32 protein-coding genes and 1 pseudogene are annotated in these 42768 nt (G+C 37.6%); 26 read left to right on the top strand and 7 right to left on the bottom strand.

Annotated elements, in window-relative coordinates; translation table 11 throughout:
* Positions 1-53 precede the first annotated feature (53 nt).
* The 9 genes from AX762_RS04965 (at position 54) to AX762_RS04925 (ending at position 11464) form a co-directional block, all read left to right on the top strand.
* A complete protein-coding gene (locus tag AX762_RS04965) occupies positions 54-1079 on the top strand; it encodes a GNAT family N-acetyltransferase (RefSeq protein ID WP_177244037.1) in 1026 nt (341 codons plus the stop codon).
* Positions 1080-1288: 209 nt separating this feature from the next.
* The gene (locus AX762_RS04960) at positions 1289-2500 is read left to right on the top strand and encodes a glycosyltransferase (protein WP_071848053.1); all 1212 of its coding nucleotides are present in this window, start codon (positions 1289-1291) and stop codon (positions 2498-2500) included.
* Positions 2421-3611 (top strand): non-hydrolyzing UDP-N-acetylglucosamine 2-epimerase, encoded by a 1191-nt coding sequence (gene wecB / locus AX762_RS04955; protein WP_083432810.1) that lies wholly within the window; start codon positions 2421-2423, stop codon positions 3609-3611. The genes AX762_RS04960 and wecB overlap by 80 nt, the downstream gene beginning before the upstream one ends.
* Positions 3529-4713, top strand: a complete 1185-nt coding sequence (locus tag AX762_RS04950; RefSeq protein WP_071848052.1) for a glycosyltransferase — start codon at positions 3529-3531, stop codon at positions 4711-4713. Before wecB ends, AX762_RS04950 begins: the two co-directional genes overlap by 83 nt.
* 29 nt (positions 4714-4742) lie before the next feature.
* Positions 4743-6143, top strand: a complete 1401-nt coding sequence (locus tag AX762_RS04945; RefSeq protein WP_071848051.1) for a hypothetical protein — start codon at positions 4743-4745, stop codon at positions 6141-6143.
* Positions 6144-6177: 34 nt separating this feature from the next.
* The gene (locus AX762_RS04940; protein WP_071848050.1) at positions 6178-7137 is read left to right on the top strand and encodes a glycosyltransferase; all 960 of its coding nucleotides are present in this window, start codon (positions 6178-6180) and stop codon (positions 7135-7137) included.
* 39 nt (positions 7138-7176) lie between these two features.
* Entirely contained in the window at positions 7177-7974 is a 798-nt protein-coding gene (locus AX762_RS04935; RefSeq protein WP_071848049.1) for a YveK family protein, read from the top strand.
* Positions 7967-8665, top strand: coding sequence for a CpsD/CapB family tyrosine-protein kinase (locus AX762_RS04930; protein ID WP_083432808.1), 699 nt, complete (start codon positions 7967-7969; stop codon positions 8663-8665). The genes AX762_RS04935 and AX762_RS04930 overlap by 8 nt, the downstream gene beginning before the upstream one ends.
* Positions 8666-9166: 501 nt before the next feature.
* On the top strand, positions 9167-11464 hold the full coding sequence (locus AX762_RS04925; RefSeq protein ID WP_071848047.1) for a glycoside hydrolase family 65 protein: 2298 nt from the start codon (positions 9167-9169) through the stop codon (positions 11462-11464).
* Positions 11465-11516: 52 nt separating this feature from the next.
* Here the strand turns inward: AX762_RS04925 and AX762_RS04920 are convergent, their stop codons facing one another.
* A complete protein-coding gene (locus AX762_RS04920) occupies positions 11517-12218 on the bottom strand; it encodes an SDR family oxidoreductase (protein WP_218162463.1) in 702 nt (233 codons plus the stop codon).
* A gap of 350 nt (positions 12219-12568) precedes the next feature.
* On the opposite strand from AX762_RS04920, the gene AX762_RS04915 reads away from it, so the two are divergent.
* The 14 genes and pseudogenes from AX762_RS04915 (at position 12569) to AX762_RS04850 (ending at position 32189) form a co-directional block, all read left to right on the top strand.
* Positions 12569-13606: a hypothetical protein gene (locus AX762_RS04915; RefSeq protein ID WP_071848045.1), complete on the top strand. Its 1038-nt coding sequence runs from the start codon at positions 12569-12571 to the stop codon at positions 13604-13606.
* A 219-nt stretch (positions 13607-13825) separates the two neighbouring features.
* Entirely contained in the window at positions 13826-14998 is a 1173-nt protein-coding gene (locus tag AX762_RS04910) for a sugar ABC transporter substrate-binding protein (protein ID WP_071848044.1), read from the top strand.
* Positions 14999-15089: 91 nt separating this feature from the next.
* On the top strand, positions 15090-16610 hold the full coding sequence (locus tag AX762_RS04905) for a sugar ABC transporter ATP-binding protein (protein WP_071848043.1): 1521 nt from the start codon (positions 15090-15092) through the stop codon (positions 16608-16610).
* A gap of 12 nt (positions 16611-16622) precedes the next feature.
* Entirely contained in the window at positions 16623-17798 is a 1176-nt protein-coding gene (locus AX762_RS04900; RefSeq protein ID WP_071848042.1) for a sugar ABC transporter permease, read from the top strand.
* A 196-nt stretch (positions 17799-17994) separates the two neighbouring features.
* Complete coding sequence (locus tag AX762_RS04895) at positions 17995-18972, top strand: substrate-binding domain-containing protein (RefSeq protein ID WP_071848041.1); 978 nt, start codon at positions 17995-17997, stop codon at positions 18970-18972.
* Positions 18969-20417, top strand: coding sequence for a sensor histidine kinase (locus tag AX762_RS04890; RefSeq protein ID WP_071848040.1), 1449 nt, complete (start codon positions 18969-18971; stop codon positions 20415-20417). Before AX762_RS04895 ends, AX762_RS04890 begins: the two co-directional genes overlap by 4 nt.
* Positions 20410-21963: a response regulator gene (locus AX762_RS04885; protein ID WP_071848039.1), complete on the top strand. Its 1554-nt coding sequence runs from the start codon at positions 20410-20412 to the stop codon at positions 21961-21963. Before AX762_RS04890 ends, AX762_RS04885 begins: the two co-directional genes overlap by 8 nt.
* A gap of 13 nt (positions 21964-21976) precedes the next feature.
* The gene (locus AX762_RS04880; RefSeq protein ID WP_071848038.1) at positions 21977-23074 is read left to right on the top strand and encodes a sugar ABC transporter substrate-binding protein; all 1098 of its coding nucleotides are present in this window, start codon (positions 21977-21979) and stop codon (positions 23072-23074) included.
* Between the two features lie 447 nt (positions 23075-23521).
* Positions 23522-24379, top strand: a complete 858-nt coding sequence (locus AX762_RS04875) for a metallophosphoesterase (protein ID WP_083432807.1) — start codon at positions 23522-23524, stop codon at positions 24377-24379.
* 106 nt (positions 24380-24485) lie between these two features.
* Positions 24486-25718 carry an MFS transporter gene (locus AX762_RS04870; protein WP_071848037.1) on the top strand — a complete coding sequence of 411 codons (1233 nt, stop codon included), beginning with the start codon at positions 24486-24488 and terminating at the stop codon, positions 25716-25718.
* 146 nt (positions 25719-25864) lie between these two features.
* Positions 25865-28546: pseudogene (locus AX762_RS04865) on the top strand (HAD-IC family P-type ATPase).
* Between the two features lie 498 nt (positions 28547-29044).
* Positions 29045-29575: a GNAT family N-acetyltransferase gene (locus AX762_RS04860; protein WP_071848036.1), complete on the top strand. Its 531-nt coding sequence runs from the start codon at positions 29045-29047 to the stop codon at positions 29573-29575.
* A gap of 207 nt (positions 29576-29782) precedes the next feature.
* Positions 29783-30931, top strand: coding sequence for a plasmid pRiA4b ORF-3 family protein (locus AX762_RS04855; RefSeq protein ID WP_071848035.1), 1149 nt, complete (start codon positions 29783-29785; stop codon positions 30929-30931).
* A 175-nt stretch (positions 30932-31106) separates the two neighbouring features.
* A complete protein-coding gene (locus AX762_RS04850; RefSeq protein WP_071848034.1) occupies positions 31107-32189 on the top strand; it encodes a bifunctional glycosyltransferase family 2/GtrA family protein in 1083 nt (360 codons plus the stop codon).
* 64 nt (positions 32190-32253) lie between these two features.
* Here the strand turns inward: AX762_RS04850 and AX762_RS04845 are convergent, their stop codons facing one another.
* Positions 32254-32964: a GntR family transcriptional regulator gene (locus tag AX762_RS04845; RefSeq protein WP_071848033.1), complete on the bottom strand. Its 711-nt coding sequence runs from the start codon at positions 32962-32964 to the stop codon at positions 32254-32256.
* A gap of 179 nt (positions 32965-33143) precedes the next feature.
* Between AX762_RS04845 and AX762_RS04840 the strand changes: the two genes are divergently transcribed.
* On the top strand, positions 33144-33824 hold the full coding sequence (locus tag AX762_RS04840) for an N-acetylmannosamine-6-phosphate 2-epimerase (protein ID WP_071848032.1): 681 nt from the start codon (positions 33144-33146) through the stop codon (positions 33822-33824).
* Between the two features lie 292 nt (positions 33825-34116).
* On the opposite strand, the gene AX762_RS04835 is transcribed toward AX762_RS04840, so the two are convergent.
* The 4 genes from AX762_RS04835 to AX762_RS04820 all read right to left on the bottom strand — a co-directional run bounded on the left by AX762_RS04835 (position 34117) and on the right by AX762_RS04820 (position 38786).
* Positions 34117-34818: an FAD-dependent oxidoreductase gene (locus AX762_RS04835; RefSeq protein WP_071848031.1), complete on the bottom strand. Its 702-nt coding sequence runs from the start codon at positions 34816-34818 to the stop codon at positions 34117-34119.
* 114 nt (positions 34819-34932) lie between these two features.
* Positions 34933-35745 (bottom strand): aldo/keto reductase, encoded by an 813-nt coding sequence (locus tag AX762_RS04830; RefSeq protein WP_071848030.1) that lies wholly within the window; start codon positions 35743-35745, stop codon positions 34933-34935.
* A 90-nt stretch (positions 35746-35835) separates the two neighbouring features.
* Positions 35836-37602, bottom strand: a complete 1767-nt coding sequence (locus AX762_RS04825; RefSeq protein ID WP_071848029.1) for a DUF4153 domain-containing protein — start codon at positions 37600-37602, stop codon at positions 35836-35838.
* Between the two features lie 263 nt (positions 37603-37865).
* On the bottom strand, positions 37866-38786 hold the full coding sequence (locus AX762_RS04820; protein ID WP_071848028.1) for an alpha/beta hydrolase: 921 nt from the start codon (positions 38784-38786) through the stop codon (positions 37866-37868).
* Positions 38787-39006: 220 nt separating this feature from the next.
* On the opposite strand from AX762_RS04820, the gene AX762_RS04815 reads away from it, so the two are divergent.
* Both AX762_RS04815 and AX762_RS04810 read left to right on the top strand, forming a co-directional pair.
* Entirely contained in the window at positions 39007-40362 is a 1356-nt protein-coding gene (locus tag AX762_RS04815) for a diguanylate cyclase domain-containing protein (protein WP_071848027.1), read from the top strand.
* A 146-nt stretch (positions 40363-40508) separates the two neighbouring features.
* The gene (locus tag AX762_RS04810) at positions 40509-41792 is read left to right on the top strand and encodes an MFS transporter (protein ID WP_071848026.1); all 1284 of its coding nucleotides are present in this window, start codon (positions 40509-40511) and stop codon (positions 41790-41792) included.
* Positions 41793-41916: 124 nt separating this feature from the next.
* On the opposite strand, the gene AX762_RS04805 is transcribed toward AX762_RS04810, so the two are convergent.
* Positions 41917-42768: IS3 family transposase (locus AX762_RS04805; protein WP_143139297.1), on the bottom strand; the 852-nt coding region annotated here is incomplete at its 5' end.

Here is a 42768-nt window from a genome sequence, read left to right as displayed (position 1 = left end):
AAATAAATCAAAGACTATCTAATTCAATAGGAGTGTGAATTATGGAACTAAACATGCAAAATCAGATGAATGATAAGCCTGAAAAATATGAAGAAAAAAGAATTTATACAGATATGTGTTTAAGTCTCGAATACGTTCAATTATACGAGAAAAAAGAAAAGGGTGAAGCAAAGACTTTTCACTTTAGAAGTGAGTATGGTGAGATTGAACATTCATATATAAAAAGAGAGATTCCAATCCAACTTAATGGTAAAACATATTATGATATAACGAGTGCCTATGGATACGGAGGACCAATCATCAGAGAAGCAAATAATCCCGAAAAATTATTTGAACAATATAATGCTGCTTTTGCTGAAGAGTGTTCAAAAAATCAAATTGTGAGTGCTTTTTATCGATTCCACGTTATTGAGAGTAAAGAAGCTACCGAATATTTTGATGGAAAACTAGAATTTATCGGTCCAAATGTCGTGAGAGATTTATCTGCTCCATTAGATCAAAACATGCACAAATCAGTGAGGACAAGTGTCAGACATGCAAAAAGCAATGGATTATCTGCTGAATTTCATACTTCAGATGAGGCGTTATCTGAATTTATAAGAATATATACAGAAACAATGAAGAGGAATGATGCATCAGACTATTATTATTTTAATTCCTCATTTTTCCATGAATTACAACAAAAACTAAAAGGGCATTATGTATTCTCGCAGGCAATTTTAGAGGGAAAAGTTATCTCGTCATTTTTAACACTGATCGGTTCAAAATATGGATTCGGATTTTTAGGTGGAACATCATCAGAGTATTTATCCTATGGTACAAGTACGTTTCTAGAATATGAAACAATGAACTGGTTAAAAAATAATGGACTTCAATACTATATAATCGGCGGAGGAATGAAAGGGGAAGATAATCTGTTTCGCTTCAAGAAGAAATTTGATAAAGAAGGAATCTATCCTTTCTACGTTGGTAAAAAAATCTATGATAAAAATATTTATGATCAATTGTTAGAAAGCCGAAGACAAGAAGTGATTATTTCTCCTGATGAATCTTTTTTCCCTTTATATCGCACAAAATAGATTCGTGGTATTGACTTGTATGTTATTAAAAGAAGCATTGAAGCAGTGAGTAATAATCAAAATAAACACAATAATGGAAATAGAGTGACATATGCTACTGTGTATTTCATTTTAGATTATGCTAGACAAAGATATAAAAACAAACGTTTCGCTGCTGATTTTAATAAGTATTAATGAATCGCACTTTTACCGCATAGGAGGAATAATTGATGAAAATTGTGTTTATTCGTTCCAACCCAATATCTCCAGATTCCAGGGTAGAAAAAGAAGTCAATTCTTTAATACAAAACGGGCATCACGTGCAAATCATTGCTTGGGATCGAGAGTATAGTTATAAAGAAAGAAAAACAACATTAGTTTTGAAAAATACTGCATGTAAAATCACTCATTTTGGTATTCATGCAAGTTTTGGAGGCGGATTCAAAAAAAACATTAAGGCGTTACTGCTTTTTCAACTGGCCATACGTAAATGGCTGATCAAAAATCAATTTGAGTATGATGTCATTCATGCATGCGATTTTGATACAGCTTTTGTAGCTGGTAAAGTCGCTCGAAAGCTTCAAAAGGAAATGGTCTACGATATTTTCGACTATTATGTAGATTCATTTACCGTTCCTCAAAAATTAAGAAAAATAATAGAAAAAGCAGATATAAAAACAATCAATCAATCTTCTCATACCATTATTTGCACCGAACAAAGAAAAAATCAAATTGCTTTATCCAAGCCGAAAAAGTTAACAATCATTCATAACACACCATATGATCTTCCTTTGGGTGTCAATTCTTTCATGGTTGACAAAGAAAAACTGTCGATTGCCTATATAGGCATATTTCAAGAGGGAAGAATGATCAAAGAATTAGTCGATGTCGTATCAGAAAATAATGAGTTGGAACTTCATATTGGTGGCTTTGGACAGTTAGGAAACTATATAAATGATATGAGTCAGCGCTACATTAACATACATTTTTATGGGAAACTGCCATATGATAAAACATTACAACTTGAGAAGAGCTGCGATATTATTACTGCCCTTTACGATCCTTCGGTGCCTAACCATGTATATGCTGCACCAAATAAATTTTATGAAGCTTTAATGCTGGGGAAACCGTTAATCATGGCTAGAAATACTGGATTAGATTCAATTGTTTCAGCAGAACAGTTTGGCAAAGTAATTGATTTCAATAAAGACGATCTGCAAACTGCTTTAAAGCAACTGGCCAATGAAAAACAGTCATTTTCGGAGATATCCAAGAAAATGAAACAGTATTACAAAACTAAATTTTCATGGGAAGAGATGGAAAGACGGTTGCTATCAATATATAAGAGTATGGAGGAAGACAATGAAAAAAATTATGGTAGTCTTTGGAACGAGACCAGAAGCAATAAAAATGTGCCCGTTAGTAAACGTTCTTCTATCTAAAAAAGAGTTCGTTACTAAAGTATGCGTGACCGGTCAGCATAAAGAGATGCTGGAACAGGTTTTAGACACGTTTAATGTGAAACCGGATTATGACTTGTCAATCATGAAAAGCAACCAAACATTATTTGATATAACCATCACAATACTTGAAAAGATTAAAAACGTACTCGATATTGAGAAACCAGATTTAGTGTTAGTTCATGGAGACACATCCACAACTTTTGTTACAGCTTTAGCCTGTTATTACTTAAAAATACCTGTTGGTCATGTAGAAGCTGGACTTAGAACATACAACATCAATTCACCCTATCCTGAAGAATTTAATCGTCAGGCAGTCGGAATAATTGCTAATTATCATTTTGCTCCGACTAAAAGAGCCAAAGTTAATTTAATCAATGAAGGTAAAGATCCAATTTCAATTTTCATAACCGGTAATACAGCAATTGATGCATTAAGAACGACTGTATACCCAGATTACAGACACGATCAGTTAGATTGGGCAGAGGACTCAAGACTCATAATGGTGACCGCTCATCGTAGAGAGAACATTGGCGAGCCGCTCCGAAACATTTTTAAAGCAATTAAACGTATCGTAGACGATATTCCCGACACCAAAGTGATTTACCCGGTTCATCTAAATCCATTAGTACGCGAGATAGCGAATGAGGTGATTGGAAATCATAAAAGAATCCGATTAATTGAACCCCTCACAGTCGTCGATTTTCATAACTTTTTAGCTAAAGCTTACATTATTCTCACTGACAGTGGAGGCATTCAAGAAGAAGCGCCATCGTTAGGCAAACCTGTCCTGGTTTTGAGAGATACGACTGAACGACCTGAAGGAATTAAAGCAGGGACCTTGAAAATGGTCGGAACTAATGAAGAAGAAATTTATAGAGAATGTAGAATACTTTTAACGGATACAAACCAGTATCTTAAAATGAGTAAAGCTTCAAATCCTTATGGTGATGGTTATGCAAGCGACCGCATAGCAGATATTATTCAAACAGGCAGGAGGTGGGAATGGAATGAAAATTCTATTAGTCGGTCAAAATTTACAGATAGGGGGCGTACAAACAGCGCTCGTCAATCTCGTGAAGACTTTAATTAATAGGGAAGAATTTGAATTGGACGTGTTCCTGTTTGGCGAAGGCGAACTTGTCAAGGAAGTGTCAAATTTAGCTCGTTTATATCAGGGAAGCAAAGCACTGAGATTAGTTGCTACACCTTTTCGAGAGGTTTTGAAAAGCAAAAAAAAGATGGACATCATTTATCGCATATTATTAATGATAATGGTTAGATTGATGGGATCGACTCGCTTTTATAACTGGTTATTCAAAAAGCAGAAAGTATTAGGTCCTTATGATATTGCCATATCCTATTTCAACGACGTGCCTCATTCTCACTTCAATCAGGGGACCAATCAATATGTTCTGGATTATGTAGAGTCTCCTGCCAAACTAGCATGGATTCATACCGATCCAATTGAAGCAGGATTTGAAAAAGAAACGAGCAGGAAATTATACGAAGGATTTACTGCACTTATTTGTGTTTCCAATGCTTGTGCCGAGAAATTTAAAGAATTTTTACCAGAATTCTCTCATAAAATCAAAACGGTATATAATCTTTTTCCTATTGAAGAAATTCAAGAAAAAGCAGAATTGAAACAGAATATTGAAATTAATCCATCTTTCTTAACGTTTGTTACTGTAACAAGAGTTGAGAACGGTTCAAAAAATTTAAGAAGAATTTCAGAAGTATGCCGGATGCTCGAAAAAGAAAGTTTGAAAAATTATAAGTGGATAATTGTAGGGGATGGTCCTGACTTAGAAAAAAATCGTAAAGAAATCAATGAAGCTGGTTTGACAAATCGAGTGGACTATATAGGATCACGAGCTAATCCTTATCCATATATTGCTGAAAGTGACTTGTTCATTCTAACCTCCAACTATGAAGGGTTTCCAATGGTAATACAAGAAGCATTTATATTAGGCGTTCCAGTATTAACTACACCTTATGCAGCTGTAAAAGAACAAGTAAAACATGGCGTAAACGGGATAGTTACTGAAATGAATGTGGAAAGCATCTTCACTCATTTAAAAAAAATATTGGAAAAGCCGAACTCCTTAGATGAGTTGAAAGCTAATATTCAATCCAGTCCTGTATCCAATCAATTAGCGACAGATCAGTTATTTAATATTCTGAAAAATTAAAGTATTTAGAATATGGGGAGGTGAAAAGTTTGAAACTGACCAAACAAAAATATTCTCTGAACTTAAGTACCGGTATATGTCTATTCGGGAGTTTACTCGTCATATTGAAAATGATGACAGGGAGCCAAATATTCTTAATACTATTTTTAATACTGGTATCAATAGGGATCATCAATGATAAAATCGAAAACAAGATTTTATATATCCTGTATTTTGTTCCTTGGGCCTATGTAATCAAATTTTATTTTAACCAGATGTCATTGATTACAGTACTGTCCGCATTATACTGTGTTGTTGTTGCTGTTTATATTCTCTTGTATAAAACTCGGATTTCAATCTTTTATATCATCACGATTGTTAGTGTCTTTATCTATAGTTTCTTTTCATTATTGATCAACAGTAGTGCATCGACTGTCAGCATTCTAAGTTTCCTGTTAAATTTTGTTGTTATCTATTTTGCAACATTATTTGTACTTGATAAAAAGGTTATTCCTCACTATATCCTGTTTCATGCATTGGGTCTAACTGTGTCAGGTGGAGTGAGTTTTTTGGGTAACAGTATTCCTGCTATTGAAAATTACATCACGAGTTTTACTGTTCTTCATACGATGAATACAACGGATAATTTATACACGCGCTTTACCGGTTTGGATATGGATCCAAATTATTTCTCTATTCAAGTATTAATTGCAATCGCATGTTTATTAATCATAGTATTTTCGAATCAAGTAAAATTGACTAATAATCAAAAAGTCTTATCTTACATCTATATATTTATCCTCTCTATTATGGGACTTCTCACCTTTTCAAAAATGTTCATCATTAGTTTTGCTGTATTGATAATAAGCGTTCTAATTATATTGTTAAAAGATAACATAAAACAAGGATTGTATTATTTACTCTCATTCTCCAGCGTCTTAGGACTGACTACTTATATTTTTTATGACTTTTTTTATCAAGCTTACTTTTTCAGGTTTTTTTCTGAAGGGAATAATGCTAGTTCAATAACGTCAGGAAGAAGTGCTATATGGTTAAGTTATTACTATGAAATAACGAGTAATCCTCAAATACTATTTATTGGAGATGGAATCTCCGATCATTTTTTCAATGATAAACTTTCTCACAATATGTATCTCATAGCATGGTATTATCTTGGCATTGTCGGATTACTTGTATTTATGATTTTGTTTATTGCTTTGTATATCCAATTAAAAAACAACCTTAATGTAAAATCCTCATTCTCTATACTCAGTCTCTCAAGCATTCCACTTTTCATCATTGTGTTTGCTAATTTTTCTCTTGATTCATTTGTTATGGATTACTTTGGTGTACATGTGTTTTTAGTTATCCTAACACTTGTCCTAGGCGTGAATGATAGTCCGGAACTATTAGCAAAAGCACCTATAAAATTAATTGCCGAGAGTAGTTAAGTTACAAAATAAAAAAATAGAATGGATGGTTTATATGGAAGTCATGGTTAGTATATGCTGCGCAACATTTAATCAAGAAAAATACATTTCCAGAGCTTTAGAAAGTTTTACTGCTCAAGATACCAATTTTGCTTACGAGATATTAATACACGATGATGCTTCAACAGATAAAACAGCTGAAGCTATCAATGAGTATAAAAAAGCCTATCCGAATATAATAAAACCAGTTTATCAGAAGGTCAATCAATATTCTCAGGGTGTATCTGTCGTTGATGAGTTTTTGATTCCAAAAGCTGAGGGGAAATACATTGCGGAGTGTGAAGGAGATGATTTTTGGACAGATTCATCAAAGCTACAAAGACAATTTGACTTTATGGAAACTCATCCTGATTGTAGTTTGTCAATGCATGGCGCAATGCGTGTAAAAGCCTCAGACGAAAAAGAGGTTGAACCTTTAATAGCTGCTTCAACTAGTCGCTATTTTTCAACAGATGAAATTATTGAAAAGGACAATGTTTTCAGCACAAACTCTATGTTTTACTTGAAAAAACACGTCCTGAATGTTCCAGAATTTATATATGATGCTCCAGTAGGTGACTATCCATTAACTATATGGTTATCATTAAAAGGCGATGTTTATTACTTTGAGGATATTATGTCAGCGTACAGAGTATTAGTTGAAAATTCCTGGACACACAATTTGATGAAAACGCCAGAATCGTTGAAGGATCATTTCAGTAAAATGGAAAGCTGGCTTTATAAATTAAATGTTTATACAGAATACAAATATATTGAGGTAATTAATAAACAAATATTGAAAAATAGATTTAACCTAAATAGAGCACTATATGACTTGAAAGGAGTAAAAACAGAAGAATTAAAATTTTTTTACAAGAAATTAAGTATCGTAGAAAAAGCAAAATTAAATATAGGCTATTATATCCCTGCGTCACTAAAGGTTAGCCAATTCATTAGACAAAACAAAATTGGGTAATTAAATCCTGAGAGTAGTCAAAAGTAGGAGGGGAAGAAGATGAAAGAGAGTATAGATTTTTTCAAATTTGTAAGTATTATTAGAAAAAAATGGATATGGATTGTACTCGCATCTTTACTTGGATTGTTGGTCAGCTATGGTGTAACTAACTATGTACTTTCTCCTCAGTATGCATCAGTAACTCGAATGATCGTTTCGCGTAATTATGTAGGAGAAGAGAGCGTCGAATTGGGAGATATTCAAACAAATATTCAACTAATTAATACTTATCGTGATATTATCAATGATCCAGTTGTTTTAGATGAAGTAATAGAAAATTTATCTTTTGATATTAGTGAGAATAAATTAAGAAATAATATTACGATTCAAATTAATAATGACTCCCAAATATTTGGTATAAGTGTTTTAGGAGATTCACCTGAACAAGCAGCAGAAACGACTAATTTGATTGCTGAAACTTTTCAACAAAATGTTGGAACCATATTAAACGTAGAAAATGTCTCTATCCTCTCACCAGCACGTCCTGATATTAATCCAGTATCACCGAGAGTGCTTATAAATATCGTATTCGGCACTTTTCTCGGTTTTTTATCAGGAATAGTTATTTCGTTAACTATTTATGTAAAGGATAAAAAAGTATACGATGAAGAAACAGTTTCTGAACTGCTTGGATGGAATAATTTAGGATTTATAACTGAAATTAATTACAAGGAATTCAAGAGCATGCAGAAAGAAATGCCTCAAGAAATTCCAAAAGAAAAAATTGAAAAGGATTCTAATAAAGAAGAATCTATACAAAAAAAGACAGCTTATAAGGAGGATGCGAGTCGTGTATAATAAGAGAGAAGAAATTTATAACGATGTTGATTTAGTTACTATTAATTCACCACATTCTATTATATCTGAAGAGTTTCGTACCTTGCGCACGAATATTCAATTTTCAATGTTTGATCGGTCTTTCAAAACAATCCTTATCACGTCTTCAGTGTCTAGTGAAGGAAAATCAACAATCGCTGCTAATCTAGCAGTTATTTTTTCAACACAGGGAAAAAAAGTATTACTGGTAGATGCTGATTTAAGAAGACCAAGTTTACATCGGAAATTTGGTCTTCCAAATAATAGAGGTTTAACCTCATTTTTAATTGGATCTGAACCGTCCCTTTCACTAATACTTGATAAACCATATAAAGAGAATTTACATGTATTGACTAGCGGTTTAGTTCCGCCTAACCCCTCCGAATTGTTAGCTTCTCAAAGGATGACCGATTTTATAGAAACAACAAAAGAACATTTTGATATCATCATTTTCGATGCCCCCCCAGTAATCGCTGTTACAGATGCTCAAATATTAGCAAGTAAAATTGACGGAACGGTATTTGTTGTAAGAAATGGATTGGCAGAAAGACATAAATTAATAAAAGCTAAAGAACAGCTTAAAAAAGTAAATGCTAATGTTATCGGTACGGTATTTAACGAAAAGAAAAAAATCAAAAGTAATGATTATGGATATTATAGAACTAATGAATAGTCTTAAATCATGCTTTATTTATAAAGTATGATTAGATTATATAGAGCTGAAACGAAAATCTATCGAGAAATAATAGTAATTCTAAATTTTATCGGTAGAAAATAGTGTTTTTTATTTATTAATAGACGACATTAAAGTACTAAATCGGATCGTTGATAAACATCTGTATTAATAGCAAAATAGTCGTTTGAACTTCAATCATCACTAAGAGCCATAAATTCACAGAATGAAGTGTCCTATCTTCTATGATTATTTAAATAATAAAACATTTTGTAATGCACCGTACGAGGGAAATCAGTAGTCTTTTGATTTTTTTAATAAACATTGAATACGCTCCCTGTTAAAATAATATAACAAAACACACGTCTATTAATTTATTAATAGACGTGTGTTTTTGTTTGCTGACAGTCACATTTCTTATCTTTTGCTTTTAACCGAGTGTCTGTTCTATAATTAATGCAATTGTAGATATACTATTGAACAATATGAAAGGAGCTTAATATGATTCCATTAATTACAAAAGATTCTAAATGGATACTTACCGAAGAAGGTACTTCCGAGAAAACGATCAAACAGAATGAGACGTTGTTTGCTTTATCCAATGGCCATTTTGGTACACGTGGGAGTTTAGAAGAAGCTGAACGTACGAGAGAGTATAGCCACAGTGAAGCGACGTTAGTGAATGCTTTTTATGACAGTGAACCGATTCAATATGGGGAATGGGCATATGGTTATGCTGAGGAGCATCAAACCGTGATTCCAGTGCCTAACGGCAAAAAGCTGGCGATTAAGCTAGATAATGAAATGTTCGATCTTGATTCGGGAAAGACGACCAACCATAAACGTCAACTGGATTTAAAACAGGGGGTACTTACGAGAACATTCAGCTGGAAAAATACGAAAGGCCATCAGCTGGATGTCAAAATCGAGCGTTTCGTATCGTATAACTATCCAGAACTGTTAGCCCAAAAAATAACGTTGACACCTCATGATACCGGATGTGAGCTCCAAGTCGCTGCGACCCTTGATGATTTAGAACATATGGGTATGGTATCAGAGGAAGAAAGCAATGATCCGCGCATCAAAGCACAAAAGGAACGACAGTTTCAGTCAGAAAGAATAGAAGGTTCAGAAAATCAAATGTTGCATATCAAAACGAATAACACGCACTTGCATCTTATCGTAGGTGAAAAAAACAACTTATCTGATTCGTCAGTTAAGTCACGCTTCATAAACGGTTCCGAAAATTGGTCAATGGAAACCGCTAAAGATCGATCAGTTACGCTGGAACGTTTTGTTGCGTATGGCAACATATTTGATGATGGCTCAAAAAATGAATCAGAGGCTGAACGCATTTCAGATCTCCTTGATGACGTTGCAAAACTCGGGTTTGATGAAATAAAAGAGCAGCACATACAATTTATGAAGGCTTTCTGGAGCATATCTGATATCCAGATAGAGGGTGATGACGAAATTCAAGTCGGCCTGCGTTTCAACTTGTTCCATTTACACCAAGCTGCCGGGCGTGACGGGCTACGTAATATGTCTGCCAAAGGTTTGACTGGCGAAGGCTATGAGGGTCATTATTTCTGGGATACGGAAATGTATATGTTGCCCTTTTTCTTATATACACAACCTGAAATTGCTGAAAATTTGCTAAATTATCGGTATACGATTCTGCCGCAAGCGAGAGAAAGAGCAAGAGAGATGGCAATCGATAACGGGGCGCTTTTTGCCTGGCGGACCATCAATGGTAAAGAAGCAAGTGCATACTATCCCGCGGGAACAGCCCAAATTCATATTAATGGTGATATCGCTCATGCCGTCCACACGTATATTAAAGTTACTGGTGATCAAGCCTTTGGTATGAACGAGGGATTAGAAATCCTAGTAGAAACCGCTCGATTCTACGCTGGGTGGGGACACTATGACAAAAAAAGAAACGGTGCATTTGTTCTGAATGGTGTGACTGGACCAGACGAATATACAGCAATTGTTAACAACAACTATTATACTAATCTGATGGCTAAGCATAATTTTAACTATGCCATCGAGATGGTTGAAGAAGCCCTTGAGTCAAATGATGTAATTGGAGAAATGGTACTGGAGAAAATAAATTTCCAGAAAAGTGAACTGGAGAATTGGAAAAAAGCGTCTGAAAAGATGTTCCTGCCTTATGATGAGGAACAAGAACTCACGATGCAGGATGACAGTTTCTTCCATAAAGAGGTATGGGACATTGAGAATACACCAAAGGACAACTTCCCATTACTTTTGCATTATCATCCATTAACGATTTATCGTTATCAGGTTAACAAACAAGCGGACACCGTCTTGGCTGAATTCCTGTTCTCCGATGAGTTTTCTCATAGTCAAAAGAAACGTGATTACGCCTATTATGAAGCGGTAACGACCCATGATTCATCCTTATCTCGTTCTATATTTGGCATGATGGCAAGTCACTTAGGTGATCTGGATAAAGCTTATGGTTACTTCATGGATACGGCCTTGATGGATTTGACGGATTTGCAAAGTAATACCAAAGATGGCGTCCATGCAGCTAATATGGGCGGGACGTGGATGAGTATAGTTTATGGTTTTGGAGGTATGCATTTAGTTAAAGATACCTTACACTTCTCACCACGCTTGCCGAAAAACTGGACCGCTGTAAGCTTCAAAGTGCAGTTCCATGGTCGAGTGATTCAAGTTTCTATCAATCACGAAGGTACTGACTATAATTTACTGAAAGGTGAAACTTTAACCATCAGACACTTTGATGAAGAAAAATACTTGAAGTGAAAACCGAACATTGAAAAAGGTGCTGACCGTTACTGGTCAACACCTTCTTTTTTTACAGCTTATGATTTTTTATGACGATTTCAGGAACGGTGAGGTATTTTCTTGCTTTTACATTTGCCAGGATAATATCAGCGACATCATCTGGGTCCATGAGATGTTTGATTTCTTCTGCAGTATAGATATCATCCCAGAAACTGGTTTTCATCCCACCCATGTAAGCAGCTAAAACATGAATGTCTGTATCACTCAACTCTTTTACGATGCTTTCTGTAAATCCTCGGACACCAAACTTGCTTGCGCAATAGACCGATTCAGAAGGTTTACCTTTTTTACCAGCTGTAGATATGACTTGAATGATGGTGCCTTCATTTCTTTCTTTCATTTCAGGTAGAACAGCCTGTGTACAATATATCGTTCCCTTTAAGTTGATATCGATCATTTGATCGACTGAATCTGATGGGATATTTTCTGCATCATCGAAGATACCGACGCCAGCATTGTTCACTAATATATCGATGTTACCGTTGTCGTCTTTTATTTGAGTAAAGACATTGGTAACTTCTTCTGCTGATGACACATCAACGGTATAGACTGAAACCTTATCAGTCTCCATCTTATCCGCCACGTGTCTTAATTTACTGAATGTTCGACCGAGTAGCGTGACATGATAACCCATTTCCGAATATTTCAGCGCAAGTGAAGCACCTAAGCCACTGCCGGCGCCAGTAATAACAACATGTTTCGACTCCATCATTTTTTCCTCCCTCAATATGTATTTCATAGTATAAAAGTATCAAATATATCGGATTTTAGCAACGATAACGACAAAAGCATCAGATTAAGTATTGAAACGAGAGACAATAAGACTATAGGTTAAAGGTTTTAAAGATTTATCGAATGCGTTTATTCTCATCTTGAGCAATAAGCTTAATAGTTATTTAAAGAGAATGTCTTAGACTGAATATGACAATTTTCTCAGTCGTTTTCTTGGATAGTAGCAGAGTGTTAAAAATGAAAAAAATTAAGGAATTATGTTAAGATAGTATGTGTTGAGATTTAAGCGTAAAGTGTCACCTAAAAAGATGTTTGGAGGAAAAAGAAGTGATGAATTTAGAAACAACTCAAATTGAAGAAGTTAAAAAAGAAGAAATGGAATTTGAAACGAGAGAAGGCCTGAAATCTACATTACTGGAAGAAGCGGCACGCAAACGTGGGTATAAGGTTGAACGATTGACCTTTGATACGATGATAGTGACAATAGAAGGAAAAGAGTTATTATTTAGAGATATGAATGGACCGCTCTCATCCGCAGCCATGATGAGGATCGTGGATGACAAGTATCTGGCAAGGGCATTGATCAAAAATGAAAATGTTCGAACACCCGAGTCGATTTACTTGAGAGTTTTTGAAAGTGAAGAAATAAAAGCCTTTGCGAATAAAATAGGCTATCCCGTAGTTTTGAAACCAAACAATTTATCACGAGGAGAAGGCGTCTATACAAATGTTTACAGTGATGAATCACTAGACCGCCATCTTGATAAAATTTCGATGCTGATAGGAAATGATTTTGAGCGAATCCTGATCGAAAAACAATTTGATGGAGATGATTATCGTTTTTACGTTGTTGACGGAGAAGTGCTGGCTGTTTCAAAACGTGCACGTGCAAATGTGACCGGTGATGGAGAACACACCATCTTTGAATTGATTCAAGAAAAAAATGAACGTCGATCCAAAGATCGGGATTTAAAGAATTTTTTAATTCCTACAGATAAAACAAAACTTGGACGACTATTTAGAGAAGGACGTACGTTAGAAACAATTCCTCAAAAAGATGAAGCTATTGTCATTCGTGATGAATCGAATATTGCAAGTGGTGGAGAAGGCATCGATTTTACTGATACTGTTCATCCAAAATTCAACGAACTAGCTATCAAAGCTATACAGGCTGTCCCCGGGTTTCATTATGGCGGCGTAGATGTCATTGCGGACGACATCACTGAAGAACCTAATGCGACTAATTATGTTCTTACAGAAATCGAATTTAGTCCAGGTCCTTTGAGCATGTTTCACTGGCAAGGCGAACAGCGAGACATGGCGAATCCCATTCTCGATTTTTATATTAAGCATCTCGATGAACTTTAAATTACAATAGTCTATAGGCAGTCGCTGGAAGGAGCAAATCACCCTTTCAGCGGCTGTTTTTTATTTCCATTTAATCAAAAAGATATATATGAACTTTCGTTTAAGCTATATTAAAAAAATACAGGTAATATTAATAATTTGCTATAGTATGCGCTTTCAAAGATTGGTTATGGTGACTAAACTAAACATAGATACAAAAATAGTGAGAGGGGCAAGAATATGTTAAACATGGTAAAGGGTACAAGACTATTATTTATGACGGGGCTATTAAGTTTCGTTTTGGCTGGATGTAATGGAGACACTGAAGGAGAAGCTACAGAAACGACAGATGAGGACACAACCGAAGAAGTTGATTCAGATACTGATTCCAATGGTGGACTGGATGTTGGAATAGTTTTACCAACTCGTGATGAACCTCGTTGGGTACAAGATGAACAACGATTCATGGATGCCTTATCCGATTCAGACTATACGACAGAAATTTTGTTCAGTCAGGGTTCAGCAGCAAATGAATTACAAAACGTGGAAACATTAGTCAGCAAGGGGATCGACGTTTTGATTATGAGTCCACATGATGGTGACGCAGCAGGGGCAGCAGCTCAAGCAGCAGCTGATGAAGGCATTACAGTCATCGCGTATGACCGTTTGATAACAAGTACAGAAGCAGTTGATTACTACGTTACTTTCGATAGTTTAGCTGTTGGTGAAGCTCAGGGGCAATATTTGATCGACAGTGCAGAAGGATCAGACATTCCTTTGTATCTATATGCAGGAGCATCATCTGACAATAATGCGTTCCTTTTCTTTGAAGGTGCATGGTCAGTGCTTCAACCTAAAATTGCTGATGGAACATTTGTGATTGCCAATTCAAGTGAGGCAGAAGCTTTGTCAGACACTGCTGAATTGACACGTGACGAAATGGGCAGCATCATGGGTCAAATCACAACAAACTGGGATCCTAACGAAGCAATCAATAAAGCTCAAACACATTTGACTTCAGCAGGAGATGATCTTAAAGGAGACATATCTATCCTAGCTCCTAATGATGGCACAGCTCGTTCGATCGCTGATACATTTGCTTCAGACAATGATATTACAAGTTATATTATAACAGGCCAAGATGCAGAAAAAGCTTCTATTCAATATATCATTGATGGCAAACAATCTATGACAGTATTCAAGGATGTAAGACGACTAGTTGAAGATGCTATGGGTATGGCTATCACATTATTAGATGGCGACACACCTGAAACAACTGGGTCATATGATAATGGTGTCAAAGAAGTAGAAGCAATGCAATCAGAAGTCATTGTTGTAGATGAAGAGAATGTACAAGCTGAATTAATTGATTCTGGTTATTATGAAGCAGATGAGTTTACAGGTTTAGACTAAACTTATTGATAACAATAGAAATAAGAAATAGTGATAGCTTGCTATCACTATTTCTTGTTCTAAATGTATTTTAATGAAGGTGGGAGGATTTATGGCTGAGAATATTCTTGAAATGCATAACATAACTAAAGAATTTCCTGGTGTAAAAGCCCTGGACAACGTCACTTTTCAAGTGGAAAAAGGTGAGATCCACTGTCTGGTTGGCGAAAATGGTGCAGGGAAATCCACGTTGATGAAAGTATTGAGTGGCGTGTATCCGTACGGGGAATATGAAGGCGATATCGTATTGGATGGGAAAGTACAGCAGTTCAACACTATCAATGATAGTGAAAGAGCGGGTATTGCCATTATTTATCAGGAACTGGCCCTGTTTCCGGATTTACCGGTATATGAAAATATTTACATTGGAAACGAAGTCAAGACTGGCGGCATTATCAACTGGAATCAAACCATTATAAAATCCAAGGAAATGTTGAAGAAAGTCAATTTAAAAGTCAAACCTGAAACACTAATAAAAGATCTAGGCGTCGGAAAACAACAATTGATTGAAATTGCCAAGGCATTGAGCAAAGACGTTCAACTTCTGATTTTAGACGAACCTACCGCAGCACTTAATGAAGATGACAGTGCCAATTTATTAGAGTTGATAAAAGCGCTGAAAAATCAGGGGATCACCTGCATCATGATCACCCATAAATTAAAAGAGGTAGTAACGATTTCGGATAAAGTGACTGTACTCCGTGATGGTCAGACCATCTGTACTCTGGATGCAAGCAAAGGGGAAGTGAACGAACGCACGATAATCAAACATATGGTGGGTCGAGAGTTGAGTGATATCTTTCCAAAGAGACCTGAAAACCACTTTGGAGAGACTATTCTGGAACTCAAAGACTGGTCGGCTTATGATCAGCAGTTAGGACGCTTTGTTGTGAAAAAAGCGGATATAAATTTGAAAAAAGGTGAGATCATTGGTCTTGCTGGCTTAATGGGTTCAGGAAGGACCGAACTTGCCTTGAGTATGTTTGGAAATCCAAGAAGTTACAAATTAAAAGGAACGCTTTTACTTAATAATGAGGAAAAAAATTTCCGGCATACGAGTGATGCAATCAAAGAAGGTATCGCCTATGTGACCGAAGATCGTAAGGGAAATGGATTGTTTCTGACCCAAAACATCACTAATAATATTACGGCAGCAAATTTAAAAGGTGTGTCAAGTAAAGGGATACTCAATAGCAACGAAGAAGTCACCGTAGCTGAAAGTTACAAAAATTCCATCCATATCAAGTCATCGTCGATTGATCAGCTAGTTGGGAAGCTTAGTGGCGGGAATCAGCAAAAAGTTTCTATCAGCAAATGGCTTTTTAGTTCACCTGACATATTGATCTTGGATGAGCCGACCCGTGGCATTGATGTAGGGGCTAAGTTTGAGATTTATACTGTCATGAATGAATTGATCAGCCGTGGAATGAGTATTATTATGATCTCTTCAGAATTGGGCGAAATATTAGGGATGAGTGACCGGATCTATGTCATGGCTGAAGGCGAAATTAAAGGCGAAGTCAAGGCTCAAGAAGCCAATCAGGAAAGTATCATGGAACTTGCGACACAATAGGAGGATAAACGAATGAAATTAGTGAATGAAGCAAAAATGTTAATAAAAGAAAACATCCGAGATTACGGCATGTTCATAGCGCTCTTTTTCATCATGATTGTGTTTAATCTGTTGACAGACGGCATGTTCATGTCCTCTCGTAATATCAGTAATATGTTGGATTCAGCCGGTTATATCGCAGTTCTGGCAGTGGGTATGACGCTTGTCATCGTCATACGTCACATCGATTTATCGGTAGGTTATATAGCTGGTTTTCTGGGAGCAGTATCTGCCATATTACTTATGCAATATGAGCTGTCCGTTTTCATCGTTATTCCAATTATATTATTACTCGGAATTTTAATCGGTTTCTTTAACGGCTTCCTTATCGCTCAGTTAGGCATACCTGCTTTCGTCGCTACGTTGGCCGGGATGTTGGTTTTCAGGGGCGCGTTGCTGCAAGTGACCGCTGGCACAGGAACAATAATTGTCCAGAATGATTTTTTCAATGCGATCGGTAATGGCTTCATTCCATCCCTTGCGAAAATCAATGATTTACATCTTTTGACATTGCTGATCGGATTCGTTACCATTTTGTTTTTTTCTTATGGTGAAATCAAAACTAGAAGCGATAAAAAGAAATATAATTTCGACGTGGTTTCTACAGGGATTTTCTTACTTAAAATGGTGTTTCTCTCTTTGATCATTGGCTATATTACGATCATCTTGGCGGGATATAATGGCTTTTCATGGACAGTGATCATTGTTCTGTTAGTCACCATGATCTATCATTTCATCACAAGTAAAACAGTATTGGGTCGTCAAATATATGCTGTGGGAAGTAATCCCGAGGCTGCACACCTAAGTGGTATCAACGTTAAGAAAGTTACATTTATGGTGATGGGTTCTATGTCCATGCTTGCTGCACTCTCAGGGATCATGTATACATCCCGTTTGCAATCCGCTACGACAACAGCGGGAATGTTATTCGAGCTCGATGCAATTGCAGCCGCTTATGTAGGCGGTGTTTCATCAGCAGGTGGTGTGGGTAAAGTAACCGGTGCTATTATTGGTGCCATCGTTATGGCATCTCTGACTAATGGCATGAATTTGATGGGTGTCGGTATCTCGTATCAGTATATGATTCGTGGTGGAGTATTAGCAGGAGCGGTTATCTTTGATGTCATGACAAGAAAAAGAGGGAAATAAGCACAAAAGAAAATTGTATAAAAATTAAATAGGATTTAGAAAATCGAGCATTTAAAAGAACTCTGCAATAACAAACGAACAGGATAAAAAATCCATTCGGATGTTGCAGAGTTTTGCTTGTTTTCATTGTCAGGGACCCGTTAAAACTGTAAGATGAGTAAGTGTTAAAACGGTTACATAAAAAGGGGCCACTATATTGAATAAATCATTGAGCATTTTAGCTGTGCTGATCCTAAGTGTGCTTAGCTACTTGACGTATATTTCAGCAGAAAGCGTCATTAATTCAGATTGGAAGGAACCTTTACCACTTATGAGTGAAAATCAGCAATACCGACTGGTGCTGATCACCCAAGATGTTGATACACCTTTTTGGAACAGTGTAGCCAAAGGTGCAAGTGAACTAGCCGAACAAGAAGGCGTAATGCTCGAAAATTTGGGTAACTACGGCAAAAATGAGGAAGCTTTTTTAAGCAATCTGGAATTGGCTATTCACTCAAAAGTTGATGGAATTATTGTGCAAGGGCTCGATAAGGAAAAATTCAAAGAATTGACAAAAATAAAAGCCGCTTTTTATGGCATTCCTGTGATCACGATTGCAGAAGATGTCCCAATAGAGGAAAGTCTGCGGCGCACTTATGTCGGATCGAATCATTTTAAAGCAGGGAAACTGATTGCGGAACAGTTGATCTTGGATATGGGAGATTCTGGAGAGGTAGCCATCATGTATGATCAGGAACCACAACATTATCAATCCCTCCGGCTAAATGGTATTCAAGCTGTATTCAGAAAACATCCTAATATCTCAGTGATAGATGTAAGAACAGACACCTCCAAAGAAAAGGTTATGGCAACGACTCAAAATCTTTTGAACAATCATCCTGAGATAGAAGGTTTTGTTGCAATTAATTCGGAGGTCACCTCGGGCATGATCCAGGAAATAAGTCGACGAAAACAAATTGATCCCTTATTTATTTATTCCTTTGATGATCATGCTGATATTGAAGGCTTGTTCCAGCAAGGTAAATTGGATGCTATCGTAGCACAGGATCCTGAAATGATGGGTAGATTGGGAGTGGAATTGCTTATTGAATGGTTAGAGGGAAAAAGCGCTCCACTTGATTTTGATGGTTATTTCACACCCATTACAATCGTGAAAGTGAAGGACGAATTATGAATACCATACAGAAGAAAATCTTTTCTTTGACTTCCGTAATTGTACTTATTATGATGGGGATTTGGATTGCGCTATCTATGTATATTAGTCAAACACATGATCAGTATAACGCTATTTTACAAAGATACTTAGTTTTGAATGAAGTAAATGAAGAAAGTCAAGATTTAATCATGGACTTGAACAACTATCTGTATGACCCGACAGCATCAAATCTAAGAGCCATCGATGAAAGAGAATTAAAGATACAAAATATGGAAAATGAGATTTGGGACTTGGGTCATTCGGAAAATGAATTTGAACTGCTCAATTACATTCATCTGATGGATAGTTTGATGGAGACGGTAGAAAGAACGATCAGCCTATCCAATCAAGAAGAATCTGAGGCGGCAATACATGAATTCAATGATGCTACTCGGATTGCCACTTATATTTCAGATACAAAAACGGCATTAGTTGAAACTGAATTGGAAACATATGATGTCGTATATAGAGGCATCATTGCCAGATCGACAGCGTTAAACAGGTTCGGCATATGGCTGATTCTGCTGTTGACGGCCACATTAGTGATTTTTTCTTATTTGTTGTCACGAAGTATAACCCGTCCGATCATTCAGTTGACGGAAGCAGCTAATACATTATCACAGGGAGATTTCAATAAAGTTGTCACCGTTCACTCAAATGACGAATTTAATTTCTTAGCAAGGACATTCAATCGAATGCGTCTGAATATCAATAACTTGATACAAGAAATCCAAGAGCAGGCGGAATTGGAAAAAGAACTAAAGGACAATAAAATCTTATTGCAGGAAAGTCAATTCCGTAGTCTGCAAAGTCAGATCAATCCTCATTTCTTGTTCAACACCTTGAACACTATATCGAAAAAAGCATACCTTGAAGGATCGGAACAAACAAGCGATATGTTGGTCAATGTCGCAGATTTATTGCGATATAATTTAAAAAGCCTCGATCGTTCAGTGACTTTGCTGGAAGAAGTCACTATCCTGGAAAGATATATAGCTATACAAAAAGCAAGATATACAGAAAGATTGATCTTTTTGGAAGATATCGATAGTACCCTTTTGCATGTTCAACTACCGGCGCTCACACTTCAGCCCATTATTGAGAATGCCATCATATATTCTGTTGAACCGCGAGAGGAAGGCGGAAAAATTCTTTTCAGCGTGAAAGACGCAGAGCCCTACGTAAGAATAGATATAGAAGATGATGGACCGGGAATGTCCGAAGAAAAAGCGGATAAACTGTTGAAGGGATTACTTGTGCCAAAAGAAGGTCACTCAACCGGTATAGGATTCATCAATGTGGTTAAACGCATGCAATTATTTTATGAAACTGATAATCTGATTCATATTGAAAGTACCCTTGGAAAAGGAACCAAAATCACCCTCTATATTCCAAAGCAAAGGAGTTTGAAAGCAAATGCCTAAAGTAATGATTGTGGATGATGAGGAAATCGAACGCGTGAGTATGCAAAAAATCTTGTCAGAATCTTTTGAAGGACTGGAAATAGCAGAAGCTAAAAATGGACAAATGGCCATCGATTTATCCCGTAGCTTCAAACCGGATCTGATTTTAATGGATATCAAAATGCCTGGAATGAATGGTTTAGATGCAATCAAGGAAATTATGATGGATTTTCCAGCTATAAAGTTTGTAATGGTGACGGCTCATGACACTTTCCAGTTTGCGAGAGAGGCGATAAAGCTGGGTGTAAAGGACTATTTGTTAAAACCTAGCAAAATAAGTGAAATCGTAGTGACCGTGGGGAAAGTGATCAAAGAAATCGAAGTGGAGCAGGAAAGAAAAGAAAACGACATAAAAAATGATCTTCAGTTTGAAAAGTCGAGACAGGTGCTTGAAACGGATATGGTTACCCAGTTGTTGTTCGATCATGTCCATGAAGTGCATGTTGAAACGTTGATGGAGATGCTGGATATAAAATCAGCAGATGAGATGTTCGTTATGGTTATTCTTATTCCAGAAGGGTTTGAAAATGTTTATGTTCCATGGGTCAATCAAATAAAAAAATTAGGCAGTGTTTGGGTCGGTGCTCTGCATGGCAGGCACTTCCCGTTGATCGTTTTTCGAAATAACGAAAATAGTTATCGGTCTCAGGTTACTGCAATCGTAAAAAACGGATTGAAAGATAACCAAAATAAACAGGGTCGAGAATGGTATGTCGGTATAGGTGAGATTTATAAATCACTGGATCAAATGAAAAAATCATACCACGAAGCATTGATTGCCATGATGGATATCACGCGGGCAGGGACATATCGGTTTTATATGGATATAAATACTGAGACTAATTATGGTGATACATTGCTCCAGAAATACAAGGAAGAAGAATTTCTGGAGCAAGTAAGACTAGGAGAATGGGAAAATATTAAAAATCGTTTGGTGATGCTGATAAAATCTTATGAAAAAGAAGAAATCCCCTTAGAACATACGAAACAGCGGATAATGGAATTGATTTGGGGGATCTATCACACGCTTGCTGAAATGGGGATCGATATCCAATCGGGACATTACTTTTTAAAAGAACAATCTTATCAACAATTAGTTGAGGAAATCGGGATGTACATTGAGGAAATCAATCATCAGTACGAGCGTAGATATAACGGTAATGAACTGGACACCATTCATCAAATCAAGCAGTATATTAAAAATCACTCAAGTGAAAATATATCATTGGAAATACTGGGAGATAGAGTGGGCTTGAGTGCCATTTATATCAGCAAATTATTTAAAGAAAAGCTGAATATCAATTATATAGATTATTTGACTCGATGCCGTGTGGATAAGGCAAAAGAAAATATGTTGTTTCCAGAAAAAAGTATCAAGGAAATTGCATTTGAGGTGGGTTATCATGACCCGAACTATTTCAGTAAAGTATTTAAAAAACAAGTTGGACTATCACCAAAGAAATATCGGGATAAAATACTTGGGTTTTCAGTTTCTTCTAGTGAATAAGGGAGGTCAATCAATGAATAGGCATAGAGAGGGAATAGTGGGACTCTGTATATTTATATTTACAGCTATCCTTTTAGTGGGTTGTACAAATAATTCCAAAGAGTTTTCCCGTGACTTTGATTCTGCAGATATTAGTAGTTCAGCTAAGGAAATTTCAAGTACTAATGAAGCAGACCGAAAGTTAAAGATTGGTTTTTCCATGGATACTCTCGTTGAAGAACGATGGGAAAAAGACAAGCATATGTTTAGAGAGTCGATTGAAGCGTTGGGTGCTGAAGTTGAAATAAAAGCGGCTAACGGTAATGACGCCCTCCAAATAGCACAAGCTGAACGCATGATCAGTCAAGGGATTGATTTACTTGTACTGGTCCCACACAACGCTGAGGCTGCAGCATCAATAGTTGGAAAAGCTCAAATGGCAGACATACCTGTCATCTCCTACGATCGACTAGTGATGAATGCCAACGTAGATTTGTACATATCCTTTGATAATGAAAAAATTGGTGCCTTGCAGGGGCACGCGATTACTCAATTGGTCCCTGAAGGTAAATATGTGTATATCGCAGGAGCTGAAACGGACAATAATGCTCATCTAATGAAGAAAGGCGTATATGAAGTACTGCAACCTTTCATTCAGGATGGAAAGATCGAAGTAGTCTATGATCAGTGGACAGATGCCTGGATGCCGGAGAATGCAAAAGCGAATATGAAAGCGGCCCTTCTTGCTAATGAGAATCAGATAGATGCTGTCATCGCTGGAAATGATGCGACTGCAGGTGGAGTGATCGAAGCGTTGGAAGAACAGGGCTTGTCAGGAAAGATACCAGTTGTTGGACAGGATGCGGAATTAGAAGGTATTCTAAGAATAGTAGAGGGCACCCAATCCATGACGGTTTATAAATCAATCAAGTCATTGACCGAACAAGCTGCTGAAATAGCGGTCAAGATGGCAGGGGGCGAAATAATTTCAACTGTTACTACTATTAATAATGGTAAAAAAGATGTCCCTACAATTTTATTGACACCAGTCGTTGTCGATCAGTCAAATATAATGGAAACAGTTATTGATGATGGCTACCACATGAAGGATGATGTGTATCAGAACGACTGATTTTGTTCGGTTAAATTCTGATTTCAAATCAATGAAACCAAGAATAGTTAGAAAAGCGAACCGATATAGTGAGGTTGTACTAAAAATAACGGTCAGAAAAATGTAGACATTATTAAATCTATTAAAAAGAATAAGTTAAGATAAAAACCTTCTCTTAAATGAAGGTTTTTTTGTACTCAAAATTGTTGAAAAGATTCAATATTTGGATAAGAAGTAGTGAAAAATATACAGTTGCAAGGCGCTAACCTGAGTTTGATCATGAAATCAATGTATAATCAGTGGAAACTGATATAGTGTCAATTACTTGCACTATAATGGACAGGGCCTTTATACTTATATTTGATTAGTAGTCTATCTAATTCGCTGCACATCATTTATAATGATAAGTTATAAACGGCAATTATGAATCGGAATGAAAAACTGATCAGCTACAAAAAGGGGATTGTTATGAATAAAAACAAAAAAATAAGTGTATGGATGATAAGGGTTATATTTATCGCCGGCTTATCATTTTTCTTATATTGGGGAAATAATGCGATCGAAATGACGCATTACTCCTATAGTAGTGATGAAATCCCGCAATCTTTTGATGGATATACCGTCGTACAAGTCTCTGACTTACACAATAAAGACTTTGATAAAAATTTAACGAATAAAATTGAATCAGAAAACCCGGATATTATAGTGATCACTGGAGATTTGATCGACAGAAACAGAACAGATTTAGCCATTGCTAAAGACTTTCTGGAAGATGCCAGTTCTATTGCACCTCTATATTTTGTATCTGGCAATCATGAAGTTGCATCTAACAAATATCCGGAATTAAAAGAAATGTTGGATGAAGTAGGGGTCATAAACTTAGATAACGCTAGTCAGCTTTTGGAGAAAAACAATGAGCAGATCAATTTGCTGGGTTTGGCTGATCCACTAACTATTTTGTTTGAAGAGGTAGAAAAAGAGGGAACTGAAGAATTGGTTCTTCAAAAACAAATGGAAGAGTTAATGAATGAGAGTCCGACTGATTTCAATCTGCTTCTATCTCACCGCGCTGAATTGATAGATATTTACGAAGAAAGTGACGTCGATCTCGTCCTTACTGGTCATGCTCATGGTGGACAAATTCGCTTACCGATCATCGGAGGCATCTACTCACCAGGACAAGGTTTCTTACCTGATTATACAATTGGAGAATATACGAAAGGCACTACGACAATGATAGTCAGTCGAGGATTGGGCAACAGCGTCTTTCCTCTTCGTCTTTTTAATCGTCCGGAACTTGTTGTAATGACTTTGGAAGCACCATAAAGGTAACTGAGTTATTTTCAACACAGATAAAATCAATTATACTTACTTCTTCTGATTCATTATCGTATAATTGAAGACAATGACTTTAGAGTGAGGAGAATTGGGTTTGCAAAACAAGAGTAGAATGCACTGGGTCGTAGTTATGACCATGTGTGGACTTGCTGTCAGTGCGGTTGGATTGCCCGTCATGACTAACGGTGTATTCATAACACCGATTGCAGACAGTCTGGGTGTCTACCGCGGATCCGTAGCGATGCACAACACACTAACGCTTTTAATGAAAGCCGTCATGTCACTTTATGTACCAAGGTTAATGAAGAAGTATGGATTCAAACAAGTCATTATCACAGGAGCTTTGCTCGGTGGACTATCCAACTATTTGCTTGGGTGGGTAGGCTCGATCTGGCTATTCAATATTTTAGGAATCCTTAGAGGGATCGGAACGGGCATGTTGGCCTGGGTACCTCTGATCATCGTCATCAATGAATGGTTCAGTGCGAAGCATGGTTTGGTAACCAGTATCGTCCTCAGTTTCAGTAGTGTTACTGGAGCGATATTTTCGCCAGTATTCTCATCACTTATCACCAGTCTCGGCTGGCAACAATCCTACCGTATTATGGGGATATTGATTATCCTGTTCGCTTTACCTGCTATCATTATCCCGTTCACTCTTGATCCGAAAGAAAGTGGCTATTTACCCTATGGCTCAAAGGAATTAGATGAAGGTGGAGCTAAACAAAGGGCAATTATCAAACGCGAAGAAAATAGGGATGTTTCTATGTATATTTTCGGTCTACTATTCGTTTTCACATTGTTTCAAACATTATTGATCGGCGTACCACAGCATTTCCCTGGGTTTGCTCAAACACTTGATTTTTCCTCTGATGTTGGCGCAGTGATGCTATCAGTGGCAATGATAAGTAGCATTGGCTTCAAACTGAGTTTAGGTTACGTGAGTGACCGAGTGGGTCCTGTGAAAAGTACCATTATTATCTTAGCTTTAATTGGATTGTCCAGTGTTATACTGTGGATATTTGAAATCATTCCAATGCTGTACGTCGGGGCATTTCTATTTGGTGCGGCGTATTCTATCCCTTCGGTAAGTGTCACCTTGCTGACCAAGGAATTCTTTGGTCGCTACAACTTCACACGTTTATTTCCGATCCTTGCCTTTTCAACTAGTCTTGGCGGGGCGATATCATTAGCAGCCGTGGGTTTTATCTATGACTTTACGGGTTCGTATGCACCGGCATTCGCTATTGCATTCGGCATCAATATTTTCAATATAATTTTACTGCTTCTCATGGCACACAGTAGCAAGAAGAAAAAAGCAGTTTGAAAGTAGAAGCCGATACGATTATGTATCGGCTTTTTACATACAAAATAAAACAATCATTGAGCTTTTTAATAAGCGTTTTTGTTCAGTAATGACACAGTTTCTATTATGATTAGGCTATAAAAGTTAATTAAAAAAGGATGACTCTTATGGCTAATGGCAATAAGTCGATCAAAAAAGTATACCACTTTACGCCGGAGGAAATCATAGATCGATTTGAGACAGATTTTACGGACGGACTAACGTCAGAAGAAGCCGAAAAACGATTAAAAAGAGACGGTTTAAACGAATTAAAGGAAGAAAAAACGTCCAAATGGATGATTTTGCTCAGACAATTAAACAATGTAGTCATTTATATTTTATTTGCCGCCGTAGCTTTAACCATAGGGATGGGGCATTATTCGGATGCCGTGGTGATCGGACTAGTTATCATAGCGAATACTTTTATTGGTTATTATCAGGGAGTGAATGCCTCTAATGCCCTGGAAAAAATAAAAGAAATGTTGTCCACACAGGCCACCGTGATAAGAGACGGAAAACGAATGGACATCCCTGCCGAAGAAGTGGTCAAAGGTGACATGGTTTATATAGAAGCGGGAGATAATATCCCGGCTGATTTACGTCTGGTTCAGGTAGAAAACATGAAAGTTCAGGAATCGTCTTTGACAGGTGAATCAGGTTCTGTTGAGAAATTCGAAGATGCACTAGAGGGAATTCTATCTACAGGAGATCAGAGGAATATGGTTTTTTCTTCGACTGCTGTGACAAATGGTAATGGGACCGGTGTTGTTATCGCAACAGCCGAGGAAACAGAGATTGGTAAAATAAGTTCGGCTGTCAGTGAACAGTCCCATAAGAAAACACCGTTAATGAAAGAAATCGATCAGTTAGGTAAAAATATCTCTTACGTTATTTTAGGTGTGGCGCTGTTGTTATTTGTTTTCGGCCTATTTATCGGGAATTATACATTGGGCGCACTTTCGCTGGCGGTGATCACGATGATCGTGGGTTCCGTCCCTGAAGGGTTACCGGCTACAACGTCTGTCGTCTTGGCGATGGGTGTCAGGGATATGGCGAATAAAAAGAATACCATCGTAAAATCTTTGCCTGCAGCTGAAACACTGGGATCTGTTGATGTTATTGCCACAGACAAAACAGGAACGCTGACTAGAAATGAAATGACTGTTCAGAAAATCATTACATCTGAAGGCGAATATAATGTGACGGGTGTGGGGTATGCTCCTGAGGGGGATATTTACAAAAACAACAAACCCATTGATGTGGAGGATTTTCCTGTCTTGAGAGAATTGATTCAGTCAGGAAATGAAGCAAACGAAACAACCTTGGAACAAGAAGATGGTCACTGGATCATCAACGGTGAACCTACAGATGGTTCTTTCTTGACCTTGTATCAGAAAGTCCACAAATCAGATGAAACAGAGTATCAAGAAATGGACCGCATTCCATTTGATTCAGAGTACCGTTATATCGCCTCACTTTCACAGCACAAGAAAACCGGTGAACAAAAAATATACATCAAAGGTTCTCCAGATAAGATTTTTGAAATGGCAGTAGCCTATGAAACGGATTTCGATCTGACGTATTGACGGGCTATAGTAGAAGACTTGTCTTCTCAAGGCGAACGTGTTGTTGCCGTAGGGGTCAAAAGTCTCGAACAGCATAAAGAGGACATCGATCATGATGACCTGGACGGTGGAGTCGGATTTCTAGGTATTGTAGGGATCATGGACCCACCGAGAGAAGAAATCATCGAGGCGATTAAAATTATGCGCGAGGCTGGTGTCGAAGTCAAAATGATCACAGGTGATCACCCAAGCACGTCCAAAGCGATTGCTGAACAGTTAGGTTTAGATGAACATGTCAATACCATAACGGGTGTCGAATTGGATGAAATGACTGAAGAAGAATTAACCGAAAAAATCAATGATTACCAGGTGTTTGCACGAACAACACCGGATAACAAACTGCAGATTGTTAAGGCGTACCAGCACAGTGGTAAAGTTATCGCCATGGTAGGCGACGGCGTGAATGATGCTCCCGCTCTTAAAATTTCTGATATTGGTGTTGCGATGGGGCAAAAAGGCACGGATGTATCGAAGGATTCTGCGGATATCGTTTTAGTTAATGATGATTTTTCAACGATGAGTACAGCGATCCATGAAGGACGCCGTATCTATGACAATATCAAAAAGAGTATTTTGTATCTCTTGCCGACATCCTTTGCGGAAGGATTGATCATTGCGATCACCCTTCTTTTGCAGAATGATTTACCCCTTCAGGCGACGCAGATGTTGTGGATCAATATGGTCTCGGCCATCACCATCCAGTTCGCCTTTATTTTTGAACCGGCCGAAGAAGGGATCATGCAACGTCCGCCGAGAGACACGACGGAACCTTTTATCGATAAGCGGCAGGCGTTTCAGATTGCTTATATTGCCATTTTGATGGCTGTGTTAAGCTTGCTTGCTTACGATTGGCTGATCGCATACGGGGCTAATCAAGCCACAGCAAGTACGATGGTCGTGAATATCGTGGTTATGAGTAAAATTTTTTATCTCTTTAATATTCGCACGCGTAAACTCGCCTTCTCAAAAGAATTTTTCAGCAATAAAAAAGCGTTCCTTATCATAGGTATTATGTTGATCCTGCAAATCATTTTAACGTATGTCCCGTTCATGCAGCGTTATTTCTACACAGAAGAGTTGAATGTGCTGGAATGGTTGATTGCAGTAGGCGTTGGTATTATTGTGTTACTTGTAGCGGAAACGGACAAATTTATCCGCTTGAAAATATTGAAGAAAGAAGAATAAATAATAATTTCGGAGAGTTCGTTCTAAACGGGCTCTCTTTTTTACGGAAAGTTCGCAGACAAGGAAAGAGGTATACAGTTTCTTATGTGAGGTCAGCGGATACTTCGACATATTGAGAAGAGATTCTGCTGCGTAATAACCGAAGTTAGCCACATTCGGTAGGTTCACTGCTTCAATTGCGCTGTACGTGTCGAACACACGGTAACTTCGACATATAGGAGTTTAACTATGCTTTCTAATGGTCGAACCGGGCCCTGTTCGGTAGTTTCAGACACGGCTCTTTTCTGTAAGAGCCGAAGTTGGTGCAGGTTCGACACTTTTATAGGAATCTGAAGATCGTACTTACCGAAATGTGAAAGGGGCAATAAAAACCAACTCAAAAGAATCAATAATGGACTCAATGGCTATAATGATTTTATCAAAGTACACAGATAGTTATGATCTTTGTTCCTATCCACAAATGCTATACTAAGGGTAAACAGGAGAGAGAGGACCCAAATGTTTACACATAAAGTAGATGAAGAAATCAGTTTGAAATTAAAAGAAATTCAAGACAGTACAGAGATCTTCGCATTGATCGATCAGTCCAGAACGCATTTGAAACAGTGGATGACTTGGGTGGACCAGGTTCAGTCTGTAGAGGACATCGACGAGGTTACCCGTAAGCATTTGCTAGAATTCACAGAGCAAAAAGCGGTCCATTTTGTCATTCTTTATCATGGAGAAGTCGCAGGCAGTGTCAATATCAACGACATCGACTGGTCTATCAGATCTGCCGAGATCGGTTACTGGCTTGGCGCTGAGTATACCGGAAAAGGTATCGTGGTAAGAACGGTCAAAAGTCTTCTTGACTATGCCTTCAACAAGTTGGCCTTACATAAAATAGAAATTTGGGCGGCAGAAGGCAACTCTAAAAGCCGGTCGATACCGGAACGCTTGGGGTTCGTCCGGGAAGGTATGCGCAGAGATAACGAACTGATCGACGGAAAATATGTAAACATGATAATATATGGTATTTTAGAAGATTAGTGGAGTAAATAAGAGCAAAGATTTTTTGAGATTGCTTTTGTCATATTTTGCTAGTCGACTATAAAAACATTTTATTATAATCAATTAAAAAGAACTAGCGAATTGAGTCAGAAATGATTTCTTATGAAAAAGTGAATAACCATAGGTACTTCAAGGGTATCAATGGTATACTGATTCAAAGAAGCAAATTGGGACGGGGGATGAATCATGCACATATATGCAACGAAGAAATTAATGAAGGGTTTCAAGAAATCAGAGAAAATGGCAACAGAACCGATTGAAAACGTCACGTTTCTTGAAGACACTGATTCACCTGATGGGCATTCCTTTTTTGATTGGCATGCCAATATTGCTCAAATCGGTACTGATGAGTGTTTGATTATGACTCATGATCGGTCGGGTTTAACTCTACTCTTTTTGAATATGTATGAAGAAGAATTAATCGAATTTTATGACTGGTTTGAAGAAGCGTTCTATGATTTGTTGGAAAAATTAGGATTTAGTCACCACAGTATCCAGCTCTGTCTCACTGACTCAAACGGTTACGGATTGACCATCAGTAAAGCTACGGATTCAAAGAAAATCGGTCGTAATTCTTCAGTGATCAACCTTGTGAGACAATTGAACTACTATCAAGAGGATGATTATAATGTTCAAAGCTACTGGCAATATCAAATAAGTCGCTTGAACACTTCTTTGAAGCAAGACGAGAAGCCATTTGAGCATTTCATAAATGAATATGAGGAAGTCATCGGTCCAGTCACCTATGCTGTGGAAATGGTGGAATTTGAAATTCGCTTGCGGATGGAAATGCTACCTGATGTGATTCGCATCGTACAAATGCCCATGTCTCTCACTTTTGAGGATCTGCATCAAGTTATTCAGACGATTTATATGTGGCAGCACATGCACTTGCATCAGTTCATTTTAGAAGACGGGTCGACCATTATTGGGGCAGAGCAAAAATATAACATGGAACAGTATCAAATGGGTGGAAATCAAGAAGCGTATACTGCGAGTCAGTTGAAATTAGCTGACGTGATCACACCAGCAGAAAACGGCGTCATCACATACGTTTATGATTTCGGAGATTCTTGGGAACATTCCATCCGGGCAAGGAAATTTTATTCTGAGAAAAAGCGTATGTTTCCTAAGTTGACGCTCATGTCCGGTGACCCTGTACCTGAGAACGTTGGAGGACCTCCAGGCTATCAATATTTTCTGGAAGTCATTAATGATCCAGTACATGATGAACACAGTGTTATCAAAGAATGGTCCAAAGATTATTTATCGCGTCTGAATATTTATAATGACGTCAATCATTTTAATCATGAGCTTAAGAGAATGCACACCTGAAAATTTGTTCCGAGTGTTCTTGCTAAGTTAAGCTTACACGAACAATGGGGTAAGGGATTTTTTTGTTTTTGCATGAGTATATAGGAGTATAAAAATAGCGTGATATGGTATGATTAATAGTGACGATAACGAAATTGTTTAATTTGTTATCTAAATAATTCTGTGAGGAATGTCTATGAAGAATTGTGTTGTTGCCATACCTGTTCTAGAGCCAAATGAAGCATTCATACCCTATGTAAAACAACTCATACAAGAAGCGTTCACATCCATTGTGATCGTGAATGATGGAAGCAGCAGCGATAAAACGTCTGTCTTTGAACTTTTGGATAAATTGCCTGAAGTGACAGTGTTGACACATACCATTAATATGGGAAAAGGACGTGCATTAAAAAATGCCTTTAATTACATATTAAATGATTCCGAACTCTCTAAAAGACATGGTGTCATTACGGTTGACGGAGACGGACAACACGAAGTAAGTGATGTCTTAAAAATCTGCAGTCAGCTAGATGGAAAAACAGCGGTCTTGCTCCTGGGTGTGAGACACTTCAGTGAAGATAATGTGCCGTTATCAAGCAGATTAGGCAATACGATGACCAGACGTCTCTTTAAACTTCTTTACGGAGAAAAAATAAACGATACACAGACGGGTCTTCGAGGGATTTCTTTAGATGTGTTGCCTGAGTTTGTCGCCATCGAAGGTGAACGATTCAGTTATGAAACAAATATGCTGATCGTAGCCATTCAAAAACGAATTGAAGTTCAGGAAGTGCCCATTCAAACGGTTTATATCAAAGACAATGAAGAGAGCCACTTCAATCCCTTTAAAGATTCTGTGGAAATTTATGTATTGTTGTTTAAAAACTTTTTTAAGTTCATGAGCGTGTCGTTCACTTCTTTTCTGATTGATATTTCTTTTTTTCAAGTGTTCCTTTTGGCTTTAAGTTTTTTGGTAACGAAAAGACGGATTATGGTGGCCACTTTGCTGGCAAGGGCAATATCCAGTTTACTTAATTATATTGTAAACAGAAAGTGGGTCTTTGAAAGCAACAAACGCTGGGAAAAAACATTGTTCAGTTATTATTCGTTGGTCGCTGTACAAGCATTTGCTTCAGGACTAAGTGTATATTGGTTGTTTCAGTTGACCGGCGTGCGAGAAGTGGTTTTGAAATTTTTTGTGGATACTCTGTTATTCGTGCTCAGTTACCGGATTCAAAAGTTTCTAATATTTAAAGAGCGAAGAAAGAAAAAAGACTAGTCCAACTTCCTCACTTAACTAACGCGAGAGAGTCGGAACTAGTCTTTAATATAACGGTAATTTGTTATTTCGTAATGATTGTTTCTGCAATAAAGGCGTCTGAGCGATATTTCGATAAACTGTATTCGATCGAATCACCTGTATCCAAGTAAGCGATTTGTTCGGTCATTGCTATCGGATCATTATGTTCGATACCAAGATGACTGGCTTCTTCCTCACTGGCTTTTTTTACAGTGAAACGGCGATGGGCACTTTGGATCGTTAAACCCAAATCCTCTTTAATATATTTATAGATAGAACCTTCGAGGTGTTTTTTCTCTAAGCCTGGAACACGTTCGATAGGGATATAGGCATGTTCTATTACAATCGGTTTATCGTCAACGAGCCTTACTCGGTGAATATCGTAGACAAAGCTTTCAGGTTTAAGATTCAGTTTGTCCTGAACGATTTCGTCAGCCTGCACAACTTTAAAAGTTAAAATTTCACTTTTCACATCATTGTTATTATAGAAGAGAGAAAAACCACTGATTTGGTTGGTCTGAGTAATACGCAAAATTTCTTTTTTGCTTAAGTCTTTCACAAATGTCCCGGAACCGCGGCGTTTGATAATTAAACCTTCTTCAACTAATAAGTCTAGGGCACGCTTCACTGTCATCTTACTCGTATTGTAACTTTCGCATAAATCTTTTTCGAAAGGGAGTTGTTCGGTAGCAGTATAATCGGCATTGATTATTTTTTCTTTGATATCGGTATATATTTCTTCATATTTCTTCATAACGCACCTCACTTTCGTTTATAGAATTATTTCACATTTTTGAGTATACCATAAGGAACATTAAACACAATACCATTACATGATAAGTATACATTTGTAACATGGTATTAAATAACATGTTATATATTAAATATGATATACTTAATTGTAGGAAAAATCAAGCATTAGGAGGGCTAAACATGTTAAATAATTTAAAAAAAGGCTTAATTGTCTCTTGTCAGGCAATATCTGATGAACCGTTACATAGTTCATTCATTATGGGTCGTATGGCTAAGGCAGCAACTGAAGGTGGCGCGGTAGGTATTCGTGCCAATTCTAAAGAAGATATAGCAGAAATAAAAAAACAAACAACCTTGCCTATTATCGGCCTAGTCAAAAGACATTACCCAGATACAAAAGTCTACATTACAGCGACAATGAAAGAAGTGGACGAGTTAATGGACGTGGGTTGTGACATGATCGCACTCGACGCCACCAAACAAGTAAGACCAAACGGTCAAACATTGGAAGAGTTCGTAGAGGCTATTCGTGAGAAGTATGATGATGTTTTACTGATGGCTGATACGTCAACTGTCGAAGAAGGGGTGGAAGCTGAACGTTTAGGATTTGACGTGGTTTCTACAACATTGGTTGGTTACACCACCTATACTATGGATCAGTCGATCTTTGAAAATGACTATGCAATGTTAAAAGAATACGTGAATGCCATTTCTGTTCCGGTAATAGCTGAAGGCAATCTCAATACACCAGAAAGAGCCAAAGTCTGTTTAGATAAGGGTGCATACGCAGTTGTTGTTGGCAGTGCGATTACGCGGCCTCAAGTGATAACTAAACGCTTCGTTGATAAGATGAATGAATAAATACTGAATGAGTGGACCATAGACTGACGACCAACCCGAAGTCAAACGAGTAGCGTTTGACTTTAGGTCTCATCGTTCTGTGTCCACTTTTTTATATTTCTGGAAAGATGAAAGTGACCGCGTTGGGCCAGTTTTCGCAACCTTTGAAATTGAGAGGAGTATTTACCTTCGTTGGTGAGTATGAACCATAATGTTCACCAGAGTTTATACATTTCTTCAGCAGTCACTTGTTCTTCAATAAAAATGAGAAAAAGGGAAACCTTCGACCCATTTGGGTCGAAGGTTTCCCTTTTTAATATCCGAAATAGGAATCAAAGACAATGCGTGTAAAATTAATGTTGTTTTCTCTTAAACGTTTACTGATATCTTTGACACTTTTTGGCTTGCCAGCTATATAATAGATGGCATCATTACCTAAGGTATACGCCAATTTCAAATAGGTCTCCCGGGTTTGTTCACGACCCGTTGTGTAGAATAGACGGAATCTTGGATTGTTTAAAGCCATGCTGTCTAATTCGTCTTTGAACAAATGCGTGTCAGAAGATGAATAGACAAGAAATACATCTCGGCGCGTGTCGTTTTCAAGCTGTTTGATCATGGCCCGGTCGGGTGTAATACCAATACCGGCTGCAATCAAAACGATAGGAGAGGTGTCGTCTTTCACTTTGTACCATCCAAAAGGGCCGAGCATATTCACTTTATCTCCTTTTGAGAGAGAGAAAAGCACCTGCTTGAAATTACTGACAGGTTCGTTGGCACGGGTAGCGATCATCATTTTATTTTCCGAAGGGGAGGAAGCCACTGAGAAGATACGAAACGATCGACCTGTGACTTTCTTTCCTGGGAGGGTAAATATCCCGTGTTCCCCTGGATCCCACGTTAGTCCTTTTGGATAATCAAACGTAATGACGTAATAATCATCGTGTGGATTTTCGATCGAATCAATGGTCAAGCTCGTCCGGCTGAACATGCCCGTAAAATCGTTGACTTTCATTTTTTTAACTCCTTTCGACATCTTTATGTTTATTTAAAAGTAAATAAAATAGAAAAACCCGTTAACTCACTAAGAAAGCTTAATCAGTTAACGGGTTTTTATTTTATCGATTAATTATTTACGTACATCTCTGATTTTTCGAAGTGTTTCAACATCTTCATCAGAAATTTCAAAGTCTAGATCTCTATTTTCTTTGATACGTCCTTCATGAGATGATTTTGGTAAAGGAAGCGTATCTCTTTCCAAACAGTAACGAATAGCTAGCTGAGCAACTGTTACGCCATATTTTTCAGCCATCTCTTTAAGTTCCGGCATGTCTAATACTTGACCAGTAGCTAAAGGTGAATAGGCTTCTAAAACGATGTTATGCTCTTTACAGAAGGCTAACAATTCTTCCTGATCTTTACCAATGTAAAAGGGTATTTGGTTAGCCATTGGAACGATGTCGCATTGATCCAAGATCGGTTGCAGGTGTTTGATCTCAAAGTTTGAGACACCGATCGCTTTGATTTTACCCTCATTGTATAATTTTTCCATTGCTTTCCAGGACTGAACGTTTCCTTCGGTACAATCTTTACCAATTTCATCCCAAGGCCATGGTGCATGGATAAGGTATAAATCGAGATAGTCGACACCTAAATTGGTGATTGTTTTATTGAATGCCTCAAGTGTTTCATCGTAGCCTTTAATTTGAGCAGGCAATTTGCTTGTAATGAAAATTTCTTCTCTTGCTAAATCAAATTCATGGATGGCTTTACCCACATTTGGTTCATTGCGGTAAGCTAAAGCAGTATCGATGTGAGTGTAGCCGTTTTTCAGTGCCATTGTGACTGCATCATAGGCGTCTCTGTTAGGGATTTGCCATGTACCAAAACCAATACTTGGAATCGTTACACCATTGTGAAAAGTAAATGTTTGTTTCTTCATCTTTTACATTCCTCCTAAAAATTTAATTCTTTATGAGTATAGCGTAAACAAGATGAAAATGCTTACTTTTTGTTTATAAAATAATTGATTTTACTTGTACGTAATTAAGATCAAAAATTCACCCTCAATATTAGTGTTCCCCTCAACAGTGAGACGTCTCAGGATAACTGTCAAACGGACGTCCTCGTTTTCTTCTGTGAACATCATTTTCTCTAGTGGTTGTTGCGAATTTTCCACTGGAACTTCATATGCCAGTTCTCGAATGAAAGATAAATCGTAAGTGAGTACCGAGGAGTCATTTTCCAGCAGTTCAACACTGAATGCATCACGTTCTGTAACAAATTTTAATGAATACGGTTCGTTATCTAAATCAACATTGATCTGAAGATCCTGATACGTGGACAGTTCCACTAATTCATCTACATCAGCCAAGGGAATTACGTTTGGCTGCGTCATATCGAGTTCCATATAAGCATAGTTCGAATCAGACGGAAAGGGTCCATCGATGTCGCTGCCATAATAATAATGGAAACTGGGATTAAAGCCAAAGGTTTGCTCAAAATCGCGGTAATAATCAAAACTACTCGGCAGCCAGTCGAGTTGATCCAGTTGTTCCTGTTGATTCAGATAATTCATACTGTAACTGAATTTTGCTTTTTCTTCATCTGATAACGTCTTATCCAACTGTAAAGTAGTTTCTTCATCTATTTCAGCAGATTCTACGATATTGTTCACTTTGCTTAGCTGATTGTTGATGCCGATTGAAACAGCATCTATCATTGGCAGGATCGATATCACACCTAAGCCAATCAGTAAGAACGGAATCAGTATCTTTTTGGATTTCAAGAAACTGTAGATAAGCGTGCTGATGATAGAAAAAACACCGAATAGCAATACGAAATAACGGCCGTGAGTAAGTCCAATGTCATAAGTTTTCAGACTTGATGAAACCGTCTGAAAGATGGCAACAACGAATAAGAGATAGGGAAAGAAACGGCTAAACATCCGTGAGAGTTTTTTGTCCACATTTTCAGCTAAAAAGAGGGTGACGATACCCGCAATAGTATAACTGATAAGCAACGGTTCCATTAAATTATCTTTCCAGAACTCACCTGAAATATTGATCAATATATAGGCAATTAGAATAGCACTGAATACGAGTAATACAGGAATAATAATATAGGCTATCAAAATTTCAAGTAAAGGTGGAATACTCTTCGCTTCATTTATTGTTAGGTCGTGTATTGTTTCATCAAACACCGGTAGTCTTGAAAGCAGATAAACCGGTCCGACAAAAAGATACACAATGGCGGCGCTGTAAGAGAACCAGCGAGCATCAAGGTTGTAGATCAATGTTGTATAAGCACTCAAAATAGCACTTATGCCGATAAACAAGATCACTGAAATGAGTAAACTTGAGAAGAAGGCTTGTATATAGATGATTAGTGAATCGCTGAACGTAAGGCGAGAACGCAGTGTTGGCGTTACCAGCAACAAGATGACAAAGATAAAATAGAGAACGAGGGTGCGGATTGAACCCGACTGATTAAATCCTAATGGCGCTTGTCGCAAGTAGAAATAATACAAGAGGGGTAAAATCAGACTACCTAACTTGATTCCCCATAAATATAATTTATCGATCAATAGACGTTCAGAATAAAGCTGAATGGACACGACCAGTAAAATGCCAAGGCCTAAACTTAACACGTGATTCATGTAATCCGGTTCGCCCCTGGAATAGATATCGGCCAGGGTAAACATAACAATTAATACAAGCAGAGCGATAGCGATTGGAAAGCGAGAAAAAGTAGCTAACCACTGCGTTTTTCTTTGTATCAGCCAATCTTTTACAGACATGATGATCTCCTCCAATTTTGAACTTTTTATTACTTTTAGTTTACGACTTCATTACAAAATTAGCAATTATAAAGAATGGTATAAGGGGGCGATATAATTGATGTTTATATTGTTTCAGGGAGGTTCTTTTAAGTGATTTAATTAGCTGATCAAATAATTGAAAGGGGCGTAATGCATTTGAGGATTGTATCAAATAAAAGAAGAGATTAGAACAAGTCCAATCTCTTTTGATAAGTCATTATTTAGTTAAATACTAAGCCGTTTCACTCATTATAAAACGCCTTATTTAAAACTTCAACGCGGGTATCCATGGTTTCTTTAGTCAACTCGCTGGCGGCAAACAGGTCAAATGAATGAAAAGCGTTTCGTACACAATGGGTCTGCACCTTGACGCCCGCTCGTTTTAGAGCTTTAGCTAAGAGCAACCCTTCATCTCTCAACGGGTCATATTCACACACTTCAACGTAAGCATCCGGCAGTCCGGTGAATGAGTCGGCTTCCATGGGTGAGGCATATTCATTCGGCAAGGTAATTTCATCTCTAATATAAAGCGACCACATCATTTTATTGAGTTTCACACTCCAATAAGGAAATTCATGCAGAGAATTTGAACGCATCCGGGCATCCGTTACGGGATAGATGAGAAACTGATAGAAAAAGGGTTGTGATCCCTGATTTCTATAATATAACGTGACATTACTGGCTAAAGTCGCACCCGAACTGTCTCCGCCGATCGCAATTTTGTCGGTATCAATGCCAAGATAATCAGTATGAGTCAATACCCACTCGCTGGCTTTCAGTGCATCATAAAAAGGGTCTGGAAATGGATGCTGCGGTGACAAACGATAATCAACGTCGATCACGATGGCATTCGTCCGCAAAGCATATTGCGCCGTCAGACGTTTAATATGTGGGGGACGGGTCAAGAAGTAGGAACTGCCATAAAAATAAAGCAGGGCCGGGGACGGATAATTAACGTTGTCGGGAGTGTAGATGATCAATTTAATCATGTCGCCATCCGTGGTCGATATTCGGACATGTTTTTCTTTTACACCTTCAGGGAATGGAACCGTTTTTCGAGCCAGAGTAATCGTTCTGTTCAATAAAGGAAGAACTAAAGGAGAGAGGAGGAGGGATAGCGGTTTGTACTTTTTGACGTCATTATAAATCGAAAACTGGGTCATATGCATTCTCCTTTCCGTATCAGGGATAACCGAACAATTTATTTTGTTTTGTTGTAATTTTATACCTATAGTGTAACTTTATTCACACACAGGCTCAATTATTTTCGACTTTTACTACAAATTCGGAATAAATTGTGAAAAAAGCTGTTTTACCTTATCTTTTATATATATTATAGTGTATAATCACTATACACATAATCTAAAAATAAGGAGTTTTAATGTGAAAAAGTGGACGATATCCGTTATTGTGGCAACTTTAGCAGCTCTTCTTTTATATATACCCGTTAACAATCTACATATTCAGTACAACGAACAACTATATGAAGACGCCAGAATGCAGGCCATTTATCATTTAGACTTCATTCGTGATGGTATTCAGTCCCAACTAGATAGTAGTTTGTATTACGCGGACTTTTTTGAAATGATCGTCAGTCAGAATCCTGATGTTACCGAAAAAGAACTACGCACATACAGTGAATTTATCATTGAACGCAATTCAATGGTAGATAGTATCAGTTTAGCGAAAGATGGTATCATTCATTTTATTTATCCCTTAGAAGGAAACGAAGAGGCCCTTGGATATAACTTGCTGGAACAGCCGGACCGCAAACCGTATCTGGAAGAAGCGATCATAAAAAGAAATTCGGTAGCACAAGGTCCCGTTGAAGCGGTGCAGGGCGGGAATAAAATATTCAATCGTAAACCTGTGTTTATCGAATCAGATAACACCGAAGAAGTTTGGGGATTTGCTAGCGTAACAATCGATTTAGATCATTTAGTAAAAAACAGTGCTTTATCGAATGATTTACCCGAATATGATTATGCAATCAAAGTTGAATCTGCTTGGTCACAATCTGTTTTCTGGGGTGAAGAGGAAGTCTTCGAGTCTGAGGCTATTACAGCTTCGATTTTATTGCCTGAAAACAATTGGACGATTGCGCTGATTCCGGTAGACGGCTGGAATAGAAACATATATTACCATAGTTTGGAAACTCTCATCTTTTATGTCTTGATACTTATCATCTTTATATTTGTCATGTTCTTTGTGCATCAGTACATCACCAAACGAGAACTTTCAAGAACGGATGAACTCACACACTTACTGAATAAAAAGACATTTGAACAGTCTGTGACAAGTGTATTAAGATATTCAACAAAGAAAAACGGGCTAGTACTGATTGATTTCAATGATTTTAAACTGATAAACGATACACATGGTCATTTAGTCGGGGATAAAGTATTAGCCATAACAGCTGAACGAATATTGCACACCTTGAAAAAATCTGATCTAATTGGTCGCATTGGTGGAGACGAGATTATGATACTAGTTAAGGATATGGAATCTGAGAAAGAACTTGAAAAAATAAAAGACCGTGTAATCGAGCAAATAGAAAAACCGATCTTATTTAATAATATAATCATCCATCCCTCTATATCGGTGGGTCATACACTGATCAGTCATCTGCTGCCATTTAATCATCTCTATGAGATCGTAGATAAAAAAATGTATAGGGACAAAACGATCAAAAAAGTCATACCCACGTTACCATTCAAGCAACCAGATTTGGAATCATGAATACAAGCGAAGTCACGGATAAGTGGTAAATTAAATAGTCAGTGTTATTTCTGATTGTTTAGAAAAAAACTATTTATCATGGCTTTTTTGGTGCGTCACGGGTAGGATAGATTATAAAGATTAAAGATAAGGGATGACAGCTAGTTATGAAGAAGAAGGAATTGCCATTTTATTATGGCTGGGTAATTGTTGCAGTTGGCGCTTTAAGTGTATTCTTTTCCTCACCGGGACAGACATTTTCAGTTTCCATTTTTATAGATTTTTATATTGAAGAATTTGGATGGAGCAGGAGTCAAATCTCTAGTTTTTATTCCATCGCTACTTTAGTTTCCGGTTTATCCATGCCGTTTGTGGGAGACATCATCGATAAACAGGGACATCGAAAAGCCACAGTGATCGTGGCAGGCCTATTCGGAGCAACTTTGCTATGGATGAGTGCTATTAGGGCCCCTTGGATGATCCTGATCGGTTTCCTGTTCATTCGAATGTTTGGACAAGGATCGTTGACATTGATTCCTTCCGTTTTAATTCCTCAGTGGTTCGAGAAAAAACGGGGAAGAGCGTTATCTCTGATTTCAATAGGTGGCGTCATAGGTTCGGCGTTAGTTCCACCACTCAATAACTTTTTGATTCAAACGTACGGATTATCTATTGCTTGGCTTTTTTGGGCAGGATTGATGTTACTGGTCATGCTGCCTGCTGCGGCTTTATTGATTCGCAATCGTCCAGAAGACATGGGTCTGCAGCTTGATGGAGTAAAACCCTTTGAGTCTGATGAAACACAGAGATCCTCTAATGAAGAGCTAGTCAAAAAAGAAAAAGTGAAGGCGTGGACGCTGCAGGAAGTAAAAAAGACGCGTACGTTCTGGTTTTTGATGTATTCTTCAGTTGTTCCAGCTTTAGTTAATACAGCAATGGTCTTCCATATGGTATCGATTATTTCTGGTAAAGGTCACAACACGGCTTTTGCGGCGTATTTACTCAGTACGATTGCTTTAGTACAAATGGGAATGACATTTGTTGCCGGTTTTGTTTTAGAAAAAGTTAAAGTTAACATCGTTAAAGCCTGGAGTTTTGTTTTATATGTCGTGGTTATTTTATTGCTTACATATGCTGAACACGCTTCGTTATTGATAGTCTTCGCTGTTTTTCAAGGGATTTTCATTGCCTTTGACGGGGTATCGTCCAATATCATCTGGGCGGATTACTACGGACGAGCTAATCTTGGGAAAATTAGAGGAGTCGCTATGTCAGCCATGGTTATCGGATCAGCTTTAGGTCCGCTTCCTTATGGTATCGCTTTTGATGTATTGGGTGGGTATAAAGAAATTCTACTCGCATCATTGATACTACCGATACTTGCAAGTATCGCGATGTTCATTTCTCCTGCACCAACGATTGCAGATAAAAAAGCTCTAGGAGCTGAATAAAAATAATTTGTGATAAACAAAAGCCCTTATTCGATACGTCGTGAACTGCCCCCTGTCAAGTAGACAGGTAAATAAACAAAATAGTTTGTGCCATGTATGATTACTTTCATGCATGGCTTTTTTCTTATGCTGGAATTTTTAATCCCATCTTGAGTATGACGCGTTTCGTATTATAGAACACCACATAGCGTTCTATATCCGTTTCTAATGCTTCAAACGTGTCATAGGTGGTTAACCGATACATTTCTTTTTTGATAATGCCCCAAAAGCTCTCCATCGGACCGTTATCAATCCATTTTCCGACACGGGACATGCTCTGTATAATTTTGTTTTTTTTGACAAAGCGTTTATATCCATGTGATGTGTACTGGAAGCCGCGATCACTATGCAATAATGTTTTCGTTGGGATGAGACTGTCCTCGATTTGAGTGAGTGTATCATGAACTAACGCATTATTATTACGTTTAGATAATTTAAACGCGATGATATGATTCTCTCCGTAGTCGAGAATCTCACTGAGATACGCTTTTGACTGCTGGCCATACTTGAATTCTGTGATATCCGTTAACAGGACTTCCATAGCTTTATAGTCCGCTTGAAATTCTCTATTGAGTATATTCTCAGCGACATGTGCGGGCTTATGCGGTTTATAGGTATACCGTTTACGACGGATAACGGCTTTTAATCCGAGGAATCGCATCAAACGATACACACATTTATGATTCACCTGGGCGTTAAGAAAATGATTAAGGTAAATCGTCATGCGACGATAACCGTATATTCCCTTAAGTTCGTCATAAACGGTTTGAATGAGTGTGATCAGGTGTCTCAGACGCAATTCTGATTCGAATGGTTTGCGGTTTAGCCACTTATAATACCCTGCCCGACTGACATTTAACACATCACAGAGTACGGTTATTTTGAATCCTTCTTTGTCGAGTTTTTTAATTGTTTGAAATTCTGCTTCATACCGCGT

Origin of the sequence: Alkalibacterium sp. 20 (genome assembly GCF_001885615.1) — a bacterium.
Lineage (GTDB): Bacteria > Bacillota > Bacilli > Lactobacillales > Carnobacteriaceae_A > Alkalibacterium.
This window is presented reverse-complemented; position numbering and strand designations above follow the sequence as displayed.

Coding starts and splice junctions, on each gene's coding strand:
- AX762_RS04820 (WP_071848028.1), bottom strand. CDS start 38,786: ATGACCCAGTTTTCGATTTATAATGACGTCAAAAAGTACAAACCGCTA.
- AX762_RS04890 (WP_071848040.1), top strand. CDS start 18,969: ATGAATACCATACAGAAGAAAATCTTTTCTTTGACTTCCGTAATTGTA.
- AX762_RS04915 (WP_071848045.1), top strand. CDS start 12,569: ATGAATTTAGAAACAACTCAAATTGAAGAAGTTAAAAAAGAAGAAATG.
- AX762_RS04900 (WP_071848042.1), top strand. CDS start 16,623: ATGAAATTAGTGAATGAAGCAAAAATGTTAATAAAAGAAAACATCCGA.
- AX762_RS04855 (WP_071848035.1), top strand. CDS start 29,783: ATGCACATATATGCAACGAAGAAATTAATGAAGGGTTTCAAGAAATCA.
- AX762_RS04835 (WP_071848031.1), bottom strand. CDS start 34,818: ATGAAAGTCAACGATTTTACGGGCATGTTCAGCCGGACGAGCTTGACC.
- AX762_RS04905 (WP_071848043.1), top strand. CDS start 15,090: ATGGCTGAGAATATTCTTGAAATGCATAACATAACTAAAGAATTTCCT.
- AX762_RS04965 (WP_177244037.1), top strand. CDS start 54: ATGCAAAATCAGATGAATGATAAGCCTGAAAAATATGAAGAAAAAAGA.
- AX762_RS04940 (WP_071848050.1), top strand. CDS start 6,178: ATGGAAGTCATGGTTAGTATATGCTGCGCAACATTTAATCAAGAAAAA.
- AX762_RS04960 (WP_071848053.1), top strand. CDS start 1,289: ATGAAAATTGTGTTTATTCGTTCCAACCCAATATCTCCAGATTCCAGG.
- AX762_RS04825 (WP_071848029.1), bottom strand. CDS start 37,602: ATGTCTGTAAAAGATTGGCTGATACAAAGAAAAACGCAGTGGTTAGCT.
- AX762_RS04860 (WP_071848036.1), top strand. CDS start 29,045: ATGTTTACACATAAAGTAGATGAAGAAATCAGTTTGAAATTAAAAGAA.
- AX762_RS04810 (WP_071848026.1), top strand. CDS start 40,509: ATGAAGAAGAAGGAATTGCCATTTTATTATGGCTGGGTAATTGTTGCA.
- AX762_RS04950 (WP_071848052.1), top strand. CDS start 3,529: ATGAAAATTCTATTAGTCGGTCAAAATTTACAGATAGGGGGCGTACAA.
- AX762_RS04925 (WP_071848047.1), top strand. CDS start 9,167: ATGATTCCATTAATTACAAAAGATTCTAAATGGATACTTACCGAAGAA.
- AX762_RS04850 (WP_071848034.1), top strand. CDS start 31,107: ATGAAGAATTGTGTTGTTGCCATACCTGTTCTAGAGCCAAATGAAGCA.
- AX762_RS04885 (WP_071848039.1), top strand. CDS start 20,410: ATGCCTAAAGTAATGATTGTGGATGATGAGGAAATCGAACGCGTGAGT.
- AX762_RS04830 (WP_071848030.1), bottom strand. CDS start 35,745: ATGAAGAAACAAACATTTACTTTTCACAATGGTGTAACGATTCCAAGT.
- AX762_RS04880 (WP_071848038.1), top strand. CDS start 21,977: ATGAATAGGCATAGAGAGGGAATAGTGGGACTCTGTATATTTATATTT.
- AX762_RS04840 (WP_071848032.1), top strand. CDS start 33,144: ATGTTAAATAATTTAAAAAAAGGCTTAATTGTCTCTTGTCAGGCAATA.
- AX762_RS04920 (WP_218162463.1), bottom strand. CDS start 12,218: ATGATGGAGTCGAAACATGTTGTTATTACTGGCGCCGGCAGTGGCTTA.
- AX762_RS04935 (WP_071848049.1), top strand. CDS start 7,177: ATGAAAGAGAGTATAGATTTTTTCAAATTTGTAAGTATTATTAGAAAA.
- wecB (WP_083432810.1), top strand. CDS start 2,421: ATGAAAAAAATTATGGTAGTCTTTGGAACGAGACCAGAAGCAATAAAA.
- AX762_RS04910 (WP_071848044.1), top strand. CDS start 13,826: ATGTTAAACATGGTAAAGGGTACAAGACTATTATTTATGACGGGGCTA.
- AX762_RS04845 (WP_071848033.1), bottom strand. CDS start 32,964: ATGAAGAAATATGAAGAAATATATACCGATATCAAAGAAAAAATAATC.
- AX762_RS04875 (WP_083432807.1), top strand. CDS start 23,522: ATGAATAAAAACAAAAAAATAAGTGTATGGATGATAAGGGTTATATTT.